Origin of the sequence: Sorangium aterium, from assembly GCF_028368935.1 — a bacterium.
Taxonomy (GTDB): Bacteria; Myxococcota_A; Polyangia; order Polyangiales; family Polyangiaceae; genus Sorangium; species Sorangium atrum.
This window is the reverse complement of the sequence record NZ_JAQNDK010000006.1, coordinates 503,357-561,027: the sequence shown is the minus strand read 5'-3', so window position 1 is coordinate 561,027 and position 57,671 is coordinate 503,357. Positions and strand designations below refer to the sequence as shown.

The following is a 57,671-nucleotide window of genomic DNA, read 5'->3' as shown; positions in this document are numbered from 1 at the left end:
TGCGCCACGACGTTCCTCCGGCGCTCGACGCCTTCCTCCAGAAGGCGTGCGCCAAGGAGCGGGCGGATCGCTTTGCCAGCTGCGAGGAGCTGCTCGCCGCGCTCGACGCGATCGCCCACCCTGCGCCGGCCGCGATTGCGGCGCCGCTCGGCGCGTCGAGCCGCCCGCCGCCGCCCGCGGCCACGACGGTGGACGAGGTCCGCGACGGGCTGCGGTCGCCGTCGGGCGCTGCGCTGGCCAGCGGACCCGCAGGGTCGCCGCGCGCGCGCGGCTCGTGGCTCGCGATCGGCGCCGGGGCCCTCGTGATGTTCGGCGGGGCCGCCGCGCTGCTCGGGCTGGGCGTGCTCGACAGGCCGCGGGACGGTCGCCGGCGGGCCGTCTCGTCGAGGGAGCAGCGCCCGGCGGCCAGCGCGAGCAGCACCACCCCGGCGGCGAGCGCGGAGCAGCCGCAGCCGCCGCCGCTCGCGACCCTGACCGGGCTGTGGGTCGGCAACGGGCGCGAGCTCGAGGCCGTCCTTGCCGGCGAGTCGCTCGAGTTCCGGGTCCGCCGCCCGGAGCAGTTCGCGCCGCAGGACTATGCCGAGGGCGAGGCCCGCTTCTCGCTGCGCGAGATCCCCGGAGAGACCGCGGTGTTCGCCGTCGAGGACCGGCTCCGGTTCATCGCCCCCGAGTCGCGCAATTTCGATCCGGCCCGCTCCCGGGGCACCTGCCAGGACGTCCGCAGCGCGGTGGAGGGCCGCCCCCTGCGCGCGAGCTTCGACGGGGCCCGGCTGAGCGTCGAGTTCGCGAAGATCGAGCCCTCCACGAGCAACTTCGTGGTGGAGCGCGGCAAGGTCGTCAGCTGCGTCGGCCTCAGCGCCCTCCCCGCCACGCGCGTCGTCAGCACGCTGTCGCGGCCGTAGCGCGGCACGCCTCGCTAGAGTCCACCGACGGCGGGCACCGGCTGCGGCTTTCCGGCGTGGATGACCGCGCACCGGACGGTGGTCGACGACGTCGGCGCGCTCGCGCGCCCGCCACCCAGGACGAGCGTGCCGAAGATGCTGCGCGCCGCCGCATCGACCTCCGCGGCGCCGCGCGGCGGCACCGGGTTCCCGCTCGCATCGAACACCGTCACCGCCTGCACGACGCCGCGGGCGATCTCGCCCTCCGGGAAGGACATCATCACCGTGGCGCGGACGTAGGCCGAGGCCCCCTCGACGATCCCGAAGCTGTACGGCTTCTTCGCGAAAGCGCCGCAGAAGCCGCTCGTACCCATGCCGCCGTCGGGCCCGTAGTTCGCCGACGCCCACTGCCCGACGTTCACCGTGAGCCCGCTCTCACCCGAGCCCTGCGCGTACTGGACGCACTGGGCGAGCGCGGGATCCCACATCGAGCCCGTTGGGCAGCGCCCTACCTTCGCGCAAGCCTGGCCGGTCCAGACCTCGTCGCGCGCGCAGGTCTGCGAGAGCGGGACGCACGCGGCGGTCGGACCGTCGACGATGAGCTCCTGGCCGGGCGGGCACCCGAGCTTCTGCCCGGCGCCGACCGCGACGCCGATGTTGGTCGCCACCTGCTCGCGCGACACGCAGTAGCCCGTGCTCTGGTCGATCTCGTCCCCGGGCCGGCAGCGATCGGTAGCGCAGCCGCCTGCCTCGTAGTGGCGGCCCACGCCGCAGTAGGCGTTCGCCGCCCGGGGCGTGAGGCACTGGCCCGCGATCGAGAGGTAGCCCTTCAGGCATCGGCAGCGGTTCTGCTTCGTGTCGAAGCCGGCGCCGTCGCTGCACGACGAGATCGAGCAGCGGCAGCTGCTGCCCTGGCAGATCTTGAGGAAGCAGGAGTTCTCCGGGCAACCGACGAGCACGGCAGGCGCCAGCGCGAGGAGCACGACCGAGAGCGCGGCGGAGGCGAGACCAAACGAGCCGGACCGCATCGGGCGACCCTACTCGATCCGCTCAGGCCGGGGAACTCGGGGAGCGACGCGCTGCAGCCGCCGCGACGCGCTGCTTCGGCTGCAGCGCGCGTGGCGCTGTCGACCGCGCGGCCGACGTACCGGCGGCCGGGGTGGTGTGGTACGGGGTGTCGCCGTCCACGCGGAGATTCCACCGCGCCGGTCCATATCAAGCCATGCTGCCCATCTACATCGAAGGTTCGCCTCAGTTCGAGTCCACCCTGTCAGCCCTGCGCACCCGCGGCACGGGCGACCTCGCGAACGTCACGCCGGCCGTGACCGAGATCATCGACAACGTGCGGCGCGGGGGCACGTCCGCCGTGCTCGGCTACATCGAGAAGTTCGAGCGGAGGACGTCGAAGGCGCTCGTCCGCCACGCAGGCCCGGAGGCGGAGGGCGGCTTCGGCGGGGCCGAGGCGCTCGCGAGGCTCCCGCCGGAGGTCCGCGCCGCGCTCGAGACCGCGGCGGCCAGGATCGCGCGTTACCATGAGCGGCAGCGCGACGCGGGCGATCTCGGCCCCGCGAGCGTGACGGCGAACGGGCCCGCCCTGCAGGCCGGCTTCAGCTACGAGGAGGAGGGCGTGCTGCTGGGCATGCGCGTGCGCCCCCTGCGCCGGGTCGGCGTCTATGCGCCGGGCGGCAAGGCCCGCTACCCCTCCAGCGTGCTCATGTCGGCCCTCCCCGCGCGCATCGCCGGCGTGCAGGAGATCGTCCTCGCGAGCCCGTCGGCCGACGACGCCACGCTCGCCGCGGCGCACCTCTCCGGCGTGACGACCCTGCTCGACTCGGGCGGCGCGCAGGCGATCGCGGCCTTGGCCTACGGGCTCCCGGAGCTCGCGCCGGTCGACAAGATCGTGGGGCCCGGCAACGCGTACGTCGCCTGCGCGAAGAAGCTGGTCTTCGGGGACGTGTCGATCGACGGCATCACCGGGCCGAGCGAGATCCTCGCGCTCGCCGACGAATCCGCGGATCCCCGGCTCGTCGCCGCCGATCTCCTCTCGCAGGCCGAGCACGACGAGGCGTCCTACGCCCTGCTCGCGACGACCTCGGCGAAGCTGGCGGAGGCGGTCGCGCGCGAGCTCGACGCGGCGCTCCCCGAGCTCACGCGGCGCGCGATCGTGGAGGCGTCGCTCTCGACGCACGCGGCGGCGCTGGTCGTCGGCTCGCGCGCTCGCCTCGCCGAGATCGCCGATCAGCTCGCGGTCGAGCACGTGGCCTTCCACGTCGCCGACGCCGAGGGGTTGTTCTCGGAGATCGGCACGCTCGGCGCCGCGCTGCTCGGCGACCTCACCCCGGTCGCCGCGGGCGACTACCTCGCGGGGCCGTCCCACGTCCTCCCGACCGGCGGCTCGGCCCGCTTCGGCGCGCCGCTCGGGGTCTACGACTTCGTGACGCGCGCGAGCCTCATCCGGTACTCGGGCGCGGCGCTCCGGACGCAAGGCCCGATCATCGAGAAGCTGGCCCTGGCCGAGGGCCTGCAGGCGCACGCCCGCGCCGTGTCGCTCCGCCTCGCGAGCAAGGCGATCGACCCCGCGAAGCGCGGCACGTCGCAGTCCTGACACCACGCTGCCGCCCTGCGCGCCGCGCCTTCGGGAGCGCGGCGCGCGAGGACGCGCTCCTGACCGCTCTCCCCTGACCTATCGATCTCGGTTCAGCCGAGAGCCGCGCGCACCGGCGCGATAGGCCGCATCGCGCGGCCTCGCGACACCGTGCGCTCCCGCCCGGCTCACTCGGCGCGGAGGTAGCCCGCGTTGATCATCTTCAACACGGACTGCGCGGTCTCCAGATCCGTCGCGGGGCTCTTGTTGAGGACCATCGCGAGGTGCCCGTGGTTGTAGACGACCTGGAGGACGTCGAGATCGACGGGCGAGAGATCGCGGAGCTGCGGCTTGAGCGGCTGGGGGATGACCAGGCGCGCCGACAGGTCCGGCAGCTGGTGGCGGATGTTGTTCAGCTCGTCGATCTGCCGGAGCCCCTCCATGAGGAGCTCCTGCACCGTCGCGCTGATCTCGCCGGTCATGACCCGCTCCTCGGCCGCCTCGAGGTCGAACGTCCCGCCGGCCCAGGTGAGGATCCGGTAGACGCTCTTCAGCGGCGGGACGTCGGTCAGATCGTTGATGGTCGCAAAGGTCACGATGCCCTTGCGCAGGTAGATCTTGCCGACGTCGTCGTCGGAGCGGACCACGAGGACGCCGCTCTTCTTCGACGTGCCGAAGAGCTGCAGCAGATCCGGGAGCGGGATCTCGTCGATCGACCCGGACATCGACCGGGTCTGACCGCTCCTCAACGATGGCTCGTCCATCCGTTTCCGCGCCGGTGGCGCGCCTGGGTCGGTGGAGACGACCTTGAGGATGCTGGTGCCGATGAGCACACGATCGCCCTCCTTCAGGGTCGTCTTCTTGATCTTCTCGCCGTTGACGAACGTTCCGTTCGTCGAGCCGAGATCCTCGATCACAATCGACTGTTCGGTGCAGGCAATCCGGGCATGGCGCCGGGAGACCATGTCCTCGACGAGGACCATGTCGAGGTCGCTGGAGCGACCCACGACGATCTCCTGCTGCTCCCCGAGGGGGAATTCGCCGCCTTGGTACTTCCCGGAGATGAAGCGCAACGCTAGTTGCCGCGTTGCCGACACCTTGGGAGCGTGGTTATCCATCGCAGGGAGTAAAAACCTTCGTGCGCTTACGAGAGCGCCAGCAGGGGGCAAAGCTTAGTTTCACCGAGCAAAGGTGGTCAAGAGATCCGGTCCGTTCTTTCAAATGAGTCGGCTCGTCCGATCCTGACGCAACGCGCCGGCCCCCCTCCCTCGGCCGCCACAGAGGCGCGCCGCGGGGGTAAGGGCCAACGTACTCGGCGCACGCGAGTGTATCCAATTTGAGGGAAAGAGGGCGATTGGCTCCGTCGAAACGGTCGGCACCGACGGTTTTCGGGGCCTCCGGGCCCTGGGCGGAGCGCCGGGCCACCTCAGCGAGGAATCCTGCGGCCGCTCGGCTCATTGCCCTTGCTTTCGAGCCCGGCATGTTGAACGGCCTCGGCGTGAGCTCCGCAGCGACGCGACCCACCCTCCCCGCAGGCGATCCGCTGGGCACGCACCGCGTGCTCGATCCACCGGGGGCGATGCCGCAGCCGGCGGAGCGGCTGGACGCCGACGCCTCGCGCCACTTCGAGACCGAGATCGTCGTCGATGTGCAGACGCTGAACATCGACGCCGCGAGCTTCCGCCAGATGGAGGAGGCGTCCGGCGGCAGCCCGGACGGCGTGGCGCGGCTCGTCCTCGAGACGGTGGCGCGCCGGGGCAAGCAGCACAACCCGGTCACCGGCTCGGGCGGCATGCTGCTCGGCGTCGTGCGCCGGGTCGGCTCGCTCGCCGAGCACCGCGGCGTCGCCGTCGGCGATCGCATCGCGACGCTCGCGTCGCTGTCGCTCACGCCGCTCTCGCTCCGCCGGATCATCGCCGTGCGGCCCGCGTCCGCGCAGATCGACGTCGAGGGCACCGCGATCCTCTTCGGGTCGGCGCCGCTCGCCCGGATGCCGACCGACATGCCCGAGCGGCTCGCCCTCGCGCTGCTCGACGTCGCCGGCGCGGCGCCTCAGGTGGCGCGCCTCGCCGGCCCGCGCGACAGCGTGGTGGTGCTCGGCGCAGGCGGAAAATCGGGCCTCCTGTGCGCGGCCGAGGCGCGGCGCTGCGTCGGCCGCGCCGGGCGCGTCATCGGGATCGAGGCGTCGCCGGAGCTCGCCGCCGACCTGCGCTCGCTCGCGATCTGCGACCACGTCGCGGTCCTCGACGCGCGCGACCCCCTCGCCGTGCGCGACGCCGTGCTGCCGTTCACCGGCGACGCGGGCGCCGACCTCACGCTCTCGTGCGTGAACGTCCCGGGCGTGGAGCTCAGCGCGATCGTCGCCACGCGCGATCGCGGCAAGACGTACTTCTTCGCGATGAGCACGAGCTTCACCGCCGCCGCCCTGGGGGCCGAGGGGATCGGCAAGGACGTGGACCTCTACATCGGCAACGGCTACGCCCACGGACACGCCGAGCACACGCTCGAGCTCGTGCGCGAGCACGTCGCGCTGGAGCGGCTCATGACCTCGCGCTACGGCTGAGCGCGCCGCTCGACGCAACGCGCGCAGCGCGCATGCGCCCGGACGCCGCGGACGCTCCACGGGCGCACCGGACTCAGCCGGGCCGCTCCTGAGGGGCCGGCTCGGCAGGCGCCAGCGCCGCGGGCGACGGCTGCGGCGCGCCCAGCTTGTCGACGGCGGCGGGGAGGATCACGGCGAAGGTGCTCCCCTTCCCCTCGTACGACCGGACCTCGATGCGGCCGCCGGCGCTCTGCGCGATGCGCTGGCTGATGGACAGGCCGAGCCCGGTCCCCTTGTCCTTCGTCGTGAAGAACGGCAGGAAGATGTTCGCGAGCACCTTCTGGGAGATCCCGGGGCCGTTGTCGGTGACGTTGAGCTCGACGAACGGCTCATCCGAGCCCGAGCCGGGCCGCGTGCCGCGGCCGAAGCGGACGCGCGTCGAGATCACCACCTTGCCCCGGCCCTTCATGGCCTGGACGGCGTTGCGGAACAGGTTCATCAGCACCTGCCGCAGCTGCTCTGGATCGATGGCGACGCGGGGGAGACCAGGATCCAGCGTGACCTCGACCTCGAGCTGGTCGTTCCTGCGCTCGATCGAGAGCACCTGCAGGGTGCGGCGCACGATCGCGTTCACGTCGGTCGGGACGACCGAGCCCTGCGCCGGCCGCGCGAGATCGAGCACCGAACCTACGACGCGATCGAGCCGGTCGACCTCCTCGAGGATGATCCCGAGGAACTCGCGCGACGCCGCGTCGATCTGCGCCTCCGGCACGGGATCGGCGAGCAGCTGCGCCGCCCCCTTGATCGCGCCGAGCGGGTTCCTGATCTCGTGCGCGAGCCCGGCCGCCATCTGGCCGAGGAGCGCGAGCCGGTCTCGCTCCTTCATCTGCGCGTAGAGCCGCGAGTTCTCCAGGACGACGCCGATCTGCGCGGCGAGCGTCTCGAGCAGGGTCAGCTCCTCGGGCGAGAACGCGTCGCGCACGCGCGTGTCCGCCACGACCAGGAGCCCGATGGGCTCGCCTTGCTCGTCGCGCGCGCAAAGCACCACGCCCGAGCAGAGGCTGCCGAGCACCTCGGCCGCCGCGAGCACCGCGTCCTCGGGGACCTGGGGCCGCACCTCCGTCCGCCGCGCGAAGTTGCCGTCGTCGTCCGCGTCGCTCTGGCTGCGGCGCGCCCGCCGCTCGCGGGCCTCGCGCTCCAGCTCCTCCATCGCGAGCGGCCCCCGGTCGAGGCGATCGAGCAGCGCCCTCGCGGTCGCCACCTCGATCCGCTCGGGGACCCGCGGCCCGAGCGAGGCGAGCCTGTCGAAGCCCGTCCCGTCCTGATCGCGCAGGTAGAGCGCCGCCGCCGTGACGCGGCGCGACTGCTCGAGCGCGCTCATCACGATCGAGCCCATCTCGTCCACCTCGAGCGTGTGCACGAGGCGCCGCCGGGCCTCCGCGAGCGAGCGATCGAGATCGAACCGCTCCCGCAGGAAGAGGCGCTGGAGCTGCTCCTCGACGCGCTCCCGCAGCGGGTCGAACAGCACCAGGATGACGATCGCGGCGAGCACCGCGTTCAGGTACATCGTGTTGAAGCCGCCGATGAACGTGAGCAGGAGATAGAAGATCAGCGCGATCAGGAACGCGACCGCCGTGGCGACGAGCAGGCGCGCGAGCATCTCGTAGGCGTCGAGCAGGCGCTCGTGACGCAGCGCCTGGGCGAGGACGAACAGGAACACGATCGAGAGCGCCGCGCCGACGGGCGGCGGCTCGGCGCCGAGGAACCAGGCGAAGTCGGCGACGCTGGCGAGCCCGGCGAGCGCGCCGATCACCACGAGGAACCGCACGCGCCGCTGCGTCGCGCGCGAGGAGCTCTGCTTGCCGCGCTGGCCGAGCGTGTACAGCCCCGCGGTGAGCAGCGCGAAGACGTAGAGGAAAATGCAGCCGCGCGTGAGCCAGTCGAGCCACGAGCCCGGCTCCCGGCTCACCAGCACGAGGATGAACAGCGGGATGACGAGCACCCCCGCGAACCGGAGCAGCCGCGAGCGCCGATCCGCGTCATGGGGGATCATCGCCTCGAAGAGCTGCAGCGCGAACTGCGGGAGCAGCACGGCGAGGATCGCCGTGAAGCGCTCCCAGATCGAGGCCTGGAAGAAGCCGAAGAGCGACTGCGAGAGGTACCAGAGCCCGACGTCGGCGGCGAACGCGGCGAAGAAGAGGTGGACGCGGCGGACGCGGTCCCGCAGCAGCGTCGACGCCGCGATGGCGAGGGCGAGGGCCCCGCAGACAAGGGTCGTCCGTGTGCGGAGATCGATCCCGAGCGGCGCCACGCGCGAAGGCTACCGCGGCGGGCCGCGCGGCGACCGCAAAACGCGCCGGGGAGCGGCGCGCGGCGACAGCAAGACGCGCGCCGAGGCGCGGGCGCGCTCAGGCCGCCCGGGCGCGCGGCTCAGCGCGTCCCGTCGCTCTCGGAGGGAGCGCTGTCGCGTCTGTCCGCGCCGCTGGGGTTCCACGGGAGCGGGTCCGGGTTGCAGCGCCCCTGCGACCGAGCCTCGATCGTCGTGGGCGCGCCGTCATCGCTCGACGCGGGCGCGAGGTCGCGCGGCCGGAGCGACGCAGGCGTGACGAAATCGGTGACGGGTACGACGACGTCGCCCTCCGCGCCATCGCTCGATCCGGACGCCTCTTCGGAGATCATCGGGTCGAGATCGCCCCACGCTTCCACGCTCTGCTCCTCGTGCTCTGCGGACGTGATCGCGCAGCCCGCCAGCAGCAGAGGCGCCGCGAAGCCCCCCGACAGCCAACTCGTCCAGCAACCTCGCATCACTTCAATCCTCCGAAGTCCCGCCAAAGCCATACTGCTTCACAAGCTGGGAAAGCCGTGGGCGCTTCATGCCCAGGAGCACGGCGGCGCGTGTGATGTTCCCACGACTTTCGTCGAGCGCCCTAGCAATGCACTCGCGCTCGATCTCGCGCTTCATGTCGCTGAGGCTGACCCCTCCGCGGACCTGAGCGTACGCGAGCTCCAGCGGCGTGCGATCCGCAGGCGTCGACGGGGAATGTGACACCGACGTCGCCTGCTCTGGCGCCGACGAGCGCGGCCCGCTGGTCGGCTCTCTGGGCAACTCTCGGGACGACTCCCTCGGCGAGTCTCTCGACGAGTCGAATGCAGGGTGCATGCCAGCCCTCGGTGTCATCGGAGCGCTCGCCAGATCCGCGGCCTCGAGCTCCCGCAGCCCTTCGACGTTCGTCGTGAAATCCTCGAGATCGATCACCTGGCCGTCCGCGAAGATCGCCGCGGCGCGCAGGGCGTTCTCGAGCTCGCGCACGTTCCCCGGCCAGGAGTGCCGCGAGAGCGCCTCGACGGCCCGGCTGGAGAGGCGCTTCGGCGCCACGCCACGCTCGCCGCCGATCCTCTCCAGGATCGCTGTCGCGATCGCGGGCAGATCCCGCGGCCGATGGCGGAGCGCGGGGACCTCGAGGACGACCTGCCGGAGCCGGTAATAGAGATCTTCCCGGAACTCGCCCCGGGCAACCATCGCACGCAGGTCGCGGTGGGTCGCGCAGAGGATCCGCACGTTGGCGCGCAGCGGCGTGACACCCCCGACCCGCTCGAAGGTCTTGTCCTGCAGGACGCGGAGCAGCGCGACCTGCGTGCGCGGCGAGATGTCCCCGATCTCGTCGAGGAAGAGCGTTCCCCCCTCGGCGAGCTCGAAGCGCCCGCGACGGCGCGACGCCGCGCCGGTGAACGACCCCTTCTCGTGGCCGAACAGCTCCGAGAGCAGCAGCGTCTCGACGAGGGCGGCGCAGTTGACCTTGATCAGCGGGCCCGCGCGCCGCGCGCTCACCTCGTGGATCGCCTCGGCGACGAGCTCCTTCCCGGTGCCGCTCTCGCCATGGATCAACACGGTCGCGTCGCTCGCCCCGACCTTCCCGATCTGGTGGATGAGGCTGAGCAGCGCGGGCGTCGTCCCGACCATCCGCTTGATCGCGGGAACCACGCTCGCCGGCCTCGGGGCGCGGGCCGCTCCCCTGGCGCACCCGGCGCACGCGCTGGAGCCGCAGAGCTCGCAGCCCCTCGGCTCCGCCTCGGCGGCGCTGCGCGCGCACGCCTCCAGCCGGGCGAGCTCGGCGAAGCTCCGGCGCGAGAGGAACTTGCGGGCGATCTCGGGCGGGAGCGACCCGGCGATGCGATCGCGGAGGACGATCGCCGCCTCGAGGTGCGAGCGCGCCGCCGTGGGCTCGTCCTCGAGGGCGCGCGACACACGGTCCCCGGCGGACGAGGCGTGGTGAAGCAGCACGTGCGCCTCCAGGGCGCACTCGTGGCTGTGGGCCCGGCGCGACAGCGCGAGCGCCTCCGCGGCGATCTGCCCGAACGGCGCGCCGGCGGCGCGGGAGCACATCGCCTCGAGGAGCGCGACCTCGGCGCGGTGCCGGTCGGAGGTCGCCTCGGCGCGCGCCCGCTGGATCATCTGACCGGCCTGCAGGAGGTCGCCGTCGTGCAGCGCGATGCGCGCGGCGGTCGCGTAGCACTCGCCGAGCTTCGAGCCGGCGCCGCAGGCGAAGGCGGCCGTGAGCTCGGACCAGGCGTCCACCGTGCGCCGGCACTCGAAGTGGATCTGCGCCGCGACGTAGGCGACGTGCGTGACGCGAACGCCAGGGACGACATGGCCGCAGGCCTTCCGCGCGAACGCGAGCGCCTGCTCGGCCTCCTCGATCATCCCGAGCTGCAGCCGGATCTCCGCGAGGTTCGTGATGAGGTTCACGAGCGCGACCTTGTCGCCGATCCTCCGGAAGATCTCGATCGCGCGCTCGAAGAGGCGCAAGGCCTCCGGGTACTCGTGCTTCAGGTGGGCGATGACCGCGAGGTTCGTGAGCGCATAGCCGCTCGCCGCGCGCTCGCCCCGCCGCTCGCCTTCTTCGAGCACGCCGGCGAGCATCGTGCGCGCCTCGTCGAGCCGGCCGCTGGAGAGCAGCGAGATGGCGCGGTTCAGCCGGGCGCGCAGCTCGCTCACGTGCTCGCCCGCGCACGCCGCCTCCCACGCGTCGGCCGCGAAGTGCAGCTCCGCCTCGGCCCAGGCCTGCTGCGCGAGGAGCAGCTTGCCGAGGATGTTGCGCGCCTGGAGGCGCGTCGCGATCTCCCCCGCGCCGGCGAGCCCTTCCTCCGCGCGCGCCTTGGCCGCCGCGAGGTCGCCCGTCTTGCAGCAGAGCTCCGCCATCTCCACGGCGCCGCGCGCCCGCTCCTCGGGCGTGGCGGCGAGCGACAGCGCCCGCGAGAGCACCATCGCGGCGGTCGTCAGGTCGCCGCGCGCGCTCGTCGCGCGGCCCCGGACGAGCAGCGCGGCGAACGTCTCCCGCTCGCGCTGGGCCGCGGACGAGAAGTCGATGGCGAACTCGATGTCGCCGAGCCGGAGCGCGAGCTGCGCCGCGCGGAGCAGCCGCTCGCCCGACGCGGCGCTCTCGCCGGAGAGCGTCCGCATCGTCCGGGTCCAGCGCTGCCAGAAGTCGGCGCGCGCCGACGGCTCGCCGACCGAGGAGATCGCGAGCATCGCCGCGGCCTCGGCGCGCTCGTCCTGGCCCAGCGAGGCGAGGAGCTCGCTCGCGCGCGAGAGGCTCCACGGATCGGACGACTGCTCCTCGAGCGCCTCCGCGATCGCGAGCACATCCTCGGGATCGACGTCGGCCGGATCGACGACCGCGCGCGGCGCGGCGACCCACCCTCGATCGTCGACCTCGATCAGGCCGAGGGCGGCGAGCTCCTGGGCGACCCCCTGGCACGCCGCGTCCCCCGGCCCGGGCTGCGCGCGCCGCGCCGCGAGCTGGCGGAGCTGCGCGGACGGCCAGGGCCGCTGGCTCAGCGCGAGCCGATCCAGCAGGCGCGCGGACTCGCGGCTCGGCGGCTGCCGCGCGGCGCGCTGCTCGGGCGGCGCGGCCAGCACCGCGGAGCACCAGCCCTCCAGCGCGTCGAGCCGCTCGATCTTCGCGACGACCCGGCGCTCCGCGTCCGCCGCGAACGCCTCCCAGAAGCGGTGCAGATCGTCCGGCGACGCGACGCCGTCGATCGTGAGCGCGCTCGTCCAGGGCCGCATCGCGGCGTCGCTGCACACGATGACCAGCGCGGAGCACGACCCCTCCGCGATGAGGCGCGTGACCTCGTCCAGCACAAGGCTCCCCCAGCTGGTGGCCTCTCGCTCGGCGACCAGCAGGATCGCGCCTTGCGCGGCGGCGCTGATGCCCTGCGCGGCCGCGGCCGGATCGGCAGAGGTGACGGCGCAGCGAAGCGCGAGATCGCGCCAGGGATCCCGATCCGCGGCGTGCGCGGCCGAGATCAGCGAGCGTCCCACACCTCGAGCGCGGCGCGCGAGGTGGGAACAAACCGCGTCCAGGACCGGCCGCTGTCCATGGACGTGGAGCACCCCACGCGACGCGGCATCACGGACGCGCTCATCGAGCGCCCGGAACCCCCCGGAGTCGCTCGTGATGACGGAAGGAACGCAGGCTGCGGCAACGGATCCCAAGGCAACAAAAGCGTACCTCTCCGCCGGACCTCGCATCAACGGATCCCGCCGTTATCTATAATGAGGCAATTACCTCACCATAAGAAAATTACACTATTATTGCTGTATTCCGTCCAGGACCCGCTGGATGGCGTCGAACGCATCCGCAGGTGCTTCGCCCAGGACGCGGGCCAGCGGGAGCTGCGTCGCCGCGGCGGCCACGTAGAACGGCACGAGGTGCGGCGCGAGCCGGCGGAGCGTTTCGAGGTGCCGCGCGACGCCGGCCGCGTCCCCGCGGCGCACCGGCCCCGTCAGGGCTTCGGGCACGCCGAGGACCTCGACGTTGTCCGCGACCGTGCGGAGCAGCGGGCCGAGCATCTCGGCGGCCGTCCTTCGGTCGATGCCCGCGCGCTCGAGCAGGTCGACGCCGGCGGCGGCGAGCGCGGCAGCGCCGTTGGCGACCAGGCCCGCCGCCGCGTGGTAGGCGACGCGGTCGAGACCCGAGAACGTGCGCGGCGTCATGCCGAGGCACACCCCGAGCGAGCGCGCCGCGCGCACGGCGGTCGGATCGCCGTCGATGTGGAGCTGGCCACGCTCGAGGAAGGGCGCGAACGAGGGCGAGGCGAACGAGATCATCGGGTGCATCTGCGCGACCGAGACGCGGTCGCCTCGCACCGCCGCGAGCGCCTCCGGGCCGAGCGCGCCGGCGCAATGCACGACCGCGACGTCCTTGTGGCCGACCAGCCGGCGATCGCGCAGCGCCTCGGCGCAGGGCGCGATGTCCCGATCGCGCACGGCGAGGATCACGAAGTTGGCTTCGATGCGCTCCGACGGCAGGCCATCCCGCGCGGGCCGGAGGGTCACCCGCAGCCCCGCGTCGCGGATCGCGCGCGCGAGCCCGCGGCCCACCTTGCCGCCTCCATAGATGAACACCTCGAGAATGGTGTTGTCCTCCGGGTGCATCGGCGACGGGCGCGTGCTGTCCATCTCGGTCATGAGCCGCTCCCGTATAGCCGGTGCGCGATCACGTAATCCAGCACGGCGCGCGGCACGCGCTGGTGGACGGCCTCGAGATCGCCGGCCGCGAGCGCCCGGCGGATGTCGCTGCTCGAGATCCGAGGGAGCTCCACGTCGGCGGGGCGCAGGTGAGGACGAGCATCGGCCGGCCCCGCATCGAGGCGCTCCGCGGCGGGCGCGACGACGCCGGAGCGGCCGAGGACGATCGGCGGGGCGAGCTGCTCGATGCGGTCGAAGCGGTGCCACCTCGGCAGATCGGGGAGCACGTCGGCGCCCACGAGCAGGCGCATCGCCCAGTCCGGGTGCGCCGCGGCGAGGTGCTCCAGCGTGCGCAGCGTGAGGCTCTCGCCGCCCAGATCGCGCTCGACGGGCGACACCGACACGCGCGGGAGCCACCCGAGCGCGAGGTGGCACATGGCCAGGCGATGCTCGAACGGCACGAGCTCCTTCGAGAAGGGGTGGCGGTAGACAGGGACGACGAGCACCTCGTCGATCGGCGCGATGGTGAGCGCGTAGGTGGCCGCGAGGACGTGCGCGACGTGGGGCGGGTTGAAGCTGCCCCCGAAGATGGCGACGCGGCGCGCCTCGGGCGCGGGCGCGGCCTGGGCGCGGGCGGGCGCCTCAACCGTGCGAGCCACCTTGAACCCTCAGCCTGGGGCCGGCCGCGGGCGGGCCCACGATCTCGCGCGCCGTCACCGCGCCGCTCGCGTTCATCACCTCGATCCGCACGCCGCCCTGTCCATCGTCGAGGAGCGCCGTGCCGCCGTCGGAGCCGATCGGCCCGGGAGAGAAGAACGTCCGCGAGCCGACCCTCTTGATGAGCGGCTCCGTGCTCTTGCCGAAGACGAGGAGCGACGCCGCCACGATGTCCTCCTCGTCGAGCGCCGCCTTGTCGAACACGAAGAGCGCGACGCGCCCGTCCAGGATCTCGATGGTGCGCCGGCCCGACGGCAGGCTCATCAGCACCCGGAGTCGCAGCCGAGCGCGCTCGGACGCCACGAAGGCGTCGATCTGGTCCGGGGTCGCGGCCGCGCACCGCGCGGCCCGATCGAACAGCGCGCCCTCTGTGGGGTCCGCGCCGACCAGGCGCTGCGCCCAGCCCACGACGACCCGGTCGAGCGCGTCGTCCTCCGCAACGTAGATGACCCGCTCGGCGTGGCCTTCGTCGAGCAGGTGCTGCGCGCCGCGAGCAAGCGCGGGCAGATCACCCTGAGCAGGGCCGAGGACGCCGAGGCGCATCGGACACAGCATAGATCACCGCGCGAAGGTGAGGACACCTTCTCCACTCCGCCCGCTCTGCGCGCTCCCGCGCCTCCGCTGCCTCCCAGGCTTCCCGCGCCTCCCATGCTTCCCGCGCCCTGCGCGATTGCACGCCTCGCGCGCCTGCCGCCGGCGATCGTCTGTCTTTCCCTGCTCCGGCCTCTCTCCGTCTCTCTCCTCCTGCTCGCTCTCTCCTCGTGCTTGCCCCCGCGCCCTCCTCTGCCGGCGCGGCGCGCGTCTGCTAGCGTCCGCCCATGTTTCGGCGAGGTCGCGCGCTCCAGCATCCGGTCACCATCACCCTCGACGGGGCGGCCGTCCCGGCGGAGCTGGGCGAGCCCCTGGCCGTGGCGCTGATCGCCTCGGGGCGCGTGACGCTCGCGCGGAGCCCGAAGCTGCACCGCCCCAGGGCGCCGACCTGCCTGCGTGGAGGCTGCGACGGCTGCCTCGCGCGGGTCGACGGCGTGCCCAACGTGATGACCTGCCTGCGGCCGGCGGCCGGTGGAGAGCGCATCGAGGTGCAGAACGTCGTGGGCTCGCGGCAGGCCGACCTGCTCCAGGTGACCGACTGGTTCTTCCCGCAGGGGATCGATCACCACCACCTGATGGCCGGCGTCCCCGGCCTGTCCGGGGTCATGCAGTCGATCGCGCGCAAGCTGGCGGGGCTCGGGCAGCTGCCGAGCGCCGCGCTCTCACCCGAGCGCGCCGCGCGGCTCGACGTGGACGCGGCCGTGATCGGCGCCGGGCCCGCCGGCGTGGCGGCTGCGTCGACGCTCTCGGCGCGCGGCCTCCGTGTGGCGCTGGTCGACGACGGCCTCGCCCCCGGCGGGTCGCTCGCCGGCGCGCCGCGCCGCGCGGCGGAGCTGTTCGCGCGATACCCGCTCGACGGCGTCCGCGAGCTCCGCCGTCACGTGGCCGCCGGCGTTTACCTCGGCGAGCTCCTGGTCGCCGGCGACGCGGGCGCGACCGTGATCAGGGCGCCCGCCAAGATCTTCGCCACCGGGGCGCACGACGGCGTCGCGGCGTTCCCGAACAACGATCTGCCAGGGGTCTTCTCGGCGCGCGCGTTCTGCCGGCTCCTCGCGTGCGGCGTCGAGCCGACCGGCCCCGTCGCGCTCGCGGGAGAGGGCCCCTGGGCCGACGAGCTCGCGAGCGCCCTCGGCGACCGCGTCGCGGTCCGGATCCCGCTCGCCGCGCTCGCCGCGGTGAACGGGATCTCGCAGGTGAAGAGCGTGACGGTGCGCGACGCGCCGTTCGCCCCCGACAGCCCGACGAGCGACGTCCGCGTCGTGGCCGTCGCGGTGGACGCGCCGGCCGCGCCCGCGTTCGAGGTCGCCGCGCAGGCGGGCGCGCGCGTCGAGATTGACCCGCGCGCGGGGTACGCGGTGCAGGTCGACGCGCGCGGCAGGGCCGGCGACGGCCTGTGGGCGATCGGCGAGTGCACCGGCGCGTCGCTCGATCTCGCCGGCGTCGAGCGGGCGGCGACGATCCTCGCCGACGACGTGCTCGCGGCGCGCGGCGCGCCCGCGTGAGCTCGAGGGCGTCCGGCGACCGCGCCGCGGCTCAGCCCTCAATGATCAGATCGAAGAGGCCGATCCCGCCCGCGAGGAACACGACGTCGAACACGCCCATGAGCGCCACGTAGTCGGTGAGCTCGCCGATCGCCGCGCCGCCGAAGAGCTCCCGCGTCCCCGCGACCGCGGCGAGCAGGGTGGGCGCGAGCAGCGGGAAGAGCACGCTCGCGAGCACGAGGTCGCGGGCGCGGGTGCGCACGGTCATGGCCCCGAAGAGGGTGCCGCTCGCGGCGATGCCCGGCGTCGCCGCGAGGCAGAAGAGCGCGAGCCCCGCGCCCGTCTTCACGAGGTCCACCGCGAAGAGGAGCGCCGCGACGGGGATGATGATCGCCTCGACCGCGATGATGAACGCGCAGAGCCCGAGCGCCTTGCCGGCGAAGAGCGCGCTCCTCGCGATGGGCAACACGAGCAGGCCCGAGAGCGCGCCGTCCTCGCGTTCCCGCTGCCACGTGCGGCTCAGCGCGAGCACCGACGCGAACGCCACGCTCACCCAGATGACCCCCGGCGCGACCCGCTCGGCCGCGTCCTGGCCCGCGTAGAACGCGAGCGACGCGATCACGGCGACGAGCACCGCGAAGAACCCGCTCGTTGTGACGATCTCGCCCGTGGCGAGCTCGATCGCGAGGTCCTTCCGCGCGACGAGCGCCGCCTGGCGCGCCCACCCGGGCCGGCGCCGGGGGAGCGACGCGCGGACCGCGGGCGCCGTGCTCTCCGACATCACGGCGCGGAGGTGAGGCTCAGGTACGTCTGGTCCTTGAGCCCACGCTCGTAGTCGGCGAGGAGGCGCATCCCCTCCGTCGGCTTGAGGAGGTCCTGCTTGATCGCGCCGTCCACCTGGGCCTTCACCTTCCCCACGAGATCGCGGTTGTCGTACTGGGTCAGCGCCAGCACCTCGTGGATCTTGTTCCCGGCGATCGTCTCCTCGATGTAGTACCCGCTCTCCTCGTCCTCATCGAGGAAGACGTGCACCTCGTTGACCCGGCCGAAGAGGTTGTGGATGTCGCCCATGATGTCCTGGTACGCGCCGGTCAGGAAGATGCCGACGTAGTACGGCTGGTCGCCCGAGATCGGGTGCAGCGGGAGCGTGTCCTTCACGTCGTTGAGATCGATGAACTTGCTCACCTTGCCGTCGGAGTCGCAGGTGATGTCGACGAGCGTGCTGTCCGACGAGGGGCGCTCGTTCAGCCGGTGGATCGGCACGATCGGGAAGAGCGCGCCGAGCGCCCAGTGATCGAGCAGCGACTGGAACACCGAGAAGTTGCAGATGTACTGGTCGGCGAGCTGCTTGCGGAGCTCGCCGAGATCGTCCGGCACCTCCTCGGGCTCGAGCGACGACGCGATCTTCTGCATGCTCTCGGCGATCTCCCAGAAGAGGATCTCGACCCGGGCCTTCACGTCGAGGTTGAGGAGGCCGAGCTCGAACATCTTCTGCGCCTCCTCCTTGATCTGGAGGAGGTCGTGCCACGACTCACCGAGGTTCGGGCCGGAGATGTTGTCCTTGATGTAAAGGAGGTTCTGGATGAGCTTGTGCTCCTCGGTCTGGATGTCGATCGGCGACATCGGCGTCTTCTCGATCGAGCCGAACGCCTGGACGACCAGCACCGAGTGGTGCGCGACGATCGCTCGCCCGGACTCGGAGACGATGTTGGGGTGAGGCACCCGCTCCTCGTCGCAGATGTCCGCGATGTTGTGCACGATGTCGCGCGCGTACTCCTCGACCGAGTAGTTCATCGAGGAGTGGAAGGTCGAGCGCGAGCCGTCGTAGTCGATGGCGAGCCCGCCGCCGACGTCGATGTACTCGATGCGCTGCCCCATCTTGCGGAGCTTCGCGTAGTAGCGCGTCGCCTCGCGCACGGCGCGCTTGATGATCAGGATGTCCGGCACCTGCGAGCCGATATGGAAGTGGAGGAGCTTGAACGAGGAGCTCATGCCCGCCTCGTCCATGATCCTGATCGCCGCGAGGATCTCCGCGGTGGAGAGCCCGAACTTCGCGTTCTCTCCGCCCGAGGTCTTCCACTTGCCCGCCCCCTCGGTGAGCAGCCGCACCCGGAGCCCGATCATCGGCTCGACGTTCATCTCCTTGGCGACGCGGGTGATCATCCGCACCTCGGAGAGCTTCTCCGCGATGAGGATCACCTTCTTGCCGAGCTTGCGCCCGATCAGCGCCGTCCGGATGAAGTTCTCGTCCTTGTAGCCGTTGCAGACGATCAGCGACTCCGGGTCGCTGTGGACCGACAGGCCGGCGAAGACCTCGGGCTTGGAGCCGACCTCGACGCCGTAGTGATAGGTCTTTCCCGCGTCGAGGATCTCCTCCACGACCTCCCGGAGCTGGTTCACCTTGATCGGGAACACGCCGCGGTACGTCCCGCGGAACTTGCTCTCGGCGATCGCCCTGTTGAAGGCCTCGTTGAGCGCCCGCACCCGGTGATGGAGGAGATCCTGAAAGCGGATGAGCAGCGGCGTGCGGAGCCCTTGCTCGAGCGCCGCGTCGACGACGTCGCGGATCGCGATCTTGCTGCCGCGCTCCTGGAGCGGCGCGACCGTGAGGTTGCCGTCCGGGCTCACATCAAAGTAGCCGCGACCCCAGCGGTCGATCATGTAGAGCGACTTGGCGTCTTCGGTCGTCCAGACGTCGGTCTCGGTCTCGTGCGCGCTGCTCACAGTCGTTCTCCTTGGCGGGGGCCGCGGCCGGCGGCGCCCACACCTTCTCTGGGAGGGCCCCCTGGAGGGGGCTTCTGGCTCATCAGGGGGACGTCAGATCGTCGGTCCGACGCAGGACGGCTGGACGCCGCGCGCTGGCGACGCGGCTCATTACGATAGGAACGCCGGACCTTCAAGGGCAGGCAGCCCGGTCACAACCGGCGGGAGGGGGCTCCGAGCAGCGCGCGCTCAGGCCTGGGCCTTCGAGGCCGCCTTCGCCCGCTTCGAGGCCGACTGGTAGAGATCGTAGAGGCGCGGGACGGGGTACGCCTCGAGGCGCTTCCTGTACCCCTGGTCCTTCGACCGGTTCAGGACGGTCAACGTCTCGTCGATGAGCTTCGCCCGGGTCCCGAACTTCTCCTTTACAACGCTGAACGTCGCGTGCAGACGGAGGAGCTTGGCGTTCGAGACGTGGTCAAGACCCTTCGTGCCGCCCCGATCGGAGCTGACGCGCCCGAGCCAGAGGTCCTCGGTCGCGAACCCTTTCACGGCCTCGACGAGCTTCGCCTTGTCGCCGAAGCGCTCCTTCACGATCGCAAGCGGATTTTTGCTGGCCATTGCTGAGACTCCCACGGGCAGGCGAGGCCTGCGCCGGACATGCGCGAGATGACTCGCGCGGCTTTGAAGAGGGGCGCGATCTAGCAGAGCCGGGCGGGGCGCCGCAAGGCCGCGCTGCGGAAGGGCGGCGCCGGCGGCGGTCGAGACCCCGCGTCGCCCGTGTGTCGCCGCTGTGCTGGGCCGCGGATCGTGGTACAGGGCGCGCCGATGCTCAACCTGGGGAGCTGGCTCGTGGCGCACGTCGACCGGCTCCGGCCGCTGCAGCCACCCCTCTCGGACGTCAGCTCTCGCCTCGCCGGGCCCTCGTCGGCCCTGGGGAGCACCGTCCTCAAGGCCCTGTTCCCGGTCATCGCGTACATCGCGCTCGCGCCCGTCCTCTGGCTCTTCTTCCGGCGCACCTGGCGGGAGCTCGACGTCGAGGCCCACGAGCACCAGCGGCGCACCCTGGCCGCCGGCGGCTACGACCGCCGCCCCGCCGTCCTGTTCACCATCACCGCGGTCGTGCTCATGCTGCAGCAGTACTACGGCGGCCGCGCCGTCTACGACGAGCACATCCGGCCGTGGCTGCGGGAGATCGAGCTCGCTCAGGCGCTCTCGCCGGCCGGGACGCTGCTGCCCGTCTCGCTCCGCCGCTACGACGAGCTCTACGGCTACGTCTGGTGGTCGTTCACCCGCGTCTTCGGCTACGTCGCCATCCCGATGGTCGCGTGGAAGGCCTGCTTCCCGAAGGACAGCCTGCTCGACATGGGGCTGCGCGTCCGGGGGCTCGCGAAGCACGCATGGATCTACCTGCTCTGCCTCGCCGTCGTGGTCCCGGCGGTGTTCGTCGTCGCGAGCGCGCCCGACTTCGGGACCTATTACCCGTTCTACAAGCAGTCCTCCCGCTCCTGGTTCGACCTCATCGCGTGGGAGACGATGTATTTCGCCCAGTTCTTCGCGCTGGAGATCTTCTTCCGCGGCTTCTGGCTCGCCGGCCTGCGGCACACGCTGGGCTCCGGCGCGATCTTCGCGATGATCGTCCCCTACTGCATGATCCACTTCGGCAAGCCGTACCTGGAGGCGGCCGGCGCCGTGGTCGCCGGGATCGCGCTCGGCTCGCTCGCGATGCGCACGAAGAGCATCTACTCGGGCTTCCTGGTCCACGTGACGATCGCGCTGCTCATGGACCTCGTCGCGCTGTCGAACCGCGGCGCGCTGCCGCGATCGTTCTGGGGGACGTGACGTCTCCTGACATCTTTGCACGTCCTCGCGGCCGGCCGGCTGCGCGCCCGATGACGCACCCTCGCGCCGCAGGCTCAGCCGAGCGTCCGGGTCAGCTTGCGCATGATCTCCGCCCGGCTGCGGTCACGGATCCCGCGCCGGTAGAGCGCCTCCAGCCCGCCGGCGGCCGCGCGCACCGCGTCGCGGTGCTCGCCGTCCCAGGGGAGCACCGCGAGCCTCCGCCAGAGGATCTTCTCGAGGAGCCGGGGCTTGCGCTTGGCCAGCGCGCCGCTCGCGAGCTCGATGACCCGGGCCGAGGTCGGGTCGGCGCGCATCGCGCGCACGAAGAAGCCCACGGCCGCCGTGACGCGGCGGCCGCCGTGCATCGCCTGTACGCCAGCGTCGCACAGGGCCTCGGCTCGCTCGCGCGGGGTCGCGGCGCGCCGCGCGCGCTCCCGCGCTGCCTGCACCTCGGCGCTCAGCGCGTCCCGGCGCCGCCGGGCAGGGCGCATCTTGACGACGAGGAACAGGATGAAGAGGGCCGCAACCCCCGCGAGCACATGCCGCCAGCCGATCTCCATGGCGCCCGCCTTACTACAGCGCCCGGGACGTGCTCACCAGACCGAGCTTCTACGACTGGGGCGCGGCGCGCCGGATGGCCTCACGACGGCGTCCTCGGAATGACGGCGTGGGCCCGCGGCGTTGCTCTCCAATTCGGCTTCCTCCGATTCCACCGGCACGACGATTTCCGCCGATACGGTGCGGTTTGCGCGAGCGGACGATCGCAACCTATGCTGAACCGAGAGATGCCTGCCCCGCCGACCTCCGGGCCTTCCCTTCGCGTGCCCCTGCGCGCCCTCGCCGCCGCGCTCGGGCTCGCCGTCCTCGCGCTGCACCCGGGCAGCGCGCTCGCCGACATCTTCACGTACACCGACGCGGATGGGACGGTGCACTTCGCGAACCGCCCCACCGGCGACGCGCGGTTCAAGCTGTACATCAAGGGCGACGGGCGCCGCTCCTCGGCGCGCGCCGGCGTGACGCCCGTCGCGCCGAGCGACAAATCGCTCGAGCGCTTCGGCCGCTACGACGCGTGGATCCGGCAGGCCGCGGCGCTCTACCAGATCCCCGAGGAGCTCGTCCGCGCGGTGATCAAGTGCGAGAGCGACTACGATCCGCGGGCCGTCTCGCCCGTCGGCGCGCAGGGGCTGATGCAGCTGATGCCGGAGACCGCGCTCCGCATGCAGGTGCGCGACGCGTTCGACGCGCGAGAGAACATCTTCGGGGGAACGCGGTACCTGCGCATCCTCGCCAACCTCTTCAACGGAGATCTCGATCTCACCATCGCCGGCTACAACGCCGGCGAAGGGGCGGTCATGAGGCACGGCGGCATCCCGCCGTACGCAGAGACCCAGGCGTACGTGACGCGCGTTCGGACCTACTACGCGCGCTACCGCACGACCCGGGACACCACGGTCGCATCGATCGAGCCCTGACCGGCTCGCCCGCCGCGCGCGTATACACGCCAACCAACCGCCCGCCCGCCCGCCCGCCCGCCGGAGACACCGTCGGCGACGAGCGGCGCACATCGCCCCCGACGGGGTACCGCGATGCTACGCTCCCAGGAACCGCTGCCGCAGCCTCTCCCGGGCAGGCCCCGAGACGCGCAGGCGCAGGCACGCGGCCATCCCTCGACGCTCTCTTTGCTCCGCGCGAGCAAGGGTCCACGACATGACGACCACCTCGAGCCTCATCGAACTCACCAAGCGAAGCCACGACATCGCGCCCCTCAAGCCGCCGGTGGACCCGGCGTCCCTCCATCACGCGACCCTGCTCGAGCTGCCCGATTTCCGGAGGATCCCGGCCTACGCCGACGTGACCGACGAGCAGTTCATGGACCACCGGTGGCAGGCGAAGAAGTCGATCACCCGCCCCGACAAGCTGCTCGACACGCTGCGCGGGATGGTGTCGGACGACTTCATCCGGGACGCGACCGAGGGCTTCGCGCGCGCGCCGATGAGCGTCCGGGTCTCGCCGTACATGCTCTCTCTGATCGACTGGAACGATCCGTACGGCGATCCGCTCCGTACGCAGTTCATCCCACTGGCCTCGCGCTTCCTGCCGGATCACCCGAAGCTCGGGCTCGACTCGCTGCACGAGCGCGCGGACGCGCCCGTCCCCGGGCTGACGCACCGGTACGCCGACAAGGCGCTCTTCCTGCCGCTCGACACGTGCCCCGTGTACTGCCGCTTCTGTACGCGCAGCTACGCGGTGGGCATCGACACGGAGGAGGTCGAGAAGACCCACTTCAAGGTCGACGAGGAGCGCTGGAAGCGGGCCTACGCGTACATCGCGTCACGCCCCGAGCTGGAGGACATCGTCGTCTCCGGGGGCGACGCGTACAACCTGCGGCCCGAGCAGCTCGGCGCGATCGGCGAGACGCTCCTCAGGATGCCGAACATCCAGCGCATCCGCCTCGCCACGAAGGGCCCGGCCGTGATGCCGCAGAAGATCCTGACCGACGACGAGTGGATCGACGCGGTCACGCGCACGGTCGAGCTCGGCCGGAAGCTGCACAAGGAGGTCGTGATCCACACGCACTTCAACCACCCGAACGAGATCACGGGCATCACCCGCGACGCGATGAACAAGCTCTTCGAGCGGGGGATCACGGTCAGGAACCAGTCCGTGCTGCAGCGCGGGGTGAACGACACGCCCGAGACGATGAAGCTGCTCGTGAAGCGCCTGGGGCACGTGCACGTGCACCCCTATTACGTCTACATCCACGACCTCGTCCGGGGCGTGGAGGACCTCCGAACCACGCTGGCGACAGGGCTCACGATCGAGAAGCACGTGCGCGGGTCGACCGCCGGGTTCAACACGCCGACGTTCGTCGTCGACGCGCCCGGCGGCGGGGGCAAGCGCGACGCGCACTCGTTCGAGCACTACGACCGCACGACCGGGATCTCGGTGTTCGAGGCGCCGAGCGTGAAGCCGGGGCAGCGGTACACGTACTTCGATCCGATCGATCAGCTCCCGCCCGAGGGGCGCGCCCGCTGGGCGGATCCGGCGGAGCACCAGAAGATGATCGACGAGGCGCTCTACGCCTCGCGCTGAGGCGGGTCGGCTCCGTGGGCCAGCGATCCGCCAGGGGATCGCTGGACCGCGGAGCTAGACCTCGGCCGGCGGCTCCTCGTAGCGGGCGAGCGCGCCGGCGAGCTCGCGCTTCACGCGGTCCACGAGGTCGGGCGGCTCGACCACGCGCGCGGTCTCGCCGAAGCCGAGGACCCACGTCGCGAGCTCCGTCATGTCGCCGATGAGCATCGTGAGCCGCACGCCGCCGCCGGACAGCGGCGTGATCTCCTGAGAGGGATGCACCTTGCGCGTCCGCACGAACTCGGTCACGCGCTCGTCGAAGTCGATCACGACGCGCCGGGGCTCGCCCCCGCGCCAGATGCCGAACTGGCCCTGGAAGTAGTCGTCGATCGAGAAATCCGGGGGCAGCTCGAACCGCTCGGTGACCGCGCACTCCGTGTCGCGCATGCGATCGAGCAGGAACGTGCGCACCTCGCCGCGCCCCACGTGGAGGCCCACGCAGTAGATCGCGTCCTTGTAGAGGACGAGCGCGTACGGGTGGATGAGCACCCGCTCCTCGCGCCCGTCCCGCGAGCGGCGGTAGCGGCACCGCAGGGGTCGCAGGTCGGCGACGGACTGGAACAGGTCGTCGAGCTCCTCGGTGCGCGCGGCGTAGTCCTTCGGGGCGAACGGGAGATAGAGGAAGCGCTCCTCCAGCCGCGCGTCGGCGACGCCGGCGTTCGGGCCGCGCCCAGGCCTGCGGGCGACGCCGAGCAGGCGCTGCGCGGCGAGGTCGATCTCCTCGAACAGGGTCGAGCCGCGCATCGGCTCGAACAGCCGGCGGGCGGCGAGCAGGGCGTACGCCTGCGTCCGCCGCACCTCGACGCGCCGGGGCGCCTCGCTCGGAGACAGCCGCCAGAGACGAGGGCCCCCGGGGCGCGTGGCGACCGACACGAGATCGAGCTCGCGCTTGACCTCGACGAGGTAGCGCCGGAGCGAGCGCGGCGTGACGTTGAGCTCGCGCGCGAGATCGTAGATCGTCAGGCCGGCAGGGTGCTTCTGCAGCAGGCTGCGCAGCGAGTCGAGGCGCCGGTGCTGCGTGAACGGGCCTCGCGGCCGGCCGCGCTGCGCGCCGCCCCGCGCGTCGTCGTCGTCGTCGTCCTCGTCCTCGTCCGGCGGAGGAGGCCGCTTCGAGGCGGCCGCTGGAGCACCCGCGTCCGCCCGCGCAGGGGCCGCTGGAGGGCGCACGCTCGGCGCTGCTGGAGGGCGCACGCTCGGCGCCGCTGGAGGGCGCACGCTCGGCGCGGGCGGGGCCGCCGTGCTCGACCTGACGTCGAGGGCCGTGTCCCCCGTGAGCCGCGGCGCCGCACCCGCGCGCGGCTTCGAGGGCGGCGTCGCGCCGCTCGAGAACGGGTCGGCGGCCTGGCCGACGCGCGGGCGCGGACCAGCCGCTGCACCGCTCGATCTGCCGGCCCCCCGCGCGCGAGTCGACGAGGTGGCAGGCGCATGGGCACCCCCGGGGCCTGTGCGAGCAGCGCGCGCCATCAGATCAGCGCTCTATCGCATCACCCCCGCCCGTCCAAGATGTTTGTCCCGCGCCCTGCCGGCCGAGCAGCGATCGAGGGCCGGGTGCGCGACGGCGACGCTCGCCGCTCGCGGCGCTCCAGGAAGCGGCGCGCAGCGCTCGCGAGGGCGCCGTGAGACCGCGAAATGTCGTTCGGTTACGGGAACTTCGCTGCGGCGAGCCGCGGGGGCGCAGCGGCGAGCGGCGCGAACCGGAGCGGGTCCGCCGCGCCGCTTGCGGGCGCTCACCAGGGGCGATCGCGCATCGTCTTCTTGTACTGCTCCTTGTAGAGGTCGTGGCACTGCTTGCAGCTCGCCTTCGCGCCGTCGACGTCGCCGGCCTTCGCCTTGGCGATGCCGGCCTTCGAGATGCCCACCCAGCTGCCCATGCCGGGCGGCGGCTTGCTTGCCACGTACTGCAGCGCCGTCGCGATCTTCGCGGCGTCGCCGCTCGAGGTCGCGGAGGCCATCGTGCTCTTCATCCAGGCCTGCATCGGGCAGAGCTTCTGGCCCTTCGCGCCGCACTCGAACTTCTTCTCGCCCGCCTGAGCAGCGCCGGTCGACGCTGGTCCCGCGGCCGCGACGGCAGAGGCAGCGGCCGTCGCCTTCGGCGCGGCCGTCTCCGCCGGCTCAGCGGTCGCCGCGGCCGTCTCCGCCGGCGCGGCCGACGCAGCGGCCGTCGGCTCGACGGTCGCCGCGGCCGGCACGGCCGCCGTCGCCGCCGGCGCGGCCGTCGTCGCCGCAGGGGCGGCGCTCTCGGTCGGCTTGCCCTCGGCCACCGCCCCCGGGGTCGCGTCGCTCCCCTTGCTATCGCAGCCGAGCGTGGCGAAAGACAGGCTCGCGAGCAACAGCGCGAGCGGCGTGATCGTTCTCCTCATGCAGTCTCCTTGGGTGATGAACGGAAGCGCTCCTGACGAGCGCGAGGCCGAGGGATGCGTGCCGCGGTCCTCGGTGCGCCGCGCAGTGTAATCGGGTCGCCGTCCGTCCGCTGCGGTCGCGCGCCCCCGCACTGCGCGGCGCTTCACTCGCGCGTGCCGGGCGTCGAGGCAAACGTCGACCACTGGAAGTTGTCGAGGAGGGCCACGGAATCGTTCCAGGGATCGCCGGTGTCCCAAAGTGCGAAGCGCAGCTCCATGATCTCACCTGGGGTGACATTGCCGTGCATGACCAGCCATCCGGTCCCGCCGCCCGCGCGCTCGCTCGAGCCGCACCAGCCGGGCTCACCGTCGAACTGGGCGCGCGGCCTCGTGGCATCGAACCCCGTCCCGCGGAGCTGGGCGATGCTCGTGCAGGTGGTCGTCGTGCCGGGGGTGGCGCCGCCGCCGCACCCTGTCGGTCCGTTCACGCACTGGGTGAAGAGCCCGGTGCCACCGAACGCGAGGTTCGTGCCCAGCGGGTAGACCGGCGCCCCGGCGGGCGGCGGGTCATAGAAGGCGAGGTTCCCGTCCGCCGGGTTCGCCGTCTCGCCTGGAAAGGGCTCGAACGTCGAGTCGAGGAGCGCCAGAAAGAAGTCGTTGAAGCGGCTGCACACCCACTCGGGATACTCGGACGAGAGGAAGAACGTCGAGACGCTGAACGCGCTCGCGTTGGTCGGCACGCGGACGCGCAGCTTCAGCATCACGGGATCGTAGGCTGTCGCGCCGCCCTGCGGGTCAGGGCACCCGGGCGCGTTCGGGAGGTTGTCGCCGTTCGCGTCGAGCCAGTCCGCGGGCACCCTGCTCGACGTCCCCATGTCCTGGCCGCCCTGGAACGGGGCGAAGCTCGGCCTCGTGTTGTTCGGCGCCGCCTCGGCCGCGGCGACGCCGGTCGAGAGCACAGCGAGCCGCGCGCCCCGGAGCGGAGCGATGCCGGAGCCGAAGCCCTGGCGGATCGACCGCTGGGCCGCCGCCGGCGCGCCGGCGCCGTCGGCGCGGTGGAAGCTCGCGGAGAGGACCCCCCACGTGCGCTGCGACCGCGACGGCGGGCTCGCCGTCGTGGTGACGCAGAGGTCGATCGCCTTCGCGTAATCGAGCGCGGTCGCCGAGTCGCTCGTGAGCCCGGCGTCGCAAGGCGCGGTGTTGTCCGCCACGCCGTCGCAGTCGTCGTCGATCCCATTACCCGCCACCTCGAACGCGCCGCGGTTCACGAGAGCCGGGGCGCTGCACCCGTCCGACGGGGAGTCGCAGCAATCGCCATCGCAGATCGTCCACCCGTCGCCGTCCTGATCGGGTGTGTTGTCGACGGTACCGTCGCAGTCGTTGTCGACGCCGTCGGCGCACACGTCGAGCGCCGGCAGCACCTGGTGGAGGCACGGCCCCCACGAGAGGCCGCTCGGCCTGCACGTGGAGACCCCGGGGGCACAGGGAGCGACCCCCTCGGTGCCGGGCGGTCCCTCGTAACACGCCCTCGTGTCGCCCGGCGTGCACGAGCAGCGCCCGCGCTCTGCTTCATCGTGCTCGCACCCGTCCGCCGGGTCGTGGTTGCAGTCGAGGAACCCGTCCTCGCAGGCGGTGAGCGCGCACGCGCCCGAGACGCAGCCGATCCCGGCGTGCGAGAGCTCCGGACAGGCGCGACCGCACATGCCGCAGCTCAGCGCGTCCGTCTGGAGGTCCCGACAGACTCCATCGCAGCACGCCGCGCCGCTCTCGCACGGGTGCGCCGCCGAGCAGCCCTGAACGCACTCGCCTTCTCCGGTGCACAGCGCGCCCAGGGGACAGTCGCCGTCGACGATACAGGCAACACAGGCGTGCTTCGCTGGATCGCAGGTGAGCGGAGCAGCGCAGTCGGACTCGGCTTCACAGCCGGCCAGGCAGCGCTTCGCCTCGGGATCGCAATAATGACCGGGCGGGCACGCGACGGGGCCGGGCAGGCAGGCCACGCAGTCGCCCGTCTCCCTGTCGCACAGCGGGGCGGTCGGGTCCGCGGCGCAGTCGGCCGGACAATCGGCAGCGCCCTCGCCTCCGCCTCCTCGCGGCATGTCGGGGCCTGCCGCGCCGGCGCAGGACGGCGCCACACCGGACGCCAGCGCGAGCCCGACCACGGCGGCGAGCCCTCCGCTCCAGGCCAGCGGGCGGCGACGGACTGCGCGGGTTCTTGTCGACATCGGCAAGCGGCTCCCCTCCTCGGCGCGACGCACCCGAGGGGTGGCCGACCGCAAGGATCGTAGACTACCCTGTCGGTGCCTGGAACGACGGCAGATCGGCGGGGATGAGGCGCCTCGCCTGGACATCACCGATGCGCGCCGGGTGTTCGGCAACACGCGACACGCGACACACGACCGCGGCGCGCTCGGCCGCGCCGAGCGGAGGTGCGACCGGGGCGTCGCTCAGCGCGTGTGCTGGTACAGCGTGAAGGCGCCATCGCGCTCGATCCGGCGAAATGAGGGGTGCGCCGCGGTGAATAGCGGTTTATCGGGCCGCTCGTTCCGGAGGATCACGTAATCGTACGCGACGCCATGGACATCCGGCTTGAACCACTCACCGCGGTTCGACGGCGGCGCGGGGAGACGACGCTTCAGCGTGAAGGGGAAACCCACGTTGTGCCAGCCGTCCGCGCTGAAGCCCCCGTGCAGGATCTGCACCCACGACGAGAAGTGGTTCGTGCCCTCGATGATCAGCGATTCATCGGTCCGTGGAGGCAGGGTCAAGAAGAGGACCTCGGCGCCCGGCGGGATCCGCTCCACCATCCGGGCGAACGGCTCGACCCGCTCATCGAAGCGCGCATATTTCTCCGAGAGGTGGAGCGGCAGCACGAGCGCGGCCGCCGCGGCGGGGGCCACCAGGAGGCGCGAGCGGCCCTGGAGCGGCGCCGTGATGGCCAGGAAGCCGAAGAAGCAGATGAACGGGGAGAAACGCCCGCTCACGAACCACCAGTCGAAGGGGCGAGCCAGGTGCAGCGGCACGAGGAAATAGCAGAGCGCCATCGCCGCGCAGAGGGCGAGAGAGCGATGGCGGTGCAGCCGGTCGAGGAACGAGCCGGAAGGCGGGGCCGGCTCGCGCGCGGGAAGGCTCCGGCCCGGGAGGAAACGCCGAGCGACGCCGGAGAGGCCCAGCAGCGACGCCACCGCGACGAGCACCCAGAAGAGCCGGGTGTCGAGATCACCCGATACCGAGTCGAGCGTGTACTCGGGGAACGATCGGAGCATCTCGTGCCATGGCACCCAGACGCCCTGGAACCGCGGGCCGCTCCGCAGATCGACCATGGGGCTCTTGAAGGCGACGAGCTGCCACAGGACGAGCGCGACGGCGGGCGCGAAGAGCGGCAGCGCGACGGCGATCCGCGACCACCGGGGCAGGTGGCAGAGCATCAGCACGGCGACGCAGACGTAATAGCCGAAGAGGATGAGCGGATGGCTGAGGCCGCAGCCGACGCTGAGCAGCGCGACGGCGACCCCGCGCCCGGGGCTCGGCCGATCGAGGTAGGCGTCCAGCGCGACGACGCCGACGAGCAGCAGCGCGACCCCGACGAGGAACGGCAGGAAGCCGCACGCCCAGGAGAGGCTGAAGGCCAGCGGGAAGGTGAGGACCGAGAGCCAGGGGCTGCGCCGCGTCCGGCGCGCCCAGCCGAGCGCCGCCGCCGGAATGGCGAGCACATAACCGGAGAGCACGACGCGATTCGCGTTCTCGAGGCCGACGGCATAGGCGATCACGTGCGTCAGGATGTGATAGGCGCCGTACGGGGCCGGACGGAGGCTGAGCTCGTAGAAGTCCCTGAAGCGCGTCCAGGGCTCATCGAAGCTGTGCCAGATATGGACGGCCGCGAGGTGGTTCGGCAGATCGAGCAGCGGCAGGAACCGCACCCGCCATATCGGCACGACGGCCGCGACGGCGAGGAGCACGAACGTCGCGACGAACGCCCTGTCGCAAGGCCAGCGCTTCTCGCTCCCGACCGCGGGAGGCGCCGCGCCGGGAGGTCGGGGTGGTGGGGCGGCGGACGCGTCGGCCCGCGGCGCGGGATCGCTGTCGGGCGGGCTCGAACCGGGCATTTCCATAAGAAGTGTGGCGCTCCCCTTCCCTCCGCTGCTGCGCGAGGAGCGGGCAGGCCGCGAGCGTTAGCACAGCGCGCCGCGCGGATTGCAGCGCCGCGTGTCTTCCTCTAGTTTCCCGGGCACCTCGCCGGGTGGACACGGCGCGGGGGGACGACCACTGGCCATCCGGAGCGGCACGGGGCGCTCCAGGCAGCCCTCCAGGAGACCTGAATCCATGAGGCACCTCGCTCGCGTCGCAGGCGGCGCCGCAGTCCTCCTCGCCGTCGCGACGCCGCGTGCGCAGGAGCCCGAGCCCGCGGCGGAGGAGCCCGCCGCCGCGATCGCGAGCCCGGGTGACGCGCAGGCAGGAGGGGTCGAGGCGGCCGGCGAGCCGGAAGGCGCAGCGGCGCCGGCCGCTCGGGCGAGCGCGCCCGCGCGGGAGCCACGGCCGCGCGAGGCGCCAGCGCCGGCGTCTCCGGCGGCCGCGAGCGGCGACCTCTTGCCGCCGGGCTTCCGGGAGCGGGTGCGGGTCGCGCTCGGACCGCTGGAGATCGCGCCGATCGCGCTGCTCGCGCTGCAAGCCGCGCCCTACGTGGGCGACGACGCGCTGAGCCAGGCCGGCGACAGCGCCGAGCGGCCCGGCTTCCGGCTGCGCCGGGTCCGCGCCGGGCTGCGCGGCGACGTCGCGGGGCTCGTGCGGTTCGCCATCTCCACGGAGCTCGCCGGGGACGACGAGGGGACGGCGCGAATCCACGAGGCGTGGGCCGGCGTCACGGCGGCGCGCGCGTTCGAGGTGATCGCGGGCGCGCGCACCGTGCCCTTCTCGCGCTCGGCGATGACCGGCGCCGGTGACGGCGCCCTCGCCGAGCGGCCGCTCGCCGTCCGCGCGATCGCCCCGTTCACGCAGGTCGGGATCCAGGCCGAAGGGCACTTCCAGGACCGCGCCTTCAGCTGTCACGCGGGCGTCTACAACGCCTTCCAGCGCTCGGATCAGTTCTACGCAGGTCCCTCCGAGAGCCTCGCTCCCCTCGGCAACCGCTTCGAGGGGATCGCCGTCGCCGGCCGGGTCGCCACCGAGCCGCAGGGCCCGCTCGGCCGTACGCTCCAGGACGTCGCCCGCTCGCCCTTCCGCCTCGGGGTCGGCGCCGACGGCTTCTTCAGCGACGGCGGCGCGCGCGCGCTCTATGGCGCGAGCGCCGACGTCCTGGTGCACGCCGCGGGGCTGCACGCGCTCGGCGAGGTGCTCTGGACCGGGGCGAGCCCCAAGGCGGTGCCCACCCAGCCGATCGCGCAGATCACCTCGGTCTCGTCGCTCGCGCTCGTCTTCGAGGCAGGCTACATGCTCATCGCCCGGAGGCTCGGTGTCTCGGGTCGGGTGGAGTGGATCGACCCCAACCTGGATATCGACGATGAAGGGGACAACCTCGTGCTCACCGGCGGCGTGAGCTACCACGCGTACGACGATCTGGTGAAGGCGCAGCTCGAATACACGCATCGTGAGGAGCTCGGCGGGCTGTCGCTCTCGAACGACGCGCTCCTCCTGCAACTCCAGCTCTCGCTGTAGGGGAGATCTCTGTGCGGCGAACCCACCGCTCGCTCACCAGGGTAGCGCTCGTCCCGCTCGCCGCCGCCGCGCTCGCCGCCCCCGCGCTGCCGAGCTGCGGGGGCGATCGGCTGCTCCGCGCCAAGCGGATAGAGCAGCGCGCCGAGCTCGTCGGCGGCCCGGTGGCGATGGCGGACATCGGCGACTTCCTCCTCGAGAACGACCAGATCCGCGTGGCGATCCTTGGCGGGCGGGACTCGCCTGGGCCGGGGATCTTCGGCGGGGCCATCGTCGACGTCGACCGGCGGCGCGGCCGGATCGGCGAGGAGGGCGGCCAGGGGCGGGACCGGTTCGCGGAGATGTTCTCGCTCGCCAACCTCATCGTGCCCGACCCCACGGCGACCGACGTCTCCGTGCTCGCGGACGGCTCCGACGGCGCAGAGGCCGGGATCCGCGTCGAGGGAGACGGAGAGTTCCTGTTCGAGGCGATAGGCCTGCTCCGGGCGCAGGAGGATCTGCTCGGCCTCTTCTTCCCCGACGTCCGCTCCAGGATCCGCTTCCGGACAGACTACCTCCTTCACCCGGGCGATCGGTTCGTGACGGTGCGCACGGTGCTCCTGCTCGACGACAGGCCGCCGCCCGGCTGCGAGCCCCAGAGGAGCTGCGCGCCGTGCCCGAACGGGGTTCAGCAGGATCCGGGCGGCTGCCTGACCTGCGCGTGCAGCGACGTCCTGCCGCTGGACAACGCCACGGCCCCTGTCTCGGTGTTCGGCGGCATCCTCGGCGACCCGCCGGAGGCCGCGCAGGAGGCGTCGTCGCGCCGCGCCGGCATCGTCGCCGGAGATTTCGTGTTCTTCGGCAACCAGAACGACGTCTTCGCGCCCGGAGCGGGCTTCGACGAGGACACGGCGGTCCAGGACGCGTGGAACGCGGGGCGGAACTCCTTCCAGGCGCCGCTCACCTTCGATTTCGTGGCCGCGGCGGGCGGCGACGTCAGCTACGGCTACTTCACGAAGGCCGAGGAGGGCGCGGCGCCATCGGTGGTCAACGTGCCCCTCTTCGCGAGCGCGGCGACGGCGTTCTTGTCCGCCAGCCGATCGTGCCTGTTCAGCGAGGAGGACGACGCGGCGTGCGACGCCCACCGCGCGTTGAGCTACGAGCGCTACCTCGCCGTGGGCGACGGCGACGTCTCGAGCGTGACGGGCGTGATGCACCGGCTCCGCGGGACCGCGACGGGCGCGGTCAGCGGCCACGTGCTCTGGGAGGACACCCTCGAGGCCGCGCCGAACGCCCGCGTGTTCGTCTTCGCCGATCCCGATCCCGCGCGGCCCTTCGCCTCGCTGGACGAGCTCGTGGCGGCCAACCGCGAGGCGCGCGGCGACGTGGGCCTCATCGACGAGATCGACGCGGATCTCGGCCTCGACCCGTCCGAGGACGGCGATTTCCGCGGCGCTCTGCCGCCCGGCAGCTACCTGCTCGTGGCGAGGAACGCGGCGGGGACGGCGATGTCGGCGCCCGTCCGGGTGAGCCTGCGGGCCGGACAGGAGGTCGCCGTGTCGCCGCGCCTCCCTGCGCCGGCGAGGGTGCGCTACCGCGTCGCGGACGAGGCAGGCCAGCGGGTGCCGGCCAAGCTCGCCTTCGCCTCGCTCGACGAGGCGGGGCGGAGGCTCCAGGGCGACGGCCGGCGCAGGGTCTACCTCGGCGACGGGCGTCTCGGGAACGGCAAACGCGCCGTCGAGGTCACGGCCACCGGCGAAGGAGAGGTCGAGATCGAGCCGGGGCGATACCGGATCACGGTGTCGCGAGGCATCGAGTACGGCATCTACGTGGAGCGCGACGTCACGCTCGCGCCGGGCCGCACGTTCCAGCTCGACGCCACGCTCGTGCGCGAGGTCGACACGAGCGGGTGGATGTCGGCCGACATGCACCTCCACTCCGAGCCGAGCTTCGACAGCGGCATGGCGCTGCCGCGGCGGGTGGCCGCCGTGGCGGCGGAGGGCGTGGAGCTCGCGGTGTCGACCGACCACGACGTCGAGACGGACTACCGGCCGACCGCGCGCGCGCTCGGTCTCGCGCCTCACCTCGCCACGGCGGTCGGGGCGGAGATCACCACGCTGGAGCAGGGGCATTTCATCGGGTTCCCGCTCGAGTACGACGAGCTCGACGTCCCGGGCCACGGGGCGCACGACTGGACGTGCGAGCCCGGCGGGGCGATCCTCGACGCGATCCGGGCCTCCGGCGACGGCACGGTGGCGCCGCTGACCATCGTCGCGCACCCGCGCGACGGCTTCTTCGGCTACATCGACCAGCTCGGCGTCGACACGTACACGATGGGCCGGACGCCGACGTTCCTCGAGGAGAACAACCCCGTCTTCCGGACCGCCAGCTGCGCGTTCGACGCGATGGAGGTCATCAACGGCAAGCGGTTCGATCTGGTGCGCACGCCGAGCGTGGCCGAGGTCGTCCACTGGAACCGCTGCCTCGCGCGGCTGAACGCCGCCGGGAGCGCCGCCGCGATCGAGGCGGCGTGCCCCGAGGTGGCGGGCTGGCTGCGAGCGCCGTGCGCGGCGGCGTCCGCGCCGGGCGGCGCTTCCGGCGCAGGCGCGGCTGGCGTCGCTCTCGCTGTCGCTGTCTCCGATTGCAAGCGCCGCGCCCGCACTGAGCTCGCGTGGGCGCTGATGAAGCGCATCCTCGCCCGGACGCCCGACGAGCAGGCGAAGAACTGGGGCTTCTCCGGAACGACCTCCGACAGCCAGGAGCTCTGCGGGCCCGCGGCGCTCGGCGGCGATCCGGTCCCCGAGGACGCGCGCGACGCGCCGTGCACGTACCGCGCAGGCCAGGTGGACGACTATTTCCGCTACCTCGAGCGGGGCTTCGCGCCGGCGCAGATCGCCAGCAGCGACAGCCACGACGGGTCGAAGGAGCCGGGCTTCCCGCGGACCTATTTCCGGAGCGCGACCGACTCCCCTGCCGCCCTCGAGGCGCCGGCTGCGGTCGAGAGCTTGCGTGGCGCGCACGCCTTCGCGACGTACGGCCCCTTCATCCGCGCGACGATCCGCGGCAAGACGTATGGTGAGGTGGCGGCGGCGAGCGCCGGGGAGTCGCTCGAGCTCCTGTTCGACGTCCAGACGGCGAGCTGGTTCGGCGTCGATCGTGTGGAGATCTACCTGAACGGCCGGATGGTCCGCTTGCTGGAGCCGGCCATGCCGCCGAGCGCGATCGTGGACGTGCGCGGCAAGGTCACCTTCACGGCGCCGGATCGCGACTCCTGGGTGGTGATCATCGCCATGGGGCTCGAGGACAGGAACCTCATGAGCCCTGTCTCCCTGGACGTCCCCTTCGGTGAGATCCAGCTGTCCCGGCTGGCCGGCGACGCGTTCGGCAGGATCCCCGCGCTCAGCGCCCTGTTCGCGCCCACGCCGACGGTGCCCGACTGGTCGCCGGTCCCGCCCTATGCGATCACGAACCCGATCTACATCGATGTCGACGGCGACGGCCGCTACGACGCCCCGCTGGCGAGGCCCGATTTCTGCTCTCGTCCCTGCGATCCGGACGTCCTCGATCCGGAGCAGTGCCCCGCCCAGCAGGTTTGCCTGACGGAAGAGGCGGTCTGCGGCTTTCCGATCCCCGGCAAGTGCGACCATCGTCGCCCGGCGCTCGCGCACCGCGACGACTGAACGCCGGTCCCCGGGAGCGCCGACGCGCGCCCGCGTGGCCGGGTCGAACCCGACCGGCGCTCAGGAGACGACGTTTGCGTGCACATGACGGGGCACGTGCACGCAAACGTCGCTTGATCTCGGGGGGAGAATAGGCCGGCCGCTCCGGCCGGAGCTTAGCGGCCCTCGATCGACTGCGACTTGATATGGAACTCGACGCGCCGGTTGCGCTGCCGGCCGTCCGGCGTGTCGTTGGACACGAGCGGCCGGCGGGAGCCGTAGCCGACGGAGGTCAGCCGCTCCGACTGAATGCCCTTGTTGATCAGGTAGACCCTGACCGCGATAGCGCGGTTGTGCGCGAGCCGGTCGTTGTAGTCGATGGTGCCCTGGTTGTCGGTGTGCCCCTCGATGCTGAGCAGCTTGATCTCGGGGTTCGCCTTGAGCAGGCGCACCACCTCGTCGAGGATCGGATAGCTCTGCGGGAGGATCCTGGAGCTGTCGAACTCGAACTCGACCTGCTTCATGATCTCGATCTCGGCGGAGCCCGTGATCCTGCGGATGTAGAAGGGGCAGCCGTTCTTCTCCGGGTCTTCGACGACGACCTGCCCCGGCTCCTTCGGGCACTTGTCCTGGGCGTCGGGGATGCCGTCCTGGTCCGCGTCCTCCTCGGGGCAGCCGTCGCGATCGTCGATGCCGTCCTTGTCCTCGGGGTCGTCCGGGCACTTGTCGACGACGTCGGGGATGCCGTCGCCGTCGCGGTCGGGCATGTCCGGACATCCGTCGCTCGGCTTGGGCTGCTTGCCGTCCTCGGGGTCCTCCGGGCAGAGGTCGATGACGTCGGGGTAACCGTCGCCGTCGGTGTCCTTCTCCGCCGTGATCACGTAGTTGAAGCCGGGCGAGCGGGCGTCGGAGTCGGCGATGCCGAACGAGCCGCCGACGAGGGCGACCCCCCGGAAATCGGGCGCGTAGCCGCCGCTCATGCGGGTGCCGACGCCGGCGCCCACGTAGACCGCCTTGTCCTTGGTGAGGAACATCTTGCTGTTGAGCTGCCACTCGATGGGTGAGGCATCGAGCTCGCCCGCGGTCTCCTTGAGGAGGCCGAACGAGCCGAAGATCTCGGCCCCGAGGCGGAGCTTGCCGTCGAGGAGCGGGACGTAGCCGCCGACGCCGTACGTGAGCTCGCTGCCGACGACGAGCTCGTGGAGCTGCACGCGCGGCCGGATCGCGACGCCGGTGTTCAGGGTGACGAAGAAATCCTTGAAGTCGTACTCGGCGCCGAGGCCGAACGAGCTGCTCACGCCCCGGTCGCCGGCGAAGGAGTACGTGTTGCCGATGGGCGCAAAGACCGCGCCGGTGAGGCCGAGCCGGAAGCGGCGCTCGTCGAGCTCCAGGGCGAGGAAGCGCGCGTCGATCCGGAGGTCCATCGGGGAGGCGGTCTTCAGGTCGACGCTCTGGTTGAGGCCGATCTCGCGGTGGTAGGTCTGGTTGCCGTCCTGGAACACGACGATGGGGAACGAGACCTGGAGGGCGCCGCGGCCGAGGATCTCGACGCCCGCGTTCAGGTAGGTGATGAGCTGGGCGGTGACGGGTCCGTCGCCCTCGATCCGCTCCTCGACGGCGAGGTTGTCGACGTAGTTGTCGTCGCGGAGCGGGTGGACCGACATCCCCAGCCCGAGCTGCCCGAAGAAGCGCGTCCGTTCCCCCATGTGCGGGCGCCAGACGCCGATCCCGTCGTCGGGGGCGCCGGCCATCCTGAGGCGATCGAGGTAGAAGGTCCGTTCCTGCGCGCGGGCGGCGGAGGGCGCCAGCGTGGCGAGGGCCGGTGCGGCCAGGGCCGCTGCGGTCAGCGCGCAGCGAAGGCGCGACGGGCGTCGCGGCGCACGGCCCGGCAGGTTTCGTCGATCCATCACGGTGAGCTGTCCTCCAAGCAACGCTCGAAAAACGAGGTTGACGCGGGCGTTCCGCCGCATGCGGGCCGGCGTCCGGGCGGGAGACTACTCGGGCCGGGGGAGGATGTCTCCTGGGTCGAACCAGGAGGTGCGAGGACCGCCGCCGAAGCCGGCGGCTGTGTCCGGGGCGCGCGGGGTTGAGGCGGCGGGCTGGCGCGCGGTGCTTCCGCGACCTCGGCACGGTGTGTAGCGTGGGCCGCATGTCGACGGTGAAAAGGCGGCGCACGGGCCACGCCGCGGGCGCGCGGATGGCTCCGCTGGCGATTGCGGCCGGGATGACGGGCTGCGGCCTGGTGCTCGGGCTCGACGACTTCAAGGACGCTCCGCGGGCGAGCGCTGGAGGAGAAGGAGCCGGTGGCGACATCGACTCGAGCTCCGGCGCAGGAGGTTGCGAGCACAGCAAGCGCGACTGTGTCGGCGATACGCCCCGGCAGTGCGCAGATGGGGAGTGGATCCCCCAGCGGCCTTGCAGTGGAGAGGCGCCAGTCTGCGCAAAGGGCCGATGTGTCCCATGCACCGAGGGCGAGCGCGGGTGCGCAGGTGAGAAGCCGCGGCGATGCGAAGGGGGCGCGTGGGTCGAGGAGGCGCCGTGCGCGCCGCCCTTCCCGGGGTGCCGCGACGGCGTGTGCGTCCCGACCAGCTGCCAGGGCGGCGACGCGCCTGGCACGGGAGTGAGCTGCGGGCCCGACGGAGACGCGGATTGCTGCGCCGCTGACCTCGTGCCGGGAGGCACGTTCTACCGAAGCAATGAGGAGAGCTATCCAGCCACCGTCAGCGACTTCAGGCTCGACAGATACGAGGTCACGGTAGGGCGATTTCGGGCGTTCGTGGAGGCGCTCAAGGGGACGCGGAGGGATCCGCCGGCGCTGGGAGTCGGGGAGCGCCCCGGTGTAACCGATAGCGGGTGGCAATTCGATTGGACATCCTCGCTCTCGGCGAACACCCAGGAGCTCAAAGTACAGCTCGAATGTGAGTACTACCCGACATGGACCGCCGAGCCGGGCCCCAACGAACACCGGCCGATCCATTGCGTGACGTGGTATGAGGCATTCGCATTCTGCGTATGGGACGGGGGCTACCTGCCCACCGAGGCCGAGTGGAACTACGCCGCCGCCGGCGGTGACGAGCAGAGGGTGTATCCGTGGGGCGCTTCGAGGGAGCGCGGGTTCGCTGCCAATGAGTGCCGAGGAGACGGCTCCTCCAGCGGATGCAGCGTCGCCGCGTTCCTGCCTGTCGGCTCGTTCTCGCCGTCCGGCGATGCGAGGTGGGGCCATGCCGATATGCTAGGAAACGTCTCGGAGTGGACCTTGGATTGCAACGGCGATTATCCGATGCCGTGCGAGGACTGCTCGAACCAGGGCTGCTCTGGAGCAGCAAGATACGTGGTTCGCGGTGGGAATGCCATCGCCCCGCTCTATGACACAACGTTCAGAAACAGCGAAGATCGCACAGGCAGGACCCAGGGCGTGCGCTGCGCCAGAAAGATCCAGGCGGAGTGACAGAGCCGGCCCATGAGGCCGAAACTTCAGACGTCAGCGCCGACGGCCGCGTATGAGAGCGGTGGACAGAGATTGACACGGGCGTTCCACCGCACGCCGATCGGCCCGCGGCATAAAGTCGCTAGACATCTCGCGCGTCGAACCACGAGGAGCGAGGACTGCTGTGGGATGGGACCACTGTATCCACGGTGCGCGGCGGTCGGCCGACGGGGGTAGCTGGACACGCGGGCGTGTGCAGCAGGCCGTGTAGGATGAGCCCGTGGTGGCTCATTTGCTGTACCTCCCGACCGATTCCGGTGCTCGATAATGCGCATTGCGCTATCGCCTTGCTACCGCCGAACCGAATACCAAATCAATCAACGGCTGTATTACAGAGCCGTCCTCTGGATCAGGGTTCTCCGCCTTCGACTTGCCGAAGAACACAAAAACGGCGTCATCCTGAGGCGCAGCGATCGTGAGATCCGAGAAGCCATCGCCATTCACATCCCCCGAAGAACCTAGGACCGGTCCAAATCCATCACCATTGGCCGGTCTATGAAACGCCACGTCCGCACTGCCATTCAGCATCGTCCCCGAACCGCCCATGTAGATGTATACCGTCCCAGGGTCATTGCTGTAATCGCTCGTACCGACAGCTACGTCGCCAAACCCGTCCCCATTCATATCCCCGGCGGACGCGACAGCCAGACCGAAATTTGTGCGCGCCTTTCCCTCGAGCGTCAAGTACGGTGCAGGTTTCAATCCATCTGGCCCGCCGATGTATATATAGCTACGACTGAGACCATGTGACCCGACGATCACATCCCCGAATCCATCTCCATTCACATCGCCTGCCCCAGCGATCGCAGAACCGAAATTCGAGTCCTCCATGGGCGCGGCGAGCTCGATGTCTGGGACTGCATCGAACCCAAGCCCTGTCCCCCCGAAGTATAACCCCACCGCTTGATGCCCCAGAGAGTCACGAGGCTGAAACGATACCATCACATCGGAAAAACCGTCGCCATTCACGTCGCCTGCCGATGCCACCGCTGCAACCACGCTCGACGCATTCACATCAAGAGAGAGCGATATCGGATCCGCAATACGCTCTGAGGAGTCCCCGCGATAGAGGTATACATAAGGTCCTCCCAACTCTCCTACGATGATATCGTCAAATCCATCCCCATCGACGTCTCCAGCCGCGGACAGGGCTCCGCCAAACTCGACCCCCTCTTCCAAACCATGTCGAAGCTCCCATGGCACACCCGAGAAAATATCGCCGCCGTCGCTAAAATAGACCCATGCGTCACCGGTCAAGTGGTCGCTGAAGGGCGCCCCTACCAGGAGGTCAGCGAAGCCGTCACCGTCGACATCGCCCGCGCAAGAAAGCGCCGTACCAAAGCCGGCAACCGAGTCAGACGGCCTTGTCTTTGTACCGTTGGATGCCGCATCGAACTCTACTCCGGCGGATCCATAGTAGAAGTACACAGCATTGATGTCATTCCTGGTAACCGAGACAGCGCCTACGGCCACATCATCATACCCGTCCGCGTTAAAATCACATCTTACCCGACCGACATTGAACCACCACACAGGAGAGAACGAAGAGCATTCCCCCTGTGAACAGGCGCGCACCCGCCAATAATAACGCCTTCCCACAGGCGGAAGCAGCTCACCTTGCAGATCTGAATCGATCTGGTACTCGGCTCGCGCTGTGGTGATCGTTACAACGTCAGCCATCGTCGGGTCGGTGCCATACTGGATTTCGTACTCGACAGGCCGGTCCGTCATTCCCATCGACTCTTCCCATGCGAACCTTGGACGTCGCGACCCGCTCTTTCGCATTGTGCCAACATCTGCGCCGTTCATGGGAAGTCGCGGGACCGGCACCGTCGGGGCTAGGCTCGGATTTGCGCCGCCCCCTGCTGTCGACGTGCTGCTACCAGAGTCCGCAGTCGTTGCCGTCGAGCCGCCGACGCCCGCGCTCTCGGCGTCGGAGAACTCATCGAGGCCGAGGATCATGCCGCAGTTAAGGGACGATCCGAAAACCGAGACCGAGATCACAATCACTGCAACAGGGTGCTTCTTCATGCGTTCTTTCGCTGCAGCCGCGCCTCAGCGTCTTCCTGACGCATTCGCCTCATGATGGCGGTCGCGGTGACGGACTCGGCTCATGCTACCGATGGCCGTCGCGATGCTCGGCAGCGCATGCAACGACGGCCACTACTCACACAGCAATGAGCACCAGCCAAAGAGCTAGCGGAAACATTGATTATTACTGAACGGAAGGGGGCACAACAACATCGTTGATTGGCTGAAAGCCTGCCCCCGCAGGATAGGCATATGAGACCAACTGGTGGTTCTGGATCGCTCCCCACCCCCAAACAGTAACACCGAACGGAAGCTCACTAATCATCTCGCGGCGTCCATTCGAGCAGCCCGCAAAGCCTTCGAAGTTCCCGCTGACGAGATTGACACGCGTATACTGGAACGCACCGATATCCTCCCAGCCCGTGAGCGGCCCGGCGCAATCGAGCTCCACGTCGGCAAACGAACCATCTCGCTTGGAAGGCGTCCGAACGACCACGAGACTCGTCTCTGGAAAGTTCGGGTCGGTGAAGAACACGTAATAATCCAAGAATTGGCTCGGAGGCACAATGTTCACCCACTCAGGGTCGCCTTCTCTCTGAAACGGCACACCCCCTGTCATGTAGCCACCAAGATAGAACGGGTTATTCGGACTCTGGCTCTTGACCGTAAACGGCCCTCGCGCATTAAACTGATATGTTTCCCCAAGCTTGAGCGACATGGGAGCGCCTTCGGGAGCGCTCGGAATCCATGTCAACTCCGTGTCGTCGACCATGCCGACAATCCGCCAAGGGGGGGCTTCCTCATCGTCCCCATTGCGCCCACGATAACGAACGCCCACATACTCGTTACCCGTCGCGCGGACCGGGGCAATCTGCTGCTGAGCGGAATCGCAATCGTTTACATTGTCGGGCACCTTCATGCATTCATGCCCGCCAAAGACCCCCACAGGCTTCGTTGACGCGATCGGGCTCCCGGTCAGCTCATCCTTCTGAGTAAGCTGCAAAAATTCGCCCGCACCGAGAGTATACGTAACGGGCTCATTCGCTTCTGAGCCAGCCACATTCTCCCCTTCCTCTATCTTGGCTCGGGGCAAGATAGTTACCTCGGTATCATCCTCATAGGCGACAATGTCCAAGGATGGGGAGCCATACGCAGGTGCGCCGGAGTATCCATAGGCGTTGATTGCCAGGTAGTTGTTGTCCCACGCGCTCGTGGGCAGCAGCAGCGTCGCCGACGAGAGCGCCACACCTGTGCTACTGAACGGAGCCATCTGATAAGCGACGACTGGATAGTCCGTCGAGATATGGAAGGCACTTCCTCGACCCGTCCCTCGAACGCCAGCCTCGTCCTGAATTGCTGCCACGGCAGGGTCGGGGCAATCGTCAGCCGAGGTACCACCGAACGGATTCCTGGCAAGGAACAAGACGGCAACCTTGCCAATGCCAAGACCTTCAGAAGGAACATAAGGCCGATATGTGGTCGTTGCGCCTTGCGTCTCTGGAATAAAGATGAATTCGGAGGGCAAGTCAGGGTCGGTGAGCTCGTTCCCCTGGTATTGCACATTAATTTTGACGGGCATTTGCCATGTGTTCGCCACGAAAGCGGCGAAACATGTTCCGCTTCCGTTGTTCACCATTGCCGTCTTCAGCGCCCAATAGTCACATCCGTACGAACTCTTCGACCTCCTCGCCGCTTCGCATGGGTCCGGTATGCATTCCGCGTTGACGCACCCCTCTTCCGGCCCGCACGTGTCCAGCGTCTCCCCATTGCAGCTGAGGATCTTCTTCAGATCGTTGGAGCAGATCGGATCGCATCGCCCCCCCTCCCCGAACGTCCCCGTGCTCCCCCCCTCGCCGCCCGCGCCGCCGGTGCCGCCGCTGCTGCCGCCGGTCCCGGTGGGGCCCGAGCCGGAGCCGGTGAGCCCGTGACGGTACGAGTCCGAGCACGCGGCGAACGAGCCCGTCACACCGGCTGTCGCTGCAAGTAACCCCACAATCGCGTGTCGACGGTATCTAGCCATGTTCGCCATCTCCACAGGGCTCCTTCCCCCACAAGCATCCTGAAAACTTCGCGCTTGGGAGCGTAACACGGTTCGCCCGCCGTGGGGAGGCCCGCGAAAGCGTTCGCATTTTTTCGAGGGAGCCGCGAGAGCGGGTTGCAGGTCCCAGGAATGCAATGGGCCGCCGGCATCCCGTCGTCGCGCCCTAGCGCCGGGACGGACACAGAGCCACTGTTCAGCCAGCCGTCCTCACGCCTCTCCTGCGGGTAGGTGAGGTGGTGCATCAAATTTGGCCACCGCGACTTCCACGTACGTCGACCCCACTCCCGCTCAATGCTCGTCGTCGCCGTCCGACGCCGCCCCCGCCCGGCCGCTGCCAAAGACGCGGAAGAGCACGTACAGCGAAGGGAACAGAAGCACGGATCCGACGCCGAGCACCCAGACAAGCAATCGCAACGTCCTCGGGTTCGCCGCCGCGCCCTCGAGCGTCACGTCCGGCACCACCAGGAACGGGTACTGCGAGGCTGCCCAGCCGAGCAGGATCAGGGTGACCTGGGCCGCCGCCGCCAAGCGCGCCAGACGGAAACGGCGGGTCCACAGCCCGAAGAACGCCGCGGTGGCCGCGAGGCCCGTCGTGACGTGGAGCGGCCACGTGATCGGATGATCCATCAGCCCCTCTCGAATGAGCGGGGCGCCCCGGAACGACGCCGCGAACGACGCCAGCGCGAGCGCCGCCACCACGCAGCCGGAGGCGAGCGCGCGCAGCCGGAAATCGTCGACGAGCGCAGGCTCCTTCGCCTCGTTCGTCAGGTACACCGCCGCGAGGAACGCGAACAGGGCCAGCGCGAACAGCCCCACCACGAACGGAAACAGCGAGAGCCACGGCGCGAAGAAGCCGCTCGTCACCACCCCCGACGCCACCCGGATCCGCCCGGACGCCACCGCGCCGACGATCATGCCGAGCAGCACAGGCGCGATCACGCTCGCGAGCGAGAAGACGAACCCCCAGCGCTTCTGCCGCCGATCCCCCCGGGAGTCGTAGCTGCGGAAGCTGAACGCCGAGCCGCGAAACACGACGCCCACGAGGAACAGCGTGATGGGGACGTGCAGCGCGATCGAGATCGCCGCGAACGCGGGAGGAAACGCGGTGAAGAGCAGCACAACGACCAGGATGAGCCACACGTGGTTGGCCTCCCAGATCGGGCCGATGACCCGCTCGATGAGCGCGCGCTGCTCCCGCTTCCGCGGGCCGGAGGCGAGCAGATCCCACACGCCGCCGCCGAAATCGGCGCCCCCGAGCAGCGCGTACAGCACGAGCGCCGCCATCATCACCCCGCCGAGGAACCACTCAGTGCGCATCGGCCTCGCCTCCGCCGGACGCGCGCGGCGCGCCGCCGCCTCCCGTCCCCCCGAGCGGCGCGCCGCCGCCGCCCGTCCCCCCGAGCGGCGCGCCGCCGCCGCCCGTCACTCCGAGCGGCGCGCCGCCGCCGCCGCCCGTCACCCCGAGCGGCGCCGCGCGGAGCTGGCGCACCAGCAGGTAGACCACCACAACGCCGAGGAAGACATAGAGCGCCGTGAACGTCCAGAAGGGCGCCGCGAGGTGCGGGAACGGGGTCACCGCGTCGCGCGTGCGCATCGCGCCCCGCACGATCCACGGCTGGCGACCGAGCTCCGTCACCAGCCAGCCGGCCTCCATCGCCACGATGCCGAGCGGGCTCGCCAGGATCACCGCCCAGAGGAACGGGCGCTGATCCGGGATCCCCCTGCGGCGCCACGCGAGCACCGCCCCGACCACCGCGAGCAGCGCCATCGCGGAGCCCGCCCCCACCATCACCTGAAACGAGAGGTGCGTCGCCGCGACCGGCGGCCACTCGTCCCGAGGGACCGCATCCAGCCCGGGCACCACCGCGTCAGGATCCGCGTGCAGGAACACCGAGAGCCCCGCCGGGATCTCGATCGCGTAGTCGACCTCGCCCCGCTCGACGTCGGGCAGGCCGCCGACGAGGAGCGGCGCGCGCGCCGAGGTCTCGAAGTGCGCCTCCATCGCCGCGAGCTTGGCGGGCTGCCCCGTCCCGACCTCCACCGCCGCATAGTGACCGACGAGCGGCTGCGCCAGCGCCGTCACCCCGGCGACCACGAGCGTCACCGCGAACGCCTTGCGGAACAGCGGGCTCGACGGGTGCCGCAGGAGCACCAGCGCGTGGATCCCCGTCATCACGAACGCCGTCGCCTGATAACACGCGAGGATGCCGTGCAGCGTCTCGTGCTTCCACGGCGGGCTGAACATCGCCGCGACCGGGTCGATGTCCGCGGGGCGCCCGTCCACCATCGTGAAGCCGGCAGGGTGGTTCATGCACGCGTTCACCAGGATGACGAAGAACGCCGACAGCGCGCCGCTCAGCGCGACAAGCGCGCCCGAGAGCAGGTGCAGCCTCGGCGAGAGCTTGCCGCGCCCGTAGAGGTAGATGCCGAGGAAGATCGCCTCCGTGAAGAACGCGAACCCCTCGAGCGAGAACGGGAGCCCTATCACCTCTCCGAACGTCCCCATGAAGCTCGGCCACAGGAGCCCGAGCTCGAACGAGAGCACCGTCCCCGACACGGCGCCCACCGCGAACAGGATCGCCGTCCCCTTCGCCATGCGCTTCGAGAACTCGAGGTAGTCTCGATCGCCCGTCCGGTGCCAGAGCGCGTCCGCGATGACCATGATCAGCGGCAGCGCCACCCCGGCGGCGGCGAAGATCATGTGAAATGCCAGCGACAGGCCCATCTGGGCCCGGGCATAGAGGAGGCTGTTCATGAGGCCCAGTGCGGCTCCCTTCTCCCGCGCGACCGCTCCCTGTGCCGTGTCCGCTCTCCTGCGGGGACGGTCCGCGCGCTCCCGCCGACCATAGGGGGGCCCGCGCCAGGGACAAATAGGGGCGAACCCGGCTAAGCTCGACGCCGATGCAGACCCTTGTCGAGCTCGTCGCGAAGAAGCGCGACGGCGGGCGGCTGTCCGAGGACGAGATCGCGCGGATCATCCGCGCCCACAGCGACGGCGAGCTGGCCGATTACCAGATGGCCGCGCTGCTCATGGCGATCTTCTTCCGCGGCATGGACGACGCCGAGACCGTCGCCCTCACGCGCGCGATGCTCCACTCGGGCGACGTCCTCGACCTGTCCAGCGTGCCCGGACGGAAGGTCGACAAGCACTCGACCGGGGGCGTCGGCGACAAGGTCTCGATCTGCCTCGCCCCCCTCGTCGCCGCCTGCGGCGTCCCCGTCCCGATGGTGTCCGGCCGCGGCCTCGGCCACACAGGCGGCACCCTCGACAAGCTCGAGGCGATCCCGGGGTTCGACGTCGCGCTCGACGTCGACGCGTTCGCGCGCATCGTCCGCGAGGTGGGGGCGTGCATGATCGGGCAGACCGCGCGGATCGCGCCCGCGGACAAGCGCATCTACGCGCTGCGCGACGTGACCGCCACGGTCGAGTCGATCCCGCTCATCGTCGCCAGCATCCTCTCGAAGAAGCTCGCGGAGGGCATCGACGCGCTCGTGCTCGACGTCAAGGTGGGGCGCGGCGCGTTCATGAAGACCCTCGACGACGCCCGCGCCCTCGCGACCGCGCTCGTGCGCGTCGGGACCGCGGCCGGCAAGCGCGTCTCCGCGCTTCTCACCGACATGAGCGCCCCGCTCGGGCGCACCGTCGGCAACGCCATCGAGACCCGCGAGGCGATCGAGGTGCTGCACGGCCGCGGGCCGGGCGACCTCGTCGCGTGCACGCTCGCCCTCGGTGAGGAGATGCTGATCGCCGGCGGCGCGGCGGCGAGCGCGGCCGAGGCGCGGCCGAAGCTCGAGGCCGCCATCGCGAGCGGCGCGGCGGCCGAGGTCTTCGCGCGGATGATCGCGGCGCAGAAGGGCGATCCGGCCGTGGTGCACGACGCCGGCCGGCTGCCCCGCGCCCCCGTCGTGGTCGAGGTCGCCGCGCAGGACGAGGGGTACGTCGCCGCCGTCGATCCGCTGGAGATCGGCCTGTCGGCGGTCGCGCTCGGCGCCGGGCGGACGCGCGCCGACCAGCGCGTGGACCCCGCCGTGGGGATCGAGCTCGCCGCGGTGCGCGGCGATCGCGTGGACCGCGGCGCGCCCCTCGCCCGCATCCACGCGCGCCGGGCGGACGACGCGCGGGCCGCGGCCGATCGCGTCCGCGCCGCCTTCCGGCTCGGCCCGACGCCCGCAGAGGCGCCCGCGCTCGTGCTGGAGCGGATCGAGGCATAGCCGCGCGCGGGCGCTCGCGGACGGTCGCCGGCGGCGCGGGGTCCCACTAAGCTGCCGGCATGCGGACCCCGAGGCGCGACCTCACCACGCTCGGCTACCGGCGGATCATCCAGCTCCTCGTCTACCTGGTCATCATCCCCGGCGTGCTCCTGTCGGGCGTCGGCTTCCTCCTGCTCGTCCTCGGAGAGGCCCAGTACAACCTCATCATGGGGATCATCGTCCTCACGTTCTGCGGGACGCTCGCGACCGGGGTCATCCTCGTGTGGGTCTTCCTCCGGCGCGAGCGCAACCTGTCCGAGCTCCAGGCCGATTTCGTGTCCAAGGTCTCGCACGAGCTGCGCACCCCGCTCACGTCGATCCGGATGTTCACCGAGACCCTCACGCTCCGGCGCGGCGACACGATCAGCGAGGATCGCTGCATCGAGGCGCTCACCAAGGAGAGCGCCCGCCTCCAGCAGCTCATCGATCGGCTGCTCGACTGGGGGCGGATGGAGAGCGGCCGGCGCGTCTACGAGCTCTCGGAGCACCACCTCGGGGAGATCGCCGACGAGGCGATCCACGCCTTCGAGCCGACCCGCGAGAAGCGCAGCGTCGAGCTCGACGTCTCCATCGACGCGAACCTCCCGCCCGTGCTCTGCGATCGCAGCGCGCTCGTCGACGCGATCGTGAACCTCCTCTCGAACGCCTACAAGTACGGCGGCCAGCCGAGGAAGATCAGCGTCTCTGCCCATGTCCTCAAACGGTCGGCGATGCTCACGGTCCGCGACAACGGCAAGGGCATCGCCCGCGCGGAGCACAAGCGGATCTTCGAGAAGTTCTACCGGGTCGACGATCTCCTGGCCCGGCAGCAGGAGGGCTCGGGGCTCGGGCTGTCGATCGTCAAGCATGTCATCCGGGCGCACGGCGGCAAGATCCTCGTCGACAGCGAGCCCGGGAAGGGCAGCACGTTCACCCTCGTGCTCCCGCTCCGGAGCACGCCCAAGGCGAGCGCCGCCGAGCGACGCGCGCAGGTCGCGGCGCCCGCGGTCGCCGCGGCGCACAACGACGCGTCGGATCACCGCGCCGACGCGAGCGCGCCGCCGTAGCGCGGCCGCCGCCGGTCAGGACATGAACATGCTAGAGGACCTCCTCAGCATGACCCGAACCCCTCAGACACCGGCGCGGACCGTCCTGCTCGTGGAGGACGACCCCAGCATCGCGATGGGTCTCGAGATGAACCTGACCGCCGAGGGCTACCGCGTCCTCGTGGCCGAGGACGGCGAGCGCGGGCTCGCGCTCGCCCGCGCCGGCGGGATCGATCTCATCATCATCGACGTCATGCTCCCCCGGCTGAACGGCTTCGAGCTGCTCCGCATGCTCCGGAACGAGCGGCGCACCCTGCCGGTGATCATGCTGTCCGCGCGCGGCGCCGAGATGGACAAGGTGATGGGCCTCGAGCTCGGCGCCGAGGACTACATCACGAAGCCGTTCAGCCTCGCCGAGCTGCTCGCGCGCGTGAAGGCCGTGCTCCGGCGCGACGCGATCGCGCGCGCCGACGGGGCGCAGCTGCGCGCCGGCGACATCGTCATCAACGCGGCGACGCGCGAGGTCCGCCGCGGCGACGCGCTGATCGAGCTCACAGCGACCGAGTTCGACGTGCTGCTCTGCCTCGCCGAGGCGGGCGGCCGGGTCCTGTCGAGGGAGCAGATCCAGGCCAAGGTCTGGGGCCCGACGCACCACGGGACCCCGCGCACGATCGACAATTTCATCCTCCAGCTGCGCAACAAGCTGGAAGAGAACGCGACGACGCCGCGCCACCTGCTGACGGTGCGCGGCGTCGGCTATCGCTTCGTCCCCTGATCGCAGGGCGAGCGCCTCGGGGGCGCGCCCCGTCAGGGCGCCTGACAGAACTTGTTGATGTTGTCGACGAGGGGATCTTCCTGCTTGATCGCCTTCTCGATCGCCGCCTGGGCGGCGTTGCTCTTCTCCGCGTCGTTGGCGTCCGCCGCGGTCGCGAGATCGCGCGCCGCCTTGGCGACGTCCTTCGCCATGGCCTGGTACTCGCCCGAGAACTTCTGCAGCTCCGGCGTGGTCAGCTTCACCTGCGCCGCGTCGGCCGCCACCTTGTCCATCGCGTCGGCCATCGTCTTCAGCTCGCTCGACCCGCCCTGGTCGGTGCCGGCCTTGGTGCCTTTCTCGATGCTCTGAACGCCCTTGTTGATGACCTCGATGAGCGCGTTGCACTCCGAGACCTTGTTCTGGCCGCAGCCGCCAGCGCCGGCGACGAGCCCGAGCGCAGCGACGAGCGCTGCGCGGGTGACCTGGGTGCGCATTCTGCTGTGTCTCCTCATGTGGTGAGCGAGGCCGGTCCGCCCATCCCTAAACGCCTAGGCATGAACCCACATTTTGCGGGTACGTTTCAACATGGAATCGGCGATCGGCGTCCGCGGCCGCCGCGTGGGTCAGGACCGCACCCGCCAGTTCCCCTGGAAAGTTCGGCCGATGTCGTCCGCTGTCGGATCGGTGATGATGAGCTCCGGCCGGCCGCCTTGCGCGAACACGATCGTGTTCTGCCGGAAGACGCGGCCGAAGGCGATCGCCTCGTCCCGGTCCATGCCGTGGACGAGCCACGCCGGCTCGCGCCAGATGCCCTCCGGCTCCGCCTCGGAGCCGACGCACGGCTCCACCCGGTAACAGCCGAGGATCAGGAGATCGCGGAGGACGTGGTGGCGCTGATCGTTGACCCGGCGAGGGATGAGCATCGAGCGCGGGTTGTACGCGGTGAGCACCGCGAACTTGCGGGTCAGGAGCTCGGGGAGCCCGGCCTGATCCTGGACGATCTCGCCGTCCAGCGAGACGCGCAGCGTCCCCGCCGGGGTGGGGAACTCGTAGATGGTCGAGAAATACGACCGGAGGAGCGTCTGATCCATCGTGCAGCGGTGGGTGTGAGGGGGCCGCGGCGCTCGGCGTACCGGGTGCGTCGCCTTGCAGAGGGGCCCGTGGCGTGAGCGCCCGGGCCGCCGGGCGCGACGGCGCAGGGTTACCAGAGACGCGCGGCTCTGGCTACTCGCCGGCGCCGCTCGTCGCCAGACTACCGCCGGACCACGCCAGAGCCCGGCGCGCGCTTCCCCTGACCCGCCCGGTGCGCTAAGCGTTCCGCGCGATCGACCGGCCTGCCCGCGCGCACCGCGCCGGCGGCCCTGACCCCCTGCGCCCGATGCCACGATGATCGAGGTCGAGCACCTCTCCAAGTCCTACGGCCCCCACCAGGCGGTGAGCGACCTCTCGTTCCAGGTGAGCCAGGGGGAGATCGTCGGGTTCCTCGGGCCGAACGGCGCAGGCAAGAGCACCACCCTCCGCATCCTCGCGGGGTTCCTCGGCGCGACGTCCGGCCGGGTGCGGATCGCCGGCCACGACATCGCCGAGGAGCCGATGCGCGCGCGGGCCTCGCTCGGGTACATGCCCGAGACCTCGCCGCTCTACCCGGAGATGCGCGTCTCGGAGTACCTCGCGTTCCGCGCCGAGCTGAAGCTCGTGCCGCGGCGCGCGCGCGGCGAGGCCGTCGCGCGCGCCCTCCGCGACGCGCGCGTCGAGGACGTCGCGAGCGTCCTGATCGGCCACCTCTCGAAGGGCTACCGCCAGCGGGTCGGCCTCGCGGACGCGCTCGTCGGCGACCCGCCGCTGCTCATCCTGGACGAGCCGACGGCGGGCCTCGATCCGAACCAGATCCGCGAGGTGCGCGCGCTGGTGCGCCGGCTCGGCCCGGGCCGCACGGTGCTCCTCTCGACGCACATCCTCTCCGAGGTCGAGGCGACGTGCACGCGGGCGCTCGTGATCGCCCGCGGGAGGCTCGTCGCGGAGGGCTCGATCGACGAGATCCGCGCGATGCGCCGGTCGTCCGGCGCGCGCGTCGTCGTGCGCGGGGCGGCGGACGCGGCGCTCGCGGTGGCGCGCGGCGCGGCGCAGGTCCGCTCGGCCGAGGCGGAGGACGCCGGCGAGGCGGCGCGGCTCACGGTCGAGTTCGACGCCGGCGCCGACGCGGGCGAGGCCGCCGAGCGCCTCGTCGCCGCGCTGGTCGCCGCGGGCTTCGGGGTGCGCGAGCTCGTCCCCTGCGCCCCTTCGCTGGAGCAGGTCTTCTCCGAGCTGACCGCGGCCGACGACGCTGACGCGCGGGGCGCCGCCGGAGAGCCGGCCGAGCCCGGGGCGGAGGGCGGCGAGGCGCCTCGGCCGGCGGCCGGGAACCGGAAGAAGAAGGGCAGCGCGGCTCGACGCGGCGAGGGCGGCGCGGTGAAGGAGCGGCGGTGAGGGGCTTCTGGCCGATCTTCAAGCGAGAGCTCTTCTCGCTCTTCGTGACGCCGCTCGCGTGGGTGCTGATCACCACGTTCCTGCTGGTGCAGGGCGTGCACTTCTTCCTGATCGCGACGCAGTTCGCCGGCGAGGTGGAGCTCTCCGCCGACACGGGCCCGGTGCAGGTCTTCTTCGGGCAGACGATCCTGATCTACCTGCCGCTGCTCTTCGTCTGCCCCCTGCTCACGATGCGCCTCTTCGCGGAGGAGCGCAGGAGCGGCACCATCGAGGCGCTGCTGACGGCGCCGGTCGGCTCCGCCGGCGTGGTGCTGGCGAAGTACGCGGCGGCGCTCGTGACGTACGTCGCGATGTGGGCGCCGACGCTGCTCTACGTCGTCCTCATCGGCAGGACCGGCGAGCTCGACTGGCGGGTCGTGGGGTCGAGCTACCTCGCCGTCTTCGCGATCGGCGCCGGCTACCTCGCGATCGGGACGATGACCAGCGCGCTCACGAAGAGCCAGCTCATGGCCGCGGTGCTCAGCACGATGGCGGTGATGGGCATGTTCATCCTCGGCATCGGCGAGTTCATCTTCCCGGACGGCCCGGCGCACGACCTCTGCGCCTACGTCTCGGTGTGGACGCAGATGAACGACTTCTCCCGCGGGATCGTCGATCTGCGCCGCCTCGTGTTCGACGGGACGGTGGTCGCGCTGCCGCTCTTCGTGACCGTGCGCGCGGTGGACGCGTGGAGGTGGGGCTGATGTCCGGAGAGCGGCGCGCGCAGGCCGGGGCTCCGCCGCCGGGCACCTCGCTCGGCGAGAAGCTCTCGGCGAGCGTCGGGATCATCGCAGCGATGGTGCTCGCGGTGCTCGTCAACTTGCTCGTCGCCCGCCACTACAGGCGCTGGGACTGGACGCAGGGCGGGCTGTACACGCTGAGCGACGCGACCGTCTCGACGCTGCGCTCGATCGAGGAGCCGATCCGCGTCTACGTCCTGCTCTCGGAGGGCGATCCCCTGACGCTCTCGGTGCGGCACCTGCTCGACGCGTACCGGGCCGAGAACCCGCGGATCGAGGTCGAGGTGACCGATCCCGACCGGCGCCCGGCGGAGTTCCTGGCGGTGCAGCAGCGCTACGGCGTCGTCGCGGGCAAGACGGACGACGGGCGCATCGTCACGGACGCGGCGATCATCGTCGCGCGCGGCGATCGGCCCCATTTCCTGACCGCGAGCGACCTGGTCGAGGTCGAGGACGAGGACGACCTGCGGTCGCGCCCGCGGCTCGAGCAGGCGCTGACCGGCGCGATCCGGAGCGTCCTGCGCAGCGAGCGGCCGCTGGTCTGCTTCGCGGCCGGGCACGGCGAGAGGTCGATCGAGGCCGGCGGCGCCGGCGGGCTCGCGGCGCTCAAGGACAGGCTCAACAAGAACAACTACGAGGTCGTGGAGCTCGGCGGCGGCCGCGGCGCGGACGGCCACGACGACGAGGAGGAGGCCGGCGCCGCGCCGTCGGAGCCCGCGCCGGAGGTCGATCTCGACCGGTGCCGGGTGCTCGTCCTCGCCGGGCCGAGCCAGCCGGTGCCGGCCAGCGACGTGGCCCGCTACCGCGCGTTCATCGAGAAGGGCGGCAGCGCGCTGATCGCGCTCGGCCCCGTGCCGGACGAGAGCGATCAGCGGTACGTCGACCTCGGGCTCTCGGGCCTGCTCGCCGTGGCGGGGGTCGAGCTCCGGTCGGACTTCGTGTTCGAGCTCGACCCGAAGCTCCGGTCGACGCAGGGCTTCGGCGAGACCTTCGCGCCGATCGTCAGGCCGCATCCGATCACCGAAGGGCTCATCAAGGCGGCCGATCAGGGGCTCGGCCCGGTGCTCACGGTGGCGAGCTCGCTCGCGCCCACGGCGAGCGGGCCGGTGGCCCCGGCGCCCCTGCTCGTGACGAGCGACCAGGCCTTCGGCATGGTCGATTTCTTCGGCTGGGCCCGGGACCCGTCCGAGCCGAAGCCGCGCGACGGCGATCACCCGGGGCCGCTCACGGTCGCCTGCGCCTCGGAGCTGCCGAAGCCCGCGGGGTCCAGCGCCGCGCACGGGCCGCGCGTCGTGGTGGTCGGCTCACCCGGCGTGCTCTACGGCGCGAACTGGCAGAGCCCCGAGCTCCGCGGGACAGCCGTGTTCGTCGAGAGCGCGCTGTCCTGGCTCGCCGCGAGCCCGCCCATGCTCGACATCCCGGACAAGCCGGCGTCCACGGCGGGCCTCCGGATCAGCGAGGACTCGCTCGCCGGGATCTTCCGCTACGTCATCGTGTACATGCCGCTCGCCGCGGCCCTCCTCGGCCTCGCCGTGTACCTGGCCCGGCGCGGCTCCGAGCGCCGCCCCGGCGACAAGGGGGGCCCCGGCGCGCCGGCCGGACGCGGCGCGGCGGCCGAGGCCGAGCGCGAAGGATCGCCGTGATGCGGCCCCTGCGCCGGCACGCGACGACGTTGCTCCTGGTCGTGCTCGCCGCCGCGGCGGCCGTCGCGCTGCTCGTCCTCGACCGGGGCTCGGTGTCCACCGACGAGGCCGAGCGCCGCAAGAAGCACCTGCTCGAGGCGTGGCGGCCCGACGAGATCACCGAGCTCACCGTGACGATGGCCTCGCCCGGCGCGCCGCAGACCGCGCGGCTCACCCGCGGCGAGGTCGACGACGCCGGCCAGCGCCCCTGGAACGTCGAGATCGACGGGCATCGCTACCCGGCCGACGAGCCCACGGTCGACCAGCTCCTCGGCACGCTGGAGTTCGCGACCGCGGAGCGGCGCGTCTCCGCGGAGGCGAGCGACCCGGCCGCCCTCGGCCTGGCCTCGCCCAGGCTCTCGATCGCGCTCGCGATGGGCCCGCGCCGCGAGCGCCTGCTGCTCGGCGGCGGCGCCCCGACGCCGCCCGGCGCGGTCTACGCCGAGGTCGCGGGCCGAGGTGTCTTCGTCATCACGAAGCAGCTCGCCTCGGCCCTCGATGTACCGCCGGATCGCTTCCGGTCGCGGAGCTTCGTCCCCTACGTCGCCGCGGAGCTCTCGGGCCTCACGCTCGACGGCGACGGCGGATCGCGGCGGTTCTCGCGCGCCCCCTGGGGCGGCGGCCGCGGGGCCGGCTTCCGCTTCGCGGAGGGCTCGCCCGAGGGCAGCGGCGTCCGGGTCAGCGCGCCGGCGCTCGACCTCGTGCTCTCGGCGCTCGGCCGCATGCAGGCCGACGCGTTCCTCTCCGAGGAGGAAGCGAGGCAGGCCGCGGTGTCCGGCGGCCCCCGGGTCACGCTGACGCTGGAGCCGAGCGATCCCGCGGCGAAGCGCGGCGTGATCGACGTGGGCGGCGCCTGCCCGGGCCGGCCCGACCACGTCGTCGCGGTGCGGCGCGAGCCCACGCGCGCGGCCGCCTGCGTGCCCGAGAGCGTTCTCGATCCGCTCACCGAGGAAGCGCCGCGCTTCGTCGATCTCGCGCTCGTCGCCGCGCCGCTCGACGAGGTCGCCGAGGTGAAGCTCGCCGCCGGCGAGCGTTCGCTGGAGCTCGCGCGCGCGGGCAGCGAGTGGCACCTGCGGGCCCCGCAGGACCGTCCTGTCCCGACGGAGACGGGCCGCGCCCTCGTCCAGGCGATCCTCGACGTCCGCGCCACGCACCTCCTGCCCGGGGCGAGCGATGTCGCGGCGCTCGGCCTCGCCTCGCCTCGGGCCACCCTCCGCGTCGTCTCGACGCCGCCGGGCGCGGCAAGCGAGGGCGAGCCGCAGGAGCGGATCGAGACGCTCGAGATCGGCGCCGAGCAGGCCGGTGTGGTGCACGTCCGGCGGCTCGAGGACGGAGCGATCGCCGAGATCCCTGCCCTGGCCGCCGGCGCGCTCCTCCCTTCCGAGGTGTCGCTGCGCTCCATGAAGGTGTTCGATTTCACCCCCGATCAGGTCAGCGCGCTGCGGATCGAGCGCCCCGGACTGGTCCAGCGGCTCCGCCGGACGGACGAGGGCGCCTGGCGGCTCATCGAGCCGAGCGGCGACGGCCTCGAGGCCGACGGCGGGCTGGCGGACGAGCTCGCCGAGCTGCTCGCCGGCCTCCAGGCCGAGCGCTGGATGACCGCGTACGCTGACCAGAGCTACGGGCTCGGCGCGCCCCGGCTCACGGTCGAGGCCGAGCTCGACCCCGCGACGGAGTCCGGCGCTGGAAGCACCGGCGCGGCGACGCGCGCGGCCCGGGTGGAGCTCGGCGCGCGCGCCGGCGCGGGCTCCTTCGCGCGCGCCGGGGACGGCGCTGCGGTGTTCGTCGCGCCGTCGTCGCTGGAGGCCGCGGCCGGTCGCCTGTTGCTCCGCCGCGACGTCTTCCTCGTCCCGCCTCACGAGATCGCGCGGGTGACGCTGGCCCCTCGGGGCGCGAAGCCGGTCGTGCTCGAGCGCTCGGCGGAGGGCTTCACGATCGCGGGAGCGGCCGATCGGGCGCGCGCCACCGCGCTGGCCGCGGGCGTCCGGGACGCGCTCGCCGATCTTCGGGCCGAGGGCGCCGTCGCGCTGGGCGAGCCGGAGCGGCATCATGGCCTCAGCCCGCCCCGCCTCCGGATCTCCGTCGAGCTTTCCAGGCCGCAGGCCGCCCCGGCGGAGGACAGCGACGCGGTCCCGCCGCGGGCGCCCGCGGGGTCGTTCACGATCGCGATCGGCGCGGGCGACGCCTTCCGCGGCACGAACGTCGTCTACGCCCGGCGCGACGGCGTGCGCGCGGTCTACGCCATCGCGCAGTCCCGGGTGCGGCCGCTCCTCGAGGCGGCGGGCATCGCGGGCGACTGAGCGGCCGCGGCCCGATCGAACGGACTATTTCGTTCCGATGGCTCACCTGTGCTAGGCGACGTGCTGGACATGGCGAAGGCGGACATGGCGAAGAGGCAGCGCCCGCTGACGGTCGACATCCCCCGTCCCGGCGATGAGCAGCCGGTCTGGTCACGGGTGGGGGTGATCGCGCTGGTGGGGTTTGTCGTCGGCGTCGCGTGGCCCAAGCTCGCCGGCGTCCGCATCGGCCCGAGCGTGCCCTCCGACGTCAAGGCGACGGCCGAGGCCACGGCGACGCCCGCGTCCCCTCCCCCCGCGGCGGCCGCGCCCGGGACCGCGGAGCCCGAGGCCAAGCCTCCGGAGGCCGCCGCGAAGAACCAGCAGCAGGTCGTGGTCGGCCCCGGCAGGATCACGCGCTGCTCCGACAAGAAGAACAAGAAGGTCGAGGACTGCGGAGAGCTCCAGTTCGATCCGATCGCGCTCCCCCGGCTGAAGGAGCTCGCCCAGTGTCCGGCGGCGCTCGGCGTGGACGGCAAGCTCCCGATCGGCTTCGAGCTCAACTTCGAGAAGAAGGAGGTCCAGGTCGTCAAGGGGAAGAAGACGAGCCTGCCCGCCTCGACGGCCAGCGGCATTCTCCAGTGCGCGGCGCGCGAGTTCTCGAACGTGTCCCTCGAGGAAGTCCCGCACAAGTACCGCCGATACTCCCTGGTTTACACTGCCACCTTCTATCCCCCCGGCGCGCAGGCCGACACCGCGAAGGCAGAGGCCGGCAGCGGCGAACAGGAGCAGGCCGCCGGCACGACCACGAGCGAGACCGCCGCCAGCGGCCTGGCCACGGTGAGCTGGGATACTGCGCTCGTCCGCGGTGCGCCCAAGGAGGGAGATGTGGTGATGCGCCTGGTGCGTGGCACTCGGGTCAAGCTCGTTGGCCGGCAGAACGACTGGTACAAGGTCGAGCACCGCGGCAAGACGGGGTGGATGTACCGCGGCGCCATCGGCATGTAACCGAGGGTAACCGACGGTAACCGAGGGGGGCCGCGAGCGCCGGCCTGCCTGGAAACACGCAGGCGGCTTCAGGCGCGGATCCCAGGGCTGCATCCGAGCGAGGGCGCGTCGGTTCGCGTAGAATGGTCGGGGCCGATGACGCGCAAGTTTTCGCTCCCCCTGCTCCACCTGGGCCGCGCCGATCGCGCCACGGCGCCTGCGTCGACCACGCCCACGGTGGACGCGGTGCGTGAGCGCCTGGGCGGGCGCGCGTCGACCGAGCCCGGCGTGGGCGAGCTGGTCCAGCTGACCACCGCCGCGG

General features: G+C 71.3%; 43 protein-coding genes (2 of these 43 running past the window's edge). 20 read left to right on the top strand and 23 right to left on the bottom strand.

The features are described from left to right. Positions 1–902: the 3' portion of a serine/threonine-protein kinase gene (locus POL72_RS46175; RefSeq protein WP_272103310.1), read on the top strand. It extends 1,027 nt beyond the left edge of the window; the window shows 902 of its 1,929 coding nt (coding positions 1,028–1,929); the start codon falls outside the window, past its left edge; it ends in the stop codon at positions 900–902. A gap of 14 nt (positions 903–916) precedes the next feature. On the opposite strand, the gene POL72_RS46170 is transcribed toward POL72_RS46175, so the two are convergent. Beyond that, entirely contained in the window at positions 917–1,909 is a 993-nt protein-coding gene (locus POL72_RS46170) for a hypothetical protein (RefSeq protein WP_272103308.1), read from the bottom strand. A gap of 194 nt (positions 1,910–2,103) precedes the next feature. On the opposite strand from POL72_RS46170, the gene hisD reads away from it, so the two are divergent. Next, positions 2,104–3,486: a histidinol dehydrogenase gene (hisD, locus tag POL72_RS46165; protein WP_272103307.1), complete on the top strand. Its 1,383-nt coding sequence runs from the start codon at positions 2,104–2,106 to the stop codon at positions 3,484–3,486. A gap of 167 nt (positions 3,487–3,653) precedes the next feature. On the opposite strand, the gene POL72_RS46160 is transcribed toward hisD, so the two are convergent. Further along, entirely contained in the window at positions 3,654–4,583 is a 930-nt protein-coding gene (locus POL72_RS46160; RefSeq protein WP_272103306.1) for a DUF4388 domain-containing protein, read from the bottom strand. Positions 4,584–4,945: 362 nt separating this feature from the next. On the opposite strand from POL72_RS46160, the gene kdd reads away from it, so the two are divergent. Continuing rightward, a complete protein-coding gene (gene kdd / locus POL72_RS46155) occupies positions 4,946–6,028 on the top strand; it encodes an L-erythro-3,5-diaminohexanoate dehydrogenase (RefSeq protein WP_272103305.1) in 1,083 nt (360 codons plus the stop codon). A gap of 73 nt (positions 6,029–6,101) precedes the next feature. Here the strand turns inward: kdd and POL72_RS46150 are convergent, their stop codons facing one another. From POL72_RS46150 to POL72_RS46125, 6 genes are all read right to left on the bottom strand, one after another. Further along, entirely contained in the window at positions 6,102–8,318 is a 2,217-nt protein-coding gene (locus POL72_RS46150) for an ATP-binding protein (RefSeq protein ID WP_272103304.1), read from the bottom strand. A 119-nt stretch (positions 8,319–8,437) separates the two neighbouring features. Beyond that, complete coding sequence (locus POL72_RS46145) at positions 8,438–8,812, bottom strand: hypothetical protein (RefSeq protein ID WP_272103303.1); 375 nt, start codon at positions 8,810–8,812, stop codon at positions 8,438–8,440. Between the two features lie 4 nt (positions 8,813–8,816). Then, on the bottom strand, positions 8,817–12,332 hold the full coding sequence (locus POL72_RS51470) for a sigma 54-interacting transcriptional regulator (protein WP_272103301.1): 3,516 nt from the start codon (positions 12,330–12,332) through the stop codon (positions 8,817–8,819). A gap of 270 nt (positions 12,333–12,602) precedes the next feature. Then, complete coding sequence (locus POL72_RS46135) at positions 12,603–13,481, bottom strand: DUF2520 domain-containing protein (protein WP_272103300.1); 879 nt, start codon at positions 13,479–13,481, stop codon at positions 12,603–12,605. Beyond that, positions 13,478–14,140, bottom strand: a complete 663-nt coding sequence (gene nadD, locus POL72_RS46130) for a nicotinate (nicotinamide) nucleotide adenylyltransferase (protein ID WP_272103298.1) — start codon at positions 14,138–14,140, stop codon at positions 13,478–13,480. Before nadD ends, POL72_RS46135 begins: the two co-directional genes overlap by 4 nt. Beyond that, positions 14,124–14,741 carry a metallophosphoesterase family protein gene (locus tag POL72_RS46125; RefSeq protein ID WP_272103296.1) on the bottom strand — a complete coding sequence of 206 codons (618 nt, stop codon included), beginning with the start codon at positions 14,739–14,741 and terminating at the stop codon, positions 14,124–14,126. Before POL72_RS46125 ends, nadD begins: the two co-directional genes overlap by 17 nt. A gap of 275 nt (positions 14,742–15,016) precedes the next feature. On the opposite strand from POL72_RS46125, the gene POL72_RS46120 reads away from it, so the two are divergent. Next, a complete protein-coding gene (locus POL72_RS46120; protein ID WP_272103294.1) occupies positions 15,017–16,291 on the top strand; it encodes a (2Fe-2S)-binding protein in 1,275 nt (424 codons plus the stop codon). 31 nt (positions 16,292–16,322) lie between these two features. On the opposite strand, the gene POL72_RS46115 is transcribed toward POL72_RS46120, so the two are convergent. From POL72_RS46115 to POL72_RS46105, 3 genes are all read right to left on the bottom strand, one after another. Next, the gene (locus POL72_RS46115) at positions 16,323–17,051 is read right to left on the bottom strand and encodes a heme exporter protein CcmB (RefSeq protein ID WP_272103292.1); all 729 of its coding nucleotides are present in this window, start codon (positions 17,049–17,051) and stop codon (positions 16,323–16,325) included. Beyond that, positions 17,051–18,994, bottom strand: coding sequence for a biosynthetic arginine decarboxylase (gene speA / locus POL72_RS46110; RefSeq protein WP_272103290.1), 1,944 nt, complete (start codon positions 18,992–18,994; stop codon positions 17,051–17,053). Before speA ends, POL72_RS46115 begins: the two co-directional genes overlap by 1 nt. Positions 18,995–19,222: 228 nt before the next feature. Beyond that, entirely contained in the window at positions 19,223–19,591 is a 369-nt protein-coding gene (locus POL72_RS46105) for a hypothetical protein (RefSeq protein ID WP_012235084.1), read from the bottom strand. A 207-nt stretch (positions 19,592–19,798) separates the two neighbouring features. Between POL72_RS46105 and POL72_RS46100 the strand changes: the two genes are divergently transcribed. Continuing rightward, positions 19,799–20,812, top strand: coding sequence for a CPBP family glutamic-type intramembrane protease (locus tag POL72_RS46100; protein ID WP_272103289.1), 1,014 nt, complete (start codon positions 19,799–19,801; stop codon positions 20,810–20,812). A 74-nt stretch (positions 20,813–20,886) separates the two neighbouring features. On the opposite strand, the gene POL72_RS46095 is transcribed toward POL72_RS46100, so the two are convergent. Next, positions 20,887–21,372, bottom strand: a complete 486-nt coding sequence (locus POL72_RS46095; protein WP_272103287.1) for a hypothetical protein — start codon at positions 21,370–21,372, stop codon at positions 20,887–20,889. A 210-nt stretch (positions 21,373–21,582) separates the two neighbouring features. Here POL72_RS46095 and POL72_RS46090 point away from each other — a divergent pair, with 210 nt between their 5' ends. Both POL72_RS46090 and POL72_RS46085 read left to right on the top strand, forming a co-directional pair. Continuing rightward, positions 21,583–22,284, top strand: coding sequence for a transglycosylase SLT domain-containing protein (locus POL72_RS46090; RefSeq protein ID WP_272103285.1), 702 nt, complete (start codon positions 21,583–21,585; stop codon positions 22,282–22,284). A 235-nt stretch (positions 22,285–22,519) separates the two neighbouring features. Next, on the top strand, positions 22,520–23,905 hold the full coding sequence (locus POL72_RS46085; protein ID WP_272103284.1) for a KamA family radical SAM protein: 1,386 nt from the start codon (positions 22,520–22,522) through the stop codon (positions 23,903–23,905). A 54-nt stretch (positions 23,906–23,959) separates the two neighbouring features. Here the strand turns inward: POL72_RS46085 and POL72_RS46080 are convergent, their stop codons facing one another. The 4 genes from POL72_RS46080 to POL72_RS46065 form a co-directional block, all read right to left on the bottom strand. Continuing rightward, positions 23,960–25,111, bottom strand: coding sequence for a helix-turn-helix transcriptional regulator (locus tag POL72_RS46080; RefSeq protein WP_272103282.1), 1,152 nt, complete (start codon positions 25,109–25,111; stop codon positions 23,960–23,962). 560 nt (positions 25,112–25,671) lie between these two features. Continuing rightward, the gene (locus tag POL72_RS46075; RefSeq protein ID WP_272103280.1) at positions 25,672–26,304 is read right to left on the bottom strand and encodes a hypothetical protein; all 633 of its coding nucleotides are present in this window, start codon (positions 26,302–26,304) and stop codon (positions 25,672–25,674) included. A gap of 143 nt (positions 26,305–26,447) precedes the next feature. Continuing rightward, positions 26,448–28,508: a MopE-related protein gene (locus tag POL72_RS46070; protein WP_272103278.1), complete on the bottom strand. Its 2,061-nt coding sequence runs from the start codon at positions 28,506–28,508 to the stop codon at positions 26,448–26,450. 222 nt (positions 28,509–28,730) lie between these two features. Further along, positions 28,731–30,395 (bottom strand): glycosyltransferase family protein, encoded by a 1,665-nt coding sequence (locus tag POL72_RS46065; protein WP_272103277.1) that lies wholly within the window; start codon positions 30,393–30,395, stop codon positions 28,731–28,733. A 211-nt stretch (positions 30,396–30,606) separates the two neighbouring features. Here POL72_RS46065 and POL72_RS46060 point away from each other — a divergent pair, with 211 nt between their 5' ends. Further along, complete coding sequence (locus POL72_RS46060; RefSeq protein ID WP_272103276.1) at positions 30,607–31,935, top strand: porin; 1,329 nt, start codon at positions 30,607–30,609, stop codon at positions 31,933–31,935. An 11-nt stretch (positions 31,936–31,946) separates the two neighbouring features. Continuing rightward, the gene (locus tag POL72_RS46055; RefSeq protein WP_272103274.1) at positions 31,947–35,591 is read left to right on the top strand and encodes a CehA/McbA family metallohydrolase domain-containing protein; all 3,645 of its coding nucleotides are present in this window, start codon (positions 31,947–31,949) and stop codon (positions 35,589–35,591) included. Between the two features lie 155 nt (positions 35,592–35,746). Here the strand turns inward: POL72_RS46055 and POL72_RS46050 are convergent, their stop codons facing one another. After that, positions 35,747–37,477 (bottom strand): OmpA family protein, encoded by a 1,731-nt coding sequence (locus POL72_RS46050; protein WP_272103874.1) that lies wholly within the window; start codon positions 37,475–37,477, stop codon positions 35,747–35,749. Between the two features lie 761 nt (positions 37,478–38,238). On the opposite strand from POL72_RS46050, the gene POL72_RS51465 reads away from it, so the two are divergent. Beyond that, complete coding sequence (locus tag POL72_RS51465; protein ID WP_272103272.1) at positions 38,239–39,018, top strand: formylglycine-generating enzyme family protein; 780 nt, start codon at positions 38,239–38,241, stop codon at positions 39,016–39,018. Between the two features lie 318 nt (positions 39,019–39,336). Here the strand turns inward: POL72_RS51465 and POL72_RS46040 are convergent, their stop codons facing one another. Beyond that, on the bottom strand, positions 39,337–41,088 hold the full coding sequence (locus POL72_RS46040) for an FG-GAP-like repeat-containing protein (protein ID WP_272103271.1): 1,752 nt from the start codon (positions 41,086–41,088) through the stop codon (positions 39,337–39,339). Positions 41,089–41,272: 184 nt separating this feature from the next. Next, on the bottom strand, positions 41,273–42,724 hold the full coding sequence (locus POL72_RS46035) for an IgGFc-binding protein (RefSeq protein WP_272103269.1): 1,452 nt from the start codon (positions 42,722–42,724) through the stop codon (positions 41,273–41,275). A gap of 157 nt (positions 42,725–42,881) precedes the next feature. Here POL72_RS46035 and POL72_RS46030 point away from each other — a divergent pair, with 157 nt between their 5' ends. Continuing rightward, on the top strand, positions 42,882–43,016 hold the full coding sequence (locus POL72_RS46030; protein ID WP_272103267.1) for a hypothetical protein: 135 nt from the start codon (positions 42,882–42,884) through the stop codon (positions 43,014–43,016). Between the two features lie 401 nt (positions 43,017–43,417). Here the strand turns inward: POL72_RS46030 and POL72_RS46025 are convergent, their stop codons facing one another. Both POL72_RS46025 and POL72_RS46020 read right to left on the bottom strand, forming a co-directional pair. Further along, positions 43,418–44,446, bottom strand: coding sequence for a cytochrome d ubiquinol oxidase subunit II (locus POL72_RS46025; protein ID WP_272103266.1), 1,029 nt, complete (start codon positions 44,444–44,446; stop codon positions 43,418–43,420). After that, positions 44,436–45,884, bottom strand: a complete 1,449-nt coding sequence (locus tag POL72_RS46020; RefSeq protein WP_272103265.1) for a cytochrome ubiquinol oxidase subunit I — start codon at positions 45,882–45,884, stop codon at positions 44,436–44,438. Before POL72_RS46020 ends, POL72_RS46025 begins: the two co-directional genes overlap by 11 nt. Positions 45,885–46,030: 146 nt before the next feature. Here POL72_RS46020 and POL72_RS46015 point away from each other — a divergent pair, with 146 nt between their 5' ends. Genes POL72_RS46015 through POL72_RS46005 form a run of 3 tightly spaced genes read left to right on the top strand, consistent with a single transcriptional unit; the run spans position 46,031 to position 49,180 of the window. Continuing rightward, positions 46,031–47,341, top strand: coding sequence for a thymidine phosphorylase (locus POL72_RS46015; protein WP_272103264.1), 1,311 nt, complete (start codon positions 46,031–46,033; stop codon positions 47,339–47,341). A 59-nt stretch (positions 47,342–47,400) separates the two neighbouring features. Next, positions 47,401–48,426, top strand: coding sequence for a sensor histidine kinase (locus POL72_RS46010; RefSeq protein ID WP_272103263.1), 1,026 nt, complete (start codon positions 47,401–47,403; stop codon positions 48,424–48,426). A 49-nt stretch (positions 48,427–48,475) separates the two neighbouring features. Continuing rightward, positions 48,476–49,180: a response regulator transcription factor gene (locus tag POL72_RS46005; RefSeq protein ID WP_272103262.1), complete on the top strand. Its 705-nt coding sequence runs from the start codon at positions 48,476–48,478 to the stop codon at positions 49,178–49,180. A 32-nt stretch (positions 49,181–49,212) separates the two neighbouring features. Here POL72_RS46005 and POL72_RS46000 read toward each other — a convergent pair whose 3' ends face one another. Next, the gene (locus POL72_RS46000) at positions 49,213–49,653 is read right to left on the bottom strand and encodes a hypothetical protein (protein WP_272103261.1); all 441 of its coding nucleotides are present in this window, start codon (positions 49,651–49,653) and stop codon (positions 49,213–49,215) included. 129 nt (positions 49,654–49,782) lie between these two features. Further along, positions 49,783–50,250 carry a DUF3293 domain-containing protein gene (locus POL72_RS45995; RefSeq protein ID WP_012235064.1) on the bottom strand — a complete coding sequence of 156 codons (468 nt, stop codon included), beginning with the start codon at positions 50,248–50,250 and terminating at the stop codon, positions 49,783–49,785. Between the two features lie 295 nt (positions 50,251–50,545). Here POL72_RS45995 and POL72_RS45990 point away from each other — a divergent pair, with 295 nt between their 5' ends. From POL72_RS45990 to POL72_RS45965, 6 genes are all read left to right on the top strand, one after another. Next, positions 50,546–51,625, top strand: coding sequence for an ABC transporter ATP-binding protein (locus POL72_RS45990; protein WP_272103260.1), 1,080 nt, complete (start codon positions 50,546–50,548; stop codon positions 51,623–51,625). Continuing rightward, on the top strand, positions 51,622–52,368 hold the full coding sequence (locus tag POL72_RS45985) for an ABC transporter permease (protein WP_272103259.1): 747 nt from the start codon (positions 51,622–51,624) through the stop codon (positions 52,366–52,368). The genes POL72_RS45990 and POL72_RS45985 overlap by 4 nt, the downstream gene beginning before the upstream one ends. Beyond that, positions 52,368–54,047, top strand: a complete 1,680-nt coding sequence (locus POL72_RS45980) for a GldG family protein (protein WP_272103258.1) — start codon at positions 52,368–52,370, stop codon at positions 54,045–54,047. Before POL72_RS45985 ends, POL72_RS45980 begins: the two co-directional genes overlap by 1 nt. Next, positions 54,047–56,386 carry a DUF4340 domain-containing protein gene (locus POL72_RS45975; protein WP_272103257.1) on the top strand — a complete coding sequence of 780 codons (2,340 nt, stop codon included), beginning with the start codon at positions 54,047–54,049 and terminating at the stop codon, positions 56,384–56,386. Before POL72_RS45980 ends, POL72_RS45975 begins: the two co-directional genes overlap by 1 nt. Before the next feature lie 69 nt (positions 56,387–56,455). Beyond that, positions 56,456–57,370: an SH3 domain-containing protein gene (locus POL72_RS45970; protein ID WP_272103256.1), complete on the top strand. Its 915-nt coding sequence runs from the start codon at positions 56,456–56,458 to the stop codon at positions 57,368–57,370. A 135-nt stretch (positions 57,371–57,505) separates the two neighbouring features. Then, positions 57,506–57,671 carry the 5' end (the start) of a hypothetical protein gene (locus POL72_RS45965; RefSeq protein WP_272103255.1) on the top strand. 407 nt of this gene lie beyond the right edge of the window, so 166 of the gene's 573 nt are visible here — the first part of the coding sequence; its start codon is at positions 57,506–57,508; its stop codon lies off the right edge, out of view.

Excerpts from the sequence above, each read along its gene's own strand:
- POL72_RS46170 (WP_272103308.1), bottom strand. The coding sequence starts at position 1,909 with ATGCGGTCCGGCTCGTTTGGTCTCGCCTCCGCCGCGCTCTCGGTCGTG.
- hisD (WP_272103307.1), top strand. The coding sequence starts at position 2,104 with ATGCTGCCCATCTACATCGAAGGTTCGCCTCAGTTCGAGTCCACCCTG.
- POL72_RS46160 (WP_272103306.1), bottom strand. The coding sequence starts at position 4,583 with ATGGATAACCACGCTCCCAAGGTGTCGGCAACGCGGCAACTAGCGTTG.
- kdd (WP_272103305.1), top strand. The coding sequence starts at position 4,946 with ATGTTGAACGGCCTCGGCGTGAGCTCCGCAGCGACGCGACCCACCCTC.
- POL72_RS46145 (WP_272103303.1), bottom strand. The coding sequence starts at position 8,812 with ATGCGAGGTTGCTGGACGAGTTGGCTGTCGGGGGGCTTCGCGGCGCCT.
- POL72_RS46135 (WP_272103300.1), bottom strand. The coding sequence starts at position 13,481 with ATGACCGAGATGGACAGCACGCGCCCGTCGCCGATGCACCCGGAGGAC.
- POL72_RS46125 (WP_272103296.1), bottom strand. The coding sequence starts at position 14,741 with ATGCGCCTCGGCGTCCTCGGCCCTGCTCAGGGTGATCTGCCCGCGCTT.
- POL72_RS46120 (WP_272103294.1), top strand. The coding sequence starts at position 15,017 with ATGTTTCGGCGAGGTCGCGCGCTCCAGCATCCGGTCACCATCACCCTC.
- POL72_RS46115 (WP_272103292.1), bottom strand. The coding sequence starts at position 17,051 with ATGTCGGAGAGCACGGCGCCCGCGGTCCGCGCGTCGCTCCCCCGGCGC.
- POL72_RS46105 (WP_012235084.1), bottom strand. The coding sequence starts at position 19,591 with ATGGCCAGCAAAAATCCGCTTGCGATCGTGAAGGAGCGCTTCGGCGAC.
- POL72_RS46100 (WP_272103289.1), top strand. The coding sequence starts at position 19,799 with ATGCTCAACCTGGGGAGCTGGCTCGTGGCGCACGTCGACCGGCTCCGG.
- POL72_RS46095 (WP_272103287.1), bottom strand. The coding sequence starts at position 21,372 with ATGGAGATCGGCTGGCGGCATGTGCTCGCGGGGGTTGCGGCCCTCTTC.
- POL72_RS46090 (WP_272103285.1), top strand. The coding sequence starts at position 21,583 with ATGCTGAACCGAGAGATGCCTGCCCCGCCGACCTCCGGGCCTTCCCTT.
- POL72_RS46085 (WP_272103284.1), top strand. The coding sequence starts at position 22,520 with ATGACGACCACCTCGAGCCTCATCGAACTCACCAAGCGAAGCCACGAC.
- POL72_RS46075 (WP_272103280.1), bottom strand. The coding sequence starts at position 26,304 with ATGAGGAGAACGATCACGCCGCTCGCGCTGTTGCTCGCGAGCCTGTCT.
- POL72_RS46070 (WP_272103278.1), bottom strand. The coding sequence starts at position 28,508 with ATGTCGACAAGAACCCGCGCAGTCCGTCGCCGCCCGCTGGCCTGGAGC.
- POL72_RS46065 (WP_272103277.1), bottom strand. The coding sequence starts at position 30,395 with ATGGAAATGCCCGGTTCGAGCCCGCCCGACAGCGATCCCGCGCCGCGG.
- POL72_RS46060 (WP_272103276.1), top strand. The coding sequence starts at position 30,607 with ATGAGGCACCTCGCTCGCGTCGCAGGCGGCGCCGCAGTCCTCCTCGCC.
- POL72_RS46050 (WP_272103874.1), bottom strand. The coding sequence starts at position 37,477 with ATGGATCGACGAAACCTGCCGGGCCGTGCGCCGCGACGCCCGTCGCGC.
- POL72_RS46040 (WP_272103271.1), bottom strand. The coding sequence starts at position 41,088 with ATGAAGAAGCACCCTGTTGCAGTGATTGTGATCTCGGTCTCGGTTTTC.
- POL72_RS46035 (WP_272103269.1), bottom strand. The coding sequence starts at position 42,724 with ATGGTGAACAACGGAAGCGGAACATGTTTCGCCGCTTTCGTGGCGAAC.
- POL72_RS46025 (WP_272103266.1), bottom strand. The coding sequence starts at position 44,446 with ATGCGCACTGAGTGGTTCCTCGGCGGGGTGATGATGGCGGCGCTCGTG.
- POL72_RS46020 (WP_272103265.1), bottom strand. The coding sequence starts at position 45,884 with ATGAACAGCCTCCTCTATGCCCGGGCCCAGATGGGCCTGTCGCTGGCA.
- POL72_RS46015 (WP_272103264.1), top strand. The coding sequence starts at position 46,031 with ATGCAGACCCTTGTCGAGCTCGTCGCGAAGAAGCGCGACGGCGGGCGG.
- POL72_RS46010 (WP_272103263.1), top strand. The coding sequence starts at position 47,401 with ATGCGGACCCCGAGGCGCGACCTCACCACGCTCGGCTACCGGCGGATC.
- POL72_RS46005 (WP_272103262.1), top strand. The coding sequence starts at position 48,476 with ATGACCCGAACCCCTCAGACACCGGCGCGGACCGTCCTGCTCGTGGAG.
- POL72_RS46000 (WP_272103261.1), bottom strand. The coding sequence starts at position 49,653 with ATGCGCACCCAGGTCACCCGCGCAGCGCTCGTCGCTGCGCTCGGGCTC.
- POL72_RS45995 (WP_012235064.1), bottom strand. The coding sequence starts at position 50,250 with ATGGATCAGACGCTCCTCCGGTCGTATTTCTCGACCATCTACGAGTTC.
- POL72_RS45990 (WP_272103260.1), top strand. The coding sequence starts at position 50,546 with ATGATCGAGGTCGAGCACCTCTCCAAGTCCTACGGCCCCCACCAGGCG.
- POL72_RS45980 (WP_272103258.1), top strand. The coding sequence starts at position 52,368 with ATGTCCGGAGAGCGGCGCGCGCAGGCCGGGGCTCCGCCGCCGGGCACC.
- POL72_RS45975 (WP_272103257.1), top strand. The coding sequence starts at position 54,047 with ATGCGGCCCCTGCGCCGGCACGCGACGACGTTGCTCCTGGTCGTGCTC.
- POL72_RS45970 (WP_272103256.1), top strand. The coding sequence starts at position 56,456 with ATGGCGAAGGCGGACATGGCGAAGAGGCAGCGCCCGCTGACGGTCGAC.